Origin of the sequence: Streptomyces sp. NBC_01431 (genome assembly GCF_036231355.1) — a bacterium.
Classification (GTDB): Bacteria; Actinomycetota; Actinomycetes; order Streptomycetales; family Streptomycetaceae; genus Streptomyces.
On record NZ_CP109496.1, the window covers coordinates 4,516,366 to 4,573,891 of the forward strand.

General features: G+C 70.7%; 47 protein-coding genes, 1 tRNA gene and 2 pseudogenes (1 of these 50 cut by a window edge). 24 read left to right on the plus strand and 26 right to left on the minus strand.

Annotation, left to right across the window (positions count from 1 at the left end; genetic code table 11):
* Positions 1-54 precede the first annotated feature (54 nt).
* On the plus strand, positions 55-729 hold the full coding sequence (locus OG522_RS20855) for a small secreted protein (protein WP_329464500.1): 675 nt from the start codon (positions 55-57) through the stop codon (positions 727-729).
* A gap of 96 nt (positions 730-825) precedes the next feature.
* The gene (locus tag OG522_RS20860) at positions 826-2,325 is read left to right on the plus strand and encodes a DUF7059 domain-containing protein (RefSeq protein WP_329464501.1); all 1,500 of its coding nucleotides are present in this window, start codon (positions 826-828) and stop codon (positions 2,323-2,325) included.
* A 365-nt stretch (positions 2,326-2,690) separates the two neighbouring features.
* Here OG522_RS20860 and OG522_RS20865 read toward each other — a convergent pair whose 3' ends face one another.
* The 5 genes from OG522_RS20865 to OG522_RS20885 form a co-directional block, all read right to left on the minus strand.
* Positions 2,691-3,041: a hypothetical protein gene (locus OG522_RS20865; RefSeq protein ID WP_329464502.1), complete on the minus strand. Its 351-nt coding sequence runs from the start codon at positions 3,039-3,041 to the stop codon at positions 2,691-2,693.
* 107 nt (positions 3,042-3,148) lie between these two features.
* Positions 3,149-3,367, minus strand: coding sequence for a hypothetical protein (locus OG522_RS20870; protein WP_329464503.1), 219 nt, complete (start codon positions 3,365-3,367; stop codon positions 3,149-3,151).
* A 174-nt stretch (positions 3,368-3,541) separates the two neighbouring features.
* Positions 3,542-3,844: a hypothetical protein gene (locus tag OG522_RS20875; protein WP_329464504.1), complete on the minus strand. Its 303-nt coding sequence runs from the start codon at positions 3,842-3,844 to the stop codon at positions 3,542-3,544.
* A gap of 418 nt (positions 3,845-4,262) precedes the next feature.
* Positions 4,263-4,613, minus strand: a complete 351-nt coding sequence (locus OG522_RS20880; RefSeq protein WP_329464505.1) for a hypothetical protein — start codon at positions 4,611-4,613, stop codon at positions 4,263-4,265.
* A 275-nt stretch (positions 4,614-4,888) separates the two neighbouring features.
* Positions 4,889-5,134, minus strand: a complete 246-nt coding sequence (locus tag OG522_RS20885; RefSeq protein ID WP_329464506.1) for a hypothetical protein — start codon at positions 5,132-5,134, stop codon at positions 4,889-4,891.
* Positions 5,135-5,481: 347 nt separating this feature from the next.
* Here OG522_RS20885 and OG522_RS20890 point away from each other — a divergent pair, with 347 nt between their 5' ends.
* Positions 5,482-6,906, plus strand: a complete 1,425-nt coding sequence (locus tag OG522_RS20890) for a condensation domain-containing protein (protein WP_329464507.1) — start codon at positions 5,482-5,484, stop codon at positions 6,904-6,906.
* Positions 6,907-7,445: 539 nt separating this feature from the next.
* Here OG522_RS20890 and OG522_RS20895 read toward each other — a convergent pair.
* From OG522_RS20895 to OG522_RS20905, 3 genes are all read right to left on the minus strand, one after another.
* Positions 7,446-7,745 (minus strand): hypothetical protein, encoded by a 300-nt coding sequence (locus tag OG522_RS20895; RefSeq protein ID WP_329464508.1) that lies wholly within the window; start codon positions 7,743-7,745, stop codon positions 7,446-7,448.
* A 1,498-nt stretch (positions 7,746-9,243) separates the two neighbouring features.
* Positions 9,244-9,534, minus strand: a complete 291-nt coding sequence (locus tag OG522_RS20900) for a hypothetical protein (RefSeq protein WP_329464509.1) — start codon at positions 9,532-9,534, stop codon at positions 9,244-9,246.
* A gap of 1,008 nt (positions 9,535-10,542) precedes the next feature.
* Positions 10,543-11,022, minus strand: a complete 480-nt coding sequence (locus OG522_RS20905; protein WP_329464510.1) for a hypothetical protein — start codon at positions 11,020-11,022, stop codon at positions 10,543-10,545.
* A 533-nt stretch (positions 11,023-11,555) separates the two neighbouring features.
* On the opposite strand from OG522_RS20905, the gene OG522_RS20910 reads away from it, so the two are divergent.
* From OG522_RS20910 to OG522_RS20955, 10 genes are all read left to right on the plus strand, one after another.
* Positions 11,556-12,311 carry a hypothetical protein gene (locus OG522_RS20910; RefSeq protein ID WP_329464511.1) on the plus strand — a complete coding sequence of 252 codons (756 nt, stop codon included), beginning with the start codon at positions 11,556-11,558 and terminating at the stop codon, positions 12,309-12,311.
* Positions 12,312-12,386: 75 nt separating this feature from the next.
* Positions 12,387-12,662: a hypothetical protein gene (locus tag OG522_RS20915; protein ID WP_329464512.1), complete on the plus strand. Its 276-nt coding sequence runs from the start codon at positions 12,387-12,389 to the stop codon at positions 12,660-12,662.
* Between the two features lie 980 nt (positions 12,663-13,642).
* Entirely contained in the window at positions 13,643-13,831 is a 189-nt protein-coding gene (locus OG522_RS20920; RefSeq protein ID WP_329464513.1) for a hypothetical protein, read from the plus strand.
* Between the two features lie 46 nt (positions 13,832-13,877).
* The gene (locus tag OG522_RS20925; RefSeq protein ID WP_329464514.1) at positions 13,878-14,564 is read left to right on the plus strand and encodes a DUF2637 domain-containing protein; all 687 of its coding nucleotides are present in this window, start codon (positions 13,878-13,880) and stop codon (positions 14,562-14,564) included.
* 1,118 nt (positions 14,565-15,682) lie between these two features.
* A complete protein-coding gene (locus tag OG522_RS20930) occupies positions 15,683-15,898 on the plus strand; it encodes a hypothetical protein (protein ID WP_382806871.1) in 216 nt (71 codons plus the stop codon).
* A 189-nt stretch (positions 15,899-16,087) separates the two neighbouring features.
* On the plus strand, positions 16,088-18,928 hold the full coding sequence (gene topA / locus OG522_RS20935; RefSeq protein WP_329464515.1) for a type I DNA topoisomerase: 2,841 nt from the start codon (positions 16,088-16,090) through the stop codon (positions 18,926-18,928).
* A gap of 322 nt (positions 18,929-19,250) precedes the next feature.
* Positions 19,251-22,562, plus strand: coding sequence for a dTMP kinase (tmk, locus tag OG522_RS20940; protein WP_329464516.1), 3,312 nt, complete (start codon positions 19,251-19,253; stop codon positions 22,560-22,562).
* 227 nt (positions 22,563-22,789) lie between these two features.
* Positions 22,790-23,995 (plus strand): DNA polymerase III subunit delta', encoded by a 1,206-nt coding sequence (locus OG522_RS20945; RefSeq protein WP_329464517.1) that lies wholly within the window; start codon positions 22,790-22,792, stop codon positions 23,993-23,995.
* A 103-nt stretch (positions 23,996-24,098) separates the two neighbouring features.
* Positions 24,099-25,661, plus strand: a complete 1,563-nt coding sequence (locus OG522_RS20950; RefSeq protein ID WP_329464518.1) for an alpha/beta hydrolase — start codon at positions 24,099-24,101, stop codon at positions 25,659-25,661.
* 94 nt (positions 25,662-25,755) lie between these two features.
* Positions 25,756-25,829: transfer RNA gene (locus tag OG522_RS20955), tRNA-Thr, on the plus strand.
* A 35-nt stretch (positions 25,830-25,864) separates the two neighbouring features.
* Here the strand turns inward: OG522_RS20955 and OG522_RS20960 are convergent.
* Together OG522_RS20960 and OG522_RS20965 are read right to left on the minus strand one after the other, a co-directional pair.
* A pseudogene (locus tag OG522_RS20960) lies at positions 25,865-26,197 on the minus strand (site-specific integrase); the annotation flags it as partial.
* 30 nt (positions 26,198-26,227) lie between these two features.
* The gene (locus OG522_RS20965) at positions 26,228-26,797 is read right to left on the minus strand and encodes an Rv1733c family protein (RefSeq protein ID WP_329464519.1); all 570 of its coding nucleotides are present in this window, start codon (positions 26,795-26,797) and stop codon (positions 26,228-26,230) included.
* Positions 26,798-27,311: 514 nt separating this feature from the next.
* Between OG522_RS20965 and OG522_RS20970 the strand changes: the two genes are divergently transcribed.
* Complete coding sequence (locus OG522_RS20970; protein WP_329464520.1) at positions 27,312-29,831, plus strand: LuxR C-terminal-related transcriptional regulator; 2,520 nt, start codon at positions 27,312-27,314, stop codon at positions 29,829-29,831.
* A gap of 133 nt (positions 29,832-29,964) precedes the next feature.
* Positions 29,965-30,162: a hypothetical protein gene (locus tag OG522_RS20975; protein ID WP_329464521.1), complete on the plus strand. Its 198-nt coding sequence runs from the start codon at positions 29,965-29,967 to the stop codon at positions 30,160-30,162.
* On the opposite strand, the gene OG522_RS20980 is transcribed toward OG522_RS20975, so the two are convergent.
* From OG522_RS20980 to OG522_RS21000, 5 genes are all read right to left on the minus strand, one after another.
* Entirely contained in the window at positions 30,074-30,877 is an 804-nt protein-coding gene (locus OG522_RS20980; RefSeq protein WP_329464522.1) for a YhjD/YihY/BrkB family envelope integrity protein, read from the minus strand. The genes OG522_RS20975 and OG522_RS20980 overlap by 89 nt on opposite strands.
* 460 nt (positions 30,878-31,337) lie before the next feature.
* Complete coding sequence (locus OG522_RS20985; protein WP_329467667.1) at positions 31,338-31,706, minus strand: SHOCT domain-containing protein; 369 nt, start codon at positions 31,704-31,706, stop codon at positions 31,338-31,340.
* Between the two features lie 255 nt (positions 31,707-31,961).
* Positions 31,962-33,308, minus strand: a complete 1,347-nt coding sequence (locus OG522_RS20990) for a hypothetical protein (RefSeq protein ID WP_329464524.1) — start codon at positions 33,306-33,308, stop codon at positions 31,962-31,964.
* 262 nt (positions 33,309-33,570) lie between these two features.
* Positions 33,571-34,191, minus strand: a complete 621-nt coding sequence (locus OG522_RS20995; protein ID WP_329464525.1) for an HdeD family acid-resistance protein — start codon at positions 34,189-34,191, stop codon at positions 33,571-33,573.
* Between the two features lie 269 nt (positions 34,192-34,460).
* Positions 34,461-34,883: a DUF7144 family membrane protein gene (locus OG522_RS21000; RefSeq protein WP_329464526.1), complete on the minus strand. Its 423-nt coding sequence runs from the start codon at positions 34,881-34,883 to the stop codon at positions 34,461-34,463.
* A 318-nt stretch (positions 34,884-35,201) separates the two neighbouring features.
* On the opposite strand from OG522_RS21000, the gene OG522_RS21005 reads away from it, so the two are divergent.
* Positions 35,202-35,636: a cation:proton antiporter domain-containing protein gene (locus OG522_RS21005; RefSeq protein WP_329464527.1), complete on the plus strand. Its 435-nt coding sequence runs from the start codon at positions 35,202-35,204 to the stop codon at positions 35,634-35,636.
* A complete protein-coding gene (locus tag OG522_RS21010; protein WP_329464528.1) occupies positions 35,633-35,980 on the plus strand; it encodes a hypothetical protein in 348 nt (115 codons plus the stop codon). The genes OG522_RS21005 and OG522_RS21010 overlap by 4 nt, the downstream gene beginning before the upstream one ends.
* Positions 35,981-36,055: 75 nt before the next feature.
* On the opposite strand, the gene OG522_RS21015 is transcribed toward OG522_RS21010, so the two are convergent.
* Positions 36,056-37,468 carry a DUF2252 domain-containing protein gene (locus tag OG522_RS21015; protein ID WP_329464529.1) on the minus strand — a complete coding sequence of 471 codons (1,413 nt, stop codon included), beginning with the start codon at positions 37,466-37,468 and terminating at the stop codon, positions 36,056-36,058.
* Positions 37,469-37,661: 193 nt separating this feature from the next.
* Between OG522_RS21015 and OG522_RS21020 the strand changes: the two genes are divergently transcribed.
* On the plus strand, positions 37,662-38,894 hold the full coding sequence (locus OG522_RS21020) for a PP2C family protein-serine/threonine phosphatase (RefSeq protein WP_329464530.1): 1,233 nt from the start codon (positions 37,662-37,664) through the stop codon (positions 38,892-38,894).
* A gap of 1,140 nt (positions 38,895-40,034) precedes the next feature.
* Here OG522_RS21020 and OG522_RS21025 read toward each other — a convergent pair.
* Both OG522_RS21025 and OG522_RS21030 read right to left on the minus strand, forming a co-directional pair.
* On the minus strand, positions 40,035-41,294 hold the full coding sequence (locus tag OG522_RS21025) for an MFS transporter (protein ID WP_329464531.1): 1,260 nt from the start codon (positions 41,292-41,294) through the stop codon (positions 40,035-40,037).
* Positions 41,291-42,745 carry a GH1 family beta-glucosidase gene (locus OG522_RS21030; protein WP_329464532.1) on the minus strand — a complete coding sequence of 485 codons (1,455 nt, stop codon included), beginning with the start codon at positions 42,743-42,745 and terminating at the stop codon, positions 41,291-41,293. The genes OG522_RS21025 and OG522_RS21030 overlap by 4 nt, the downstream gene beginning before the upstream one ends.
* A gap of 218 nt (positions 42,746-42,963) precedes the next feature.
* Here OG522_RS21030 and OG522_RS21035 point away from each other — a divergent pair.
* From OG522_RS21035 to OG522_RS21045, 3 genes and pseudogenes are all read left to right on the plus strand, one after another.
* Positions 42,964-43,182, plus strand: a pseudogene (locus OG522_RS21035) (histidine phosphatase family protein); the annotation flags it as partial.
* 233 nt (positions 43,183-43,415) lie between these two features.
* Complete coding sequence (locus OG522_RS21040) at positions 43,416-43,919, plus strand: SigE family RNA polymerase sigma factor (protein WP_329464533.1); 504 nt, start codon at positions 43,416-43,418, stop codon at positions 43,917-43,919.
* A 172-nt stretch (positions 43,920-44,091) separates the two neighbouring features.
* Complete coding sequence (locus OG522_RS21045; protein ID WP_329464534.1) at positions 44,092-45,309, plus strand: hypothetical protein; 1,218 nt, start codon at positions 44,092-44,094, stop codon at positions 45,307-45,309.
* A 55-nt stretch (positions 45,310-45,364) separates the two neighbouring features.
* Here the strand turns inward: OG522_RS21045 and OG522_RS21050 are convergent, their stop codons facing one another.
* A complete protein-coding gene (locus tag OG522_RS21050; RefSeq protein WP_329464535.1) occupies positions 45,365-47,080 on the minus strand; it encodes a bifunctional 3'-5' exonuclease/DNA polymerase in 1,716 nt (571 codons plus the stop codon).
* A 124-nt stretch (positions 47,081-47,204) separates the two neighbouring features.
* Positions 47,205-48,638, minus strand: a complete 1,434-nt coding sequence (locus OG522_RS21055) for a LuxR C-terminal-related transcriptional regulator (protein ID WP_329464536.1) — start codon at positions 48,636-48,638, stop codon at positions 47,205-47,207.
* A gap of 151 nt (positions 48,639-48,789) precedes the next feature.
* On the opposite strand from OG522_RS21055, the gene OG522_RS21060 reads away from it, so the two are divergent.
* Positions 48,790-49,698: an NADP-dependent oxidoreductase gene (locus OG522_RS21060; protein WP_329464537.1), complete on the plus strand. Its 909-nt coding sequence runs from the start codon at positions 48,790-48,792 to the stop codon at positions 49,696-49,698.
* Here OG522_RS21060 and OG522_RS21065 read toward each other — a convergent pair.
* A complete protein-coding gene (locus OG522_RS21065) occupies positions 49,688-50,590 on the minus strand; it encodes an AraC family transcriptional regulator (protein WP_329464538.1) in 903 nt (300 codons plus the stop codon). The genes OG522_RS21060 and OG522_RS21065 overlap by 11 nt on opposite strands.
* Before the next feature lie 114 nt (positions 50,591-50,704).
* Between OG522_RS21065 and OG522_RS21070 the strand changes: the two genes are divergently transcribed.
* Positions 50,705-51,598 (plus strand): MBL fold metallo-hydrolase, encoded by an 894-nt coding sequence (locus tag OG522_RS21070; RefSeq protein WP_329464539.1) that lies wholly within the window; start codon positions 50,705-50,707, stop codon positions 51,596-51,598.
* Here the strand turns inward: OG522_RS21070 and OG522_RS21075 are convergent.
* Positions 51,586-52,266 carry an SGNH/GDSL hydrolase family protein gene (locus tag OG522_RS21075; RefSeq protein ID WP_329464540.1) on the minus strand — a complete coding sequence of 227 codons (681 nt, stop codon included), beginning with the start codon at positions 52,264-52,266 and terminating at the stop codon, positions 51,586-51,588. The two genes, OG522_RS21070 and OG522_RS21075, sit on opposite strands and share 13 nt — an antisense overlap.
* Before the next feature lie 87 nt (positions 52,267-52,353).
* On the opposite strand from OG522_RS21075, the gene OG522_RS21080 reads away from it, so the two are divergent.
* Positions 52,354-53,325 (plus strand): WD40 repeat domain-containing protein, encoded by a 972-nt coding sequence (locus tag OG522_RS21080; protein ID WP_329464541.1) that lies wholly within the window; start codon positions 52,354-52,356, stop codon positions 53,323-53,325.
* A gap of 61 nt (positions 53,326-53,386) precedes the next feature.
* Here OG522_RS21080 and OG522_RS21085 read toward each other — a convergent pair whose 3' ends face one another.
* The 4 genes from OG522_RS21085 to OG522_RS21100 all read right to left on the minus strand — a co-directional run.
* Positions 53,387-54,052 carry a DUF4360 domain-containing protein gene (locus tag OG522_RS21085; RefSeq protein WP_329464542.1) on the minus strand — a complete coding sequence of 222 codons (666 nt, stop codon included), beginning with the start codon at positions 54,050-54,052 and terminating at the stop codon, positions 53,387-53,389.
* Positions 54,053-54,351: 299 nt separating this feature from the next.
* Positions 54,352-55,470: a phosphoserine transaminase gene (gene serC, locus OG522_RS21090; protein WP_329464543.1), complete on the minus strand. Its 1,119-nt coding sequence runs from the start codon at positions 55,468-55,470 to the stop codon at positions 54,352-54,354.
* 259 nt (positions 55,471-55,729) lie between these two features.
* Entirely contained in the window at positions 55,730-56,971 is a 1,242-nt protein-coding gene (locus OG522_RS21095; RefSeq protein ID WP_329464544.1) for a cytochrome P450 family protein, read from the minus strand.
* Positions 56,968-57,526: the 3' portion of a cytochrome P450 gene (locus OG522_RS21100; RefSeq protein ID WP_443074724.1), read on the minus strand. Its footprint extends 764 nt past the window's final position; 559 of the gene's 1,323 nt are visible here — the last part of the coding sequence; its start codon lies off the right edge, out of view; its stop codon occupies positions 56,968-56,970. Before OG522_RS21100 ends, OG522_RS21095 begins: the two co-directional genes overlap by 4 nt.

Here is a 57,526-nt window from a genome sequence, read left to right on the forward strand (position 1 = left end):
CGCCCACTTGGCGTGTATGTTCCGGGGCCGAGAGCCTTGGAAGGGACCAAACCGGTGAACAAGAAGCTTGCAGCCGCACTGTCCGGCGGTGCGGTACTGATGCTGACGTTGTCGGGCTGCAGCGACGACTCCAACAAGAAGGTCGACGACTGGGCGAAGACCTTCTGCAACACGGCCCAGCCCCAGTTCAAGAAGATCACCGACGCCAACGCGGCCATTCAGGCGCAGACGCGCGACGACAGCAAGCCGGCCGATGTGCAGAAGACGGACTCGGCCGCCTTCCAGCAGATCTCGGACGCCTACAAGGCGCTGGGGGCCGCCGTGGACAAGGCGGGCGCACCGCCGGTCAAGGACGGCGCGACCACCCAGCAGGAGGCCGTCAAGGAGCTGAACGCCTCCTCCGTGTCCTACGCGAACCTCCAGAAGAAGGTCGCCGCGCTCAACGCCGGCGACCAAGCCGCGTTCGCCAAGGGCCTGGAGGACATCGCGACCGAGCTCGGCAAGATCAGCTCGTCGGGTGACGCCTCGCTGAAGAAGCTCGAATCCGGCGACATCGGCACGGCCATGCAGAAGCAGCCCGGCTGCCAGAAGCAGACGCCGTCCTCGCCCGCGCCTTCGGCGTCGGGAGCGGGCGCACCGCCCGCCAAGTCGGCCTCGCCGTCCGGTTCGGCCTCGCCTTCGGGCTCCGCGTCACCGTCGGCCTCGGCCTCGCAGAGCAGCAAGCCGTAGTCCGTACGCGCCTTCGGCCGCGGCCCGGTCCCCCGAGCGGGGCCGGGCCGCGGCCGTGATGGGGTGAATGTCAGTGGCAGCGGCCACAATGGGCGGGTGAGTACGACCAGTCTTCCCGCGCCCGGTCGCGCAGCCCTGCTGCGCGACGCCCTGCTCGCCGCCGCCTTCACCGCCGACGGGCTGCTCGACCTGCTCGGCGCGCCCGCGTACGCGGCGCTGGCCCGCAGCGAGACCGTTCCCGCGCTGCGCGCCACCCGCGGGCAGGCGCCGCTCGACACGCTGGTGCGGCTGTTCCTGCTCCAACAGCCGGTCGCGTACGAGAGCGCCCGCGCGGCGCTGCCGCTTGAGGAGGGGCTCGCGGACGGCTGGGTGGTCCGCTCGGGCGACGAGGTGCGGGCCACGGTGGACGTACGGCCGTACGGCGGACCCGAGGGGCAGGACTGGTTCATCGTCTCCGACCTCGGCTGCGCGGTCGGTGGCGCGGGCGGGGCGAGCGGGCGCGACGAGGCCATGGTGCTCGGCGTCGGCGGCGCGTCGACGACGCTGGCGGGCCTGACGGTCCGGATGCCCGTGGACTCGGCCCTCGACCTCGGTACGGGCTCGGGCATCCAGGCGCTGCACGCGGCGCAGCACGCGACGCGGGTCACCGCCACCGACCTGAACCCGCGCGCGCTCGACTTCACCCGGCTCACCCTCGCCCTGTCCGGCGCGCCGGAGGCCGAGCTGAAGACCGGCTCGCTGTACGAGCCGGTGGGGGACGAGACGTACGACCTGATCGTGTCCAACCCGCCGTTCGTGATCTCGCCCGGCGCCCGGCTGACCTACCGGGACGGTGCGATGGGCGGGGACGATCTGTGCCGCACGCTCGTTCAGCAGGCGGGGGAGCGACTCAACCCCGGCGGATACGCCCAGTTCCTGGCCAACTGGCAGCACGTCGAGGGCGAGGAGTGGCAGGACAGGCTGCGGTCCTGGGTACCCCGGGGCTGTGATGCCTGGATCGTGCAGCGCGAGGTCCAGGACGTCACGCAGTACGCCGAGCTGTGGCTGCGCGACGCCGGGGACCACCGCGACGACCCCGTGCGGTACGCGGAGCGCTACGAGGCATGGCTGGACGAGTTCGAGGCGCGCAAGACCAAGGCGGTCGGCTTCGGCTGGATCACCCTGCGCCGCACTGACAGCGAGCGGCCGTCCATCGTGGCCGAGGAGTGGCCGCACCCGGTCGAGCAGCCGCTCGGCGACGCGGTACGGGCGCACTTCGAGCGGCAGGACTATCTGCGGCGGCACGACGACGCGGCGCTGCTCGCCGACCGGTTCCGGCTGGCCGACGAAGTGGTGCAGGAGCAGGTGGGGCTGCCGGGCGCCGAGGACCCGGAGCACGTGGTGCTGCGGCAGAACCGGGGCATGCGCCGCGCCACCAAGGTGGACACCGTGGGCGCGGGCTTCGCGGGCGTCTGCGACGGGCAGTTGACGGCCGGACGCATCCTGGACGCCATCGCGCAGCTGATCGACGAGGACCCGGTCCTGCTACGGGACCGGACCCCGGAGGCCATCCGGCTCCTGGTGGAACAGGGCTTCCTGGAGCCGGTGCGGGACTGACCCGATGAGGGAGGGGGACGCGTGCCTCCGTCACGGCGTCGGCCACCGCGCGTGCCTGCGTGACGGCGCCGTGCTCACCGCACGTCGGTTGATCGCCGGTCCCGGTCGAAGCCGTCTGGCGGTGCGTGATCGGCGAGCGCGACCGCCTTGTGTCACCGTCAGCCGTGTCGTTGGGGACCGGGCGGCGTCGAAGCCGTACTCAAGCTCCGCGCCCTCATCGGCAACAGCGGCGTCGACACCTGCTGGGCGTACACCTCGCCCACGAGTACCAGGGCCTCCACCCATCCCCGACCAGCACAACTACCAACTCGCGGCCGGATCGCGAACATCCCCGCAGAGGAGCTGTGCCCCTCGCCGATCGCGCCTTAGAAACCGAAGTGCGGCACCGTGACGCCCTTGGGCAGCTTCGCGCTGTTGGAGCAGTCCACCACCGGCCCGACCTTCATGGACTCCTGGTTCACCTTGGCGTCGCCGGGCAGCACCACGTTCGGCCGGTCGGTCGTCGAGCATTCCTGGGTCTGCTTGATGACGTAGCTGCCGTTCTTCTTGTCGATGTGGACGGTCTCGCTCTTGTGAATGCAGGTGGTCTGACCCGCGGGGGAGGTCTTGCACTCGCCCTTGGGTTGATCGGCGTGGGCCTGCGCGGCGCCGACGCAGATCACGGCGAGACTTCCGAGGAGCCCCGAGACGGTTGCGATCTTCTGCCGACTGAACATGTGCTGCGTTCCTTTGCAATCGAGGCCCGGACGCCTGCGCCGTTGATCGGCGTGCACCCGAGCCTTGGAGAAAGCCGAAATACGGGGACCCAGTGCCTGGCGCGTCCTCAACTGCGTCCGGCGACGGCAGCGTTGCAGCCCGGACGCGCACCCTGGTGGGTTTGTTGCGCGGCCGGGCTGCACTTGCCGTTGAGGGTTTTGTCCAGCACACCGTTGAGCGGCCCGAGCTGATCCAGGTGCACATTCAGATCGTGCGGCTCGCATATGGTGTTCTGAAGAATGTCGATGCGCTTGTTGCGGTGCTCCGAGGTGATGGGCGACCCCATGGTCCGCGAGTCGACCGGTTGCCGGGCCGACGAGAGTGCGGGGTGAGGCGCGACCACCTGCGAACCGACCTATGGGGCCGACCGCGGAGCGGAGTACGGAGTTGCTCGACCAGCGAACGCTGCGGCTACGACCACAGCCCGCCGAAACGTGCGCATCGAGCTCTCGGCAATTCCTTACTGGCCTTCCCCGTTGTCCGGGCCGTGCTCCGGGCCGTTGTCCGGGCCGTGGTCCGGGCCGTGGTCCTGACCGTAGTTGACGCCTGCACCATTCTCCGGCGCGAACACCGGAGCGCCCTCCCGGCCGTGGTGCCCATCGCCGTCCGGGTTGCCGGAGTTGGCCACGGCGTTGGCCTGCGAGGAAGCCACCGCGGTGATCGCACCGAAGCCGCCGTCGTGGGCGAAGCTGACGCCAACACCGAGGGTGGACAGCCCCGCAACCGCTGCGGCTACGACGGCAGCCCGCTGAAACTTGCGCATAATTCGACTCTTCCTTATCTGGGTGTGAAGCCCTGACCGGACTACTTAATGTAAGCATATGCATACGCAGTGTGGTCATTTGGGATCTTGCGCCCTTTCTGTCTCCGTGTCGGCTTATGGCAAGGCGCCCTTCGTCCGCCATGGACTTGAAGGGGATGAGGAAATGGTGATGCGGCGGTTGTGCGCTCACCGTTCTCCCCCTGAAACGAGATTTCCCCGGGGGTGGGTCACGGGCGGTGGAGGCCGCTCACTCGTTTGCCCGCCGACCGGAACTGCCCGTCCCGAAACTCACCGGAACCGACCCCGTCGGCACGGAACTCGTAGGCAGGAAACAGCAGATGGCCGGACCAGGTCGTACTGGTCCGGCCATCCGCTGTGTGAAAGGTGAGGAAGGGTGGAGGAAGGTTCCGCCCCGGGTTCAGCTCAGCAGGCCAAGGGGGCTCCCGCCCTCTTCGCCCCTTTCGGGACCCGGGTTGTTGGGGGAACACGTCACCTGGGGCCCGATCTGCATGTTCCCGCGGTTCAGCAGGCCCACGACGGGCAGTGACAGAGGCTCCGTCGGCACGCAGCCCTGCGCCTGACGGAGTACGTACCCGTCGCCATCAGGGGTGTTGCCGACGATCCGCTGGATGCAGGTGGTGTTGCCATGGGAGTCGGAGGTGCAAGTGCCCGGCCCTGCCGCGGCGAACGCGTGGCCGGCGCCGGCACAGGTCGCGGCGAGGCCGCCAAGAAGCCCCGACACGGCCGCGATCTTCTTCCTGCTGAACATGTGATGCGTTTCCTTTGTGAGGGGCGCCAGGGCGCCGTGCGCCGCGAACCGACCGCGCCGGACTCTGGGGGTGTCGAAGAGCCGGGCTCCAGCGTCCGGCCCAAGTCCGGGACGTTCGGGTCCGTTTCGCTTACGAAGTGAAGGGCTTGCCTGGGGAAGGCAGTTACTGCATTCAGCGGCCTCGCGCTTCGGGTGGCCGCACGTGAACGGGCCCCTTCGGGGGGTGACCCCGAAGGGGCCCGCGGAAAGCGTCGGGCACGATTACGCCGCCGACCTCACTTGGTGAACGCGTTGTTGAACTGGCCGCAGGCGGTGCCCAAGGTGTCGGAGAGGCCGAGCACGCTGAGCGGGGTGTTGGCCTCGGCCCCCGCCTGCGGGCTGCACTCCTGGTAGGGGCGGTACTGGTCGGTCACCCGCGGGCCACCGTCGTGGGCGTAGGCGGTACCGGCGCCGGCGCCGACGGCGGACAGCCCGCCGGCCACTGCCACTGCTGCGATCATGGCCTGCTGAAACTTACGCATGGAACCCTCGGCCCTTCATTGCCTGTACATCGAGGCTGATTGCCTATCGTGACTGAACGGACACTAACAGTAACGACGGGCGTCCCCAGAAGTCGCGCCCACCTCACCGAAATTGACTCTTCCTGGCCCGGAGAAATTCGCGTCCTCAGGCTCGACCCACTCGTAGGCCGAGACGTGTGGGTTGACGCCATCGGATGCCCTGTGGACCGATTGGCTCACATCCGCCGATCACTCAATCCACTCAAAAGTGGGAACACATCATGTTCTGGGTGCCCCCGTTCGCGCTTGCGGCATTCCCTTGAACTGGTCCGCCCCATCCGGGCTCCAACTGCGAAACGGAGACGCCCGTGCGAATGACCGACATCCAGCGTTGCGAGGTCCGGCCCGGACGGCTCGTCGAGTGGGCGCTCAGTCCGGCGACCGTCACCGCGGCGGCGGGCCTACCGGTGGACCCCCGGCCGCCGGCGTATGTCCAGGAGTCGCACATCAGGACCGCCCGATCCGTGCGAGAGGACGGCCTGACCGTGCCGACCTGGCTCGGCACGGCATTCGACATCCCGGGCACGGTCGATCTCGACGCGCTGCAGGACGCGTTGCGCAGCTGGACGCTTCGGCACGAGACGCTGCGCAGCGGCTTCCGTTGGGACGGCGACGAGATGCGCCGGTTCACGCTTGATGCCGAGGCCGTTTCACTCCACCGTGAGGAGGCCGGCGACTTTCCCGACGCGGCGCGACTCGTCCAGCACCTCCAGGACCGCTTCGACGCCGCCGCGAACGCGCTGAGCTGGCCCAACTTCCTTTACGCGGCGGTCATCAGGGCCGACTGCACCAGCGTGTACATGGCTTTCGACCACAGCAACGTGGACGCGTATTCCATCCAGCGCCTGCCCGCCGAGATCAACGAGCTCTACGCGGCAGCCGCCGAGGGCCGCCCCGCTGAGGAGTCGCCGGTCGGCAGTTATGTCGACTTCTGTGAGATCGAGCGGGCGGACGCGGACCGGATCGACGGCACCCACGCGATCGTCGGCCGCTGGCGCGAGTTCATCCGGCGGTGCAACGGGAAGCTGCCCAACTTCCCCGTAGAACTCGGCCTGGAGCCCGGCGGCCCGCTGCCCACGCAGAAGCTCATGCGCGAGATGCTCGTCGACGCTGACGCCGCCGCGGCGTTCGAGTCGTACTGCCGACCCTTCGGTGGCAGCCTCGTCGGCATCCTGGCCGCCACCAGCCTCATCGTCCACGAGATCAGCGGACAGCCCGTCTACCGCGCCGTCCTGCCGTTCCACACCCGGGTGAAGTCCAAGTGGTCCGATTCCGTGGGCTGGTACGTCGGCGGCGCGCCCATCGAGGTCGCCATGGACAACGCACCCGATTTCCGCGGCGCCCTGGCAGCCGTGCGCGCCGAGCTCCAGGCCAACAGGTCGCTGGCCCGCATGCCCCTTGCCCGGGTGCTGCGCCTGCTCGGCTCGGACTTCCGCCCGACCTCGCCCGACCTGTACTCGATCGTCTCGTACGTCGACGCGCGAGGCATCCCCGGTTCGGAGCGCTGGGACGAACTGGCCGCGTACGGACTCGTCCGGGTGTCCTACGGCGACCAGGTGTGCGTCTGGCTCAACCGGCTCCACGAGGGCCTGTGGTTCACCTGCCGATACCCCGACACCGATGTCGCCTTCAAGAACATGCGGCTGTACGTCGAGCGGTTGGGAGACATCATCCTCTCGGTGGCCCGCGAACAACGTGCCCTCGAACTCGCCCCACACGACCTGGTCGGCTGAACGACCCACGGCACCCCGCTTGTCGGCCACCGCCGACACGAGCAGCAGGACCCGTTCCGAGGCGCCCCCGACCACACCCACCGTCGGGGGCACCATGACGACCGCGCTCGCCGCGTCGCCCATCGAGACGCCAAGGCTGACGGCGCCCGGCCCGACGCACCGCATCGCGCCGCAGCTGTCGAGCCGTCCACCGCCAGGATTTAGCGCCAGCGGACGACGCACCCCGCGCCGCTCGCGCGGGTCGGGCGGCGCCGCGATCGGGCGGCGAGCGCAGACAACTCCGGTGGCACCAGGGCGACTTGCGCAGGCCCCGATCGGACCGACGCCTTTTCAGCCCAGAGACTTCCCGGAGTAGATCCGCACCCAACGACGAATGCCGGATCGGAATCACTCCCGATCCGGCATTTACGTCTTTGTGCCGCCGGCGGCCCGTTGACCTGACGGAAATGCCCGTACCTCGAAGATGCGGGTGGGCTTTGCGCGACATAGAAGCCTCGGTGCCCCGACCGCAGGCCGGGGCACCGAGGGAGGTGTGACTGCTACTTGCCGAAGGCGGTGTTGCTGCAGCCCATGCTGGAGCCCATGGAGGTCTGCTGCGAGCCCGCGTTGCCCTCGCCGTTCAGCAGGTTGCCGCCCAGGCCGTTGAGGATGCCGACCTGACCGAGGATGTCGACGTTGCTGTCATGCGACGTGCAGGTGGTGCTCTGCGTGATGTTGAAGAAATTGCTGTCTTCGCCCCCGCCCTTGCCCCCGCCGTGGGCCTGGGCTGTGCCCGCGGCCAGCATTCCGAGGCTGCCGAGGGCGGCGACCAGGACGGCGGCCTTGCGAAGCTTCTGCATGTCATCTCCGTTGGAGTGAAGTGGTCACGATCTGCGACAGATCGACTTCGTGTAGTTACAGAGGTAATACGAAGTATCCGCAAACCACCCGGCGGCGCGCCGAATTCGGGGAATCCCTCACCGCCTTGGTCGATTGTGGGAGCTAACCCGCCCCGTGAATCCTGGGGTTGAACTCGCGGCGGCGGGTGGGTCGATCGGTTCGCGTCGCGGGCCAGGCCGGACTTGGCGAGGCGCTAGTCGAGGCGGGCGGGCCCCTGCGGGACCTGCTTTCGGCCGCGTCGGACCACCCGGATCAGGTGGTCAAGTCCCGCGGCGGCCGGACTGGCTGACATGCGGCGACGGGGGCCGTGGCGTGGCGCAACTGGGCTATGGATAGGGCAGGTTGATTATAATTCTGGCGCCGTTCGATAAACTCCGGAATTTCGCGGCCCAGACGCGCACTCAAGCTGTTCGGACGAGAAGTGGACGAGTGCTGAGCTGGGTGTGGCCGCCACGTTGGGTCCCGGTAGTTCCGCCGTGTGAGGCTCCTCGTCCCGACTTTGCGGTCCTAGGAGAGGTGCGTGCGGGCCACGGAGGAAATGGGAGCGATGGCTTTGGGCTGATATCGGCAGACGCCGGTCAGGGAGCCTTGATCTCGGCCTTGATCTTGGGCTTGGGCTTTGGACCTTGGCCTTGATTTGATCTTGCCGCGCCTGCGGGGCACCCGCATCACCGGCCGTCGCCTGCCACAGTCCCTGGCTGGCCTTCGGTGGCCGTATCAACTGCCCGTCCCCGGCCTCGATGACGGTTACCGCGCCGAGGGTCGCCGCAGGCGCTTCCGCCCGCTGCCGTAGCCATATCCCGCCCAGGCCCCCGCCATGGCGTCGGGACGCTCAAGGGCCCGCCGTGCCGGCCCCTGACGCCGCTGGCCGCCTTGTACCAGCAGCCTGGGCACGCCCTGGGTCGTGCAGGCGCCGTGGGAATCCGGCCGGCCGGAGCCGTGATCCCTGCCGATGTCTACCGCTGATCAGCGAAGTCGTATACCGGCGGACGAAGGCCGTCAATGTCTGTGCCAGCACCGCGATCTGACCTGTCTTTAGGTAGGTCAGCGATATGCGGTCGCCGCTTCTTGATCGTCCGCACACGGATCCACGGATCCACGGATTAGCGACGGGCGATCTCCGGGGATTTCGCAGCCCGCGCGAACCGTTCAGCCGCCTGTCGTCGCCCCGGCCCCCATCGCCCCCTTGCCCGGGTGCGTAGCCCGCGCAGGCCGCCGCTCGTGTACCTCATGCCCACGGCGTACCGCAGCGATCAAGCGCATCCCCCAGCCGCTGTCACGACTTCGACCTCTGCGCCCTGCTCCGTCGGCTCGGCTGTAGTCGACGTGCCCCTCGGCTAGCTGCTCCGACATAAATCGGATAGCTGCTCCCACATAAAAGAGTCCCGGCACCGGGCCTTGGGCTCGGTGCCGGGACCTGCTTCCCGCTCTCGGTCGCCTATGCGACCGGACACACGCTTAGAAGGCGCTGTTGTTGCAGCCCATGCTCGAACCGATGTGGGTGTTCTGCGCACCCGGGTTGCCCTCGCCGTTGAGCGCGTTGCCCAGCAGACCGTTGAGCAGGCCGACCTGGCCAAGGACGTCAAGGTTCAGGTCGTGCGACTTGCAGTTGCTGCTCTGCCCGATGTTGAAGCGGTCGCCGCCCTTGCCGCCTTGGCCCCCGTCGTGCGCCTGGGCGGTGCCGGTGGCCAGCATTCCGAGGCTGCCCAGGGCAGCGACCAGGACGGCGGCCTTGCGAAGCTTGTTCATTTGCTCTCCGTTGGAGTGAGTGGATGCGATCTACGGCAGATCGATTCCTTACGGTCACGGAAATTAATACGAAATCCCATCAAACCGCCCGATGACGCGCCGGATGCCGAGATCTTGTTGTGGAAGCACTCTGAAGCCGTATTGCCCGAGAAAGGGCCCGTTCGTGTCATCCGCCAGCCATACCTGCGGAAACGCGTCGACCGCGCGTCGAGCCAACCGCTGACCGTCCGGCCTCTTCCGCGAGCGTTCAGCCGTACTTCCGTGGAGTTGTCGGCGTACGCATGAGCGTTGCTCCGGCCAGATCATTCGCCAGCAGGTGGAGACCATTTCGCTGCGGCTGCCGACCGTTCGCATGGCGAACAGTCATCGGCTGTGACATGGCGAATTCCCCGGATTCTTAAGGGACTTTGCCGATATCGGCATCATCTCGGGGGGCGCATGGAATCCCGTGGCGGTGGTTCAGGGCGCGTACGAGATCTGGTGCTTCCGCAGCGCGTATGGGTCGTGGCGCACCGAGCGGGCGATGTCGCAGGCGCCATGTCGCACGGGGTGCCGACGGCATAATGGAGTTGGCGGTACGTCAGGTGCAGCGGGTCGACGCGATGGCGTATTGCCGACGGGCTGGGGTGGAGCCGACGGGTCGGGGTGGTGCCTGGATGCTTCGGACCCTGGGCATCACGTTTGCGCGGTGCGGACCTGTCGCAATTGATGCGGGTGGCGCCAACGCCCCTCAGACACCAAAGGTGCTGGGTGCGGACGGCCTTTCAACGAGGTGCCCACCCGGTCGACCACGACGCCGACTGCCAGCCAGGTCGAACACCGTTGCAGTGCTGGCCGGCCGGGGTGCTTCTGATGGCCCTCGGTCAGACGTCATCCGGCCAAGAGCCATCACGCGAAACGGTTCGGGAGGCTTCCGCGCCTCATCGGGTCCATCGCCTCATCGGGTCCGTCCAAGACCGCCGCAAGGCAGCTTCAGGAACCGTCAGGAACGGTCTGGTGGGCACAGGCCTAGTGGTGGGCGCTGGCGGCGGCGTTCGCCTGGTTGTTGGCCTGGGTGCAGTTGACGCCGTGCGTCTCGGCGCCGGCGAGTACGGCGACGGGGAGATTCGCGTTCAGCAGGTTCTGCGGGCTGCACTCCTGGGACGGGCGGAAGAGGTTGTTCTGGGTCGCCGAGGAGGAGTCCGACGGGGCCGGGGCGGCCGTCTGGGGGGAGATCTGGGGGGAGATCTGCGGGTTCAGCTGAGGGTTGACCTGCGGGCTGACCTCGGAAGGCTGGGGCAGGGACATCCGTTGCGGGGCGGGCGAGCCGTAGGACTGCGCAGTGGCGTGGGCGGTGCTCGACGAGGCGGCCTGCGCGTCCGGCTGCGGAACGGCGGTCGGAGCGGCGCCGTACCCAACGGGCCCGGCGGCGAGGCTGGGGCCGACGCCGATGGCGGACAGGCCGCCGGCTGCTGCGAAGACAAGCGCGGCTTTATGAAGCTTTCGCATGGAACCCCTCGGCCCTTCATTGACCTGTGCGTGGAACGTATCGGAAATACATATGAGCCAGTGCAGTCGTTGCTGTTTCGCTGCCGTGTGCGGCTGCGAGGACCAGCGTCCTGGCCCAGTGCGGAACGAGATGAGTGCGGGTCCCGTTACGGGAGCTGGGACGTGGTCACCCGTTTGCCGAGGGGTGTGAATCATCATGTAAATCGTCAACGCAGGAACGCGGTCGTCCCAGTTGCCGCTTGGTGGGGTGACAAGTCCTCACTCATCCGTGGTGCGCCGGAGACGGCAAATGGGTGACGGAAATTTGGATCCCGTGACCGGGCCGGAGGAAATGTCGTTGCCAGCTGGGAGAAGGCGGCGGCCATGAACCGGAGAGAGGCAACGGGTCCGCTGTCAGCTCCGGCGTGAAGTCCACCTGACAGCCCCCCATTTCCCCTGTTCGGGCGCAGTGTGAATATCAGACTGGGCGCACGCAAGACTGCACTGAATGCAACGGATTTCCCGTGTACAGGTATTGAAGGGCCGAGGGTTCCATGCGAAAGCTTCATAAGGCCGCGCTCGTAGTAGCAGCGGCCGGCGGTCTGTCCGCCATCGGCGTCGGCGTCAGCCATGCCGACTCTCCCGGCGGGTACGGAGGTCCCGGTCCGGCGCCTGGCCCCCAGTACTCGGCACCCGAGGCCGTAGGCCCGCCTCCGCAGTACTACCAGGCTCCTCCTCCGCAGTACGCGCCTGCTCCGCAGTACCAGGCTCCGCCTCCGCAGTACTACCAGGCTCCTCCTCCGCAGTACGCGCCTGCTCCGCAGTACCAGGCTCCGCCTCCGCAGTACTACCAGCCGCAGTACGCGCCTGCTCCGCAGTACCAGGCGCCCCAGCAGAACCGCGCGCAGGCCACGGCGATGTCCAGCGCGTCGGGCACGGCACAGACCTCCGGTCAGCAGCCCTACTCCCAGCCGATGATGCAGGCCGCACCGCCCGTCGCCGCCTACGCCCAGTCGACCGGTGTCGCGCAGGCCGGGCCGCAGCCGGCGCAGATCATGCCGCAGGTAACCCCGCAGGCGGCGCCCCAGGTCACTCCGCAGGTAGCCCCGCAGGTCGCCGTGCCCCAGGTCTTCAACCCGGAGCCCGCGCCGCGTGTCGCCCCGCAGGTGAACCCCCAGGTGAACCCGCAGGTCAACCCGCTGATCAACCCGCTGATCGCACCGGTCGGCGCCCCGCAGGTACCCGGGCTCGGCCTGGGACAGCTCGCGGCGCCTCCCGTGGGCCAACTGGGTCTGCCGCGCCTCGGCTGATCCCCGCCGCGCGACCGGCCACCGTCCCCACCCGATCTGTTGCACCTCGCACCGCTCGACCAACGGAGAGAAGAAATGCGCAAGATTCAGAAGGCCGCCCTGATCGGCGCCGTCCTCGGCAGCATCGGCGCCTTCAGCGGCACCGCCTTCGCGCACGGCGAGGAGGGCGCGCACGACACCGACATCATGCAGAACTCCGAGTGCCGCTCGCACGACATGAACATCAACGTCCTCGGCAGCGTCGGCGCCCTCAACGCCCTGCTGGGCAACGGGCTCAACGGCGAAGGGTCCCCGGGTGCGCAGCCCAGCCACCTCGGTTCGGACATGGGCTGCAACAGCAAGGTCGGCTGAGCAGCCGCGCTGCGAGCCTCCCCGCATTCCCCAAGACCCCGCCCTCGTCATGTCCTTCGCGGACCTGCACGAGGGCCACTGGCTTCCGGGCCCGGCACGACTCCCTCAGCGATCGGACGACCTGGGGTGGCGTCACCGGGCCCGGGAGGTGCGGTGCGGACGTACCGAGTGGTGGGCGTCTTCCCGGGCCTGGATCCTGACGTCGGGCGTCGCCAAGTCCGCCCAACACGACCACGGTCCGCCCTCGTTGCTCGACGACCCCGCCTACGCCGCCTTCCGAGGGCGGTTGACCGGGACGGCAGCGCCCTCTACGTCCGCGTACGGAATAGACGCAACACGAATGCGGGGAAACGATTTTCCGCACGCCGGGTAGAGACGGACGCTGGCGCCTTCGAGAGCTCGTCCCGGACCTGCGCCGTGCCCCTGCGGCCTGCGCCAGTTCCCCGCTCGCCGCACTCAGGCTGCTGAGCCCGGCTTCGTACACCGCATGGTGGCGGACTCGTACAAGATCAGGGCCCCGGGCCCGACGGACGCGACCGGAGCGCCGCACGGTGTCATCCGCCCGCCGAACGCCTCCTGTTGGCCGAAGCGTGTCGGCGGCTTCCCGTGGGAACCCGCCGCATTGCGTCACCGGCGTGGACCCGTGAACCCGGCGCAGCGCCAGGGAACTTGAGGGCACGAGGTCTCGGGGCGATGTGCGTCCCGGGACCCTTCGTGCACTTCCCTTGACCGCCCCCTTCAACGACGTGTCGCGGCCCCGGTCACCGTGGCAACACGCCCAACGAGCCGAAACGGTCCGCCAGATGAACCGACGAGCCGTCACGAGCGAGCGCAGCCAAAACCCCCCCGGTAACAGCATGTAATACATCTTCAGAATTTCATCGACCATGGGCGGTAATCAGATATGCGGGAGGTCTCTCTGGGTCAATATTCCCCCGAATGTACGACGCCTCGTGCCGTGTGATGCTCGTTAGGCGGTCGTGACTTTGAAGGAAAAGAACTCAGAAAAGGCTCGTCCCCTCCTCTCGCACCAGGAAGTCGGCTGGGCGGGCCTCACGCACTGCTCGGACCTGCTTGAGGACTTCTTCGCAACCATCAGCCGGATGGAGCGGGAATACCTGCAGGCCGCGGCGGAGGGGTGGTCGGTCCAAGGCGCGCACACCCGATGAAACATCCCGGACCGCGCAGAGAAGCCAAGGAAGGAGAGGGTTCAGGATGAGGACCGACTATGACGCGGTGAACCAATACGCTGATTACACTCAGCCAATTGACGTGCAGCACATGTGGCGCACGCCTGATCCGGAGGCCCCGGCGGACGGTTGGGACCCGGACGAGGAGCTGGCCCGGATCCTGCAGCCGACGCACAGCGTGGATCCCGTCCCTCCCCCTCTGGACAGCGACAGGCACTCACGCCGCACGGTCAGCCGACGCCGGCCTCGGACAGGGTTTCACATCCTCGCCGGGAAACGCAGGATCATCGCCGTCTCGATCCTGATCGCAATAATCACCATTTGCGCGGTGACGATGCTGACCTGGTCCATCTCTTATTCGTACAATCAGCTGCGCGCCATTGCGCTGCTTGTGGCGTCTCCGCATTTGGCGCGATGGTGGCCGCTGACGGTGTACGGGCCGTGGATGCTGGCAGGTCTGTCCATCCTGCGGGCAGCCGTTCAGCACCGGACTGCTCGGCGTTCCTGGGCCGTGATGCTGATCTCCTCCGGCACTGCGGTTGCTTTGTGCATCGGCCAGGCGCCACATTCGCTTTTCGCGATGGTGGTCGTCGGAATCCCGCCGGTTACCGCCCTGGTCTGCTTCCGTGAACTCGTCGGCCAGTTCTCGCCCCGGCCCGGCCCTCGGCACGCATTCGACGTGCTGAGCGGGGCCAAGAAAGTAAGGCCGTAGGTTGCCCGAAGGATCCGGGCGGGACCGAGAGACGCCCCGTGACGGACTTCGAGACGCCCCGGGACGGACTTGACGATCGGCCGTCAGACGCCGCCACCGTGTACCGATCTCCTCTCGCGGGGAGGCGAGTTGGCCGGTCGGATACCGCGGGGCGCGGCTGGACAGGCCGATCGGCGACGGGCAGGCAAGCGTCCTGTTGAACGCATCAGGCCCTCGCAGACATCCGGGCACCGGGTGTCTGCGAGGGCCTGACCGTGTGCGGCATCGGGTGTTGAAGGGGACAGCACGACGAGCGCACCGCCCGGTCGGTTCCGGCAAGGCGCTTGAGCCCTGGGCGAGGCGGTGGCTGTCGACCGCAGGCGCGGAGCACGGCGTTGAGGGCACGGTCTTCGCGCCATGGGAAGCGCGTGCACCGGCGTCCCCCGGGCGTCCCCGGACGGGAACTCGGCGCGATCGGCGTCCGTTTCTATTTATGGGAAACGCCGTCCTCGCATCCTCCACCGCACGCGTGTTGGGGGGCGGTACGACGGCTGTCGCGAACCCATGGCGATACGGCACGCTCGGCGCCGTGTTGCTCTCGCCGCGGCGCTGCTCGCTCCTCTGATTCGGATACGCCCTGCCGTGCGTCCTCAACGCCCTCAACTGCCTGGCCGTCAGCGCCCTCACGCTCACCACCGCGTGCTCGGTGCTCGCCTGTCCGGGGCTGCCCGCCCATGCCCCGCCGAAGCCCTTTACCTCCGGCCGTCCTGGCCTGCTGGGAGTTCGGGCTCGGGCCCGGCCCCTTCGGTCCGCGCTTCGGGGACGTGTTCCTTGTCCACGGCGTCGAACGTGGCGAGTTCCGCCCCTTCTTCATTGGAGCCGGAGCCGGAGTCGGAGCCAGCAGTTCGTGCCGCGACGCCGTGCCGGTCGCTGCCCGGGTGGATGGGTACGGCGGGTGACGTACCGCAGCTGACGCACGCGGCGGGCCGCGCGCTCGATGTGATGTGACTCCGGACGCGTTCAAGGGAAGGGGGGATCTGGCTGAAATGTGCATGATCGGGTGACCGTTCACCCGGAGTTCCCCGGGATGCGGCCCCGGCGCTGCCCCGGGGTGCGGCGCGGTGACCAGGATCGCCCGCATGACTGCGATGGGTGGGACCGAGACGGGGCCTGCGGTGTTTGCGGGGACGGTGTTCGTGCTGTTCGGGGGTGCTCTGCTGCTGTGGACGGCGGCCTGTGTGCGGCGCGGTACGCCGGTCGCGCAGGGAACCGGACCAGTTGCCTCCGCCGTGCTCGCCGGCGCTTTCGGTGCCGGGTTCCTGCTGCTCGGCCTGTGGTGCTTCGCCCGTATCTAGCCCGAAAGGGGATGAAACGCTTTTCGGAAGGCTTCGGGACGGTCCGGGCGGCAGGATCGCGGTAAGTCGGGTTACCGTTCGAGTGGCCGCTGCGGGCTTTTGCTGTTTGACACGGGGGCGGGTTGTACCGTCACACTCCGCAGCGTCACGTACTGACACCCCGAGTGCCGACCGGAGAGAAGAGCGAAGTTGTCCCCGACCAGCGAGACCGCAAAGGGCGGCCGCCGACTCGTCATCGTCGAGTCTCCTGCCAAGGCGAAGACGATCAAGGGCTACCTCGGCCCCGGTTATGTCGTCGAGGCGAGCGTCGGGCACATCCGCGACCTGCCGAACGGCGCCGCCGAGGTGCCCGAGAAGTACACCGGTGAGGTGCGCCGTCTCGGCGTGGACGTCGAGCACGACTTCCAGCCGATCTACGTCGTCAATGCCGACAAGAAGGCCCAGGTCAGGAAGCTCAAGGAGCTTCTGGCCGAGTCCGACGAACTCTTCCTCGCCACCGATGAGGACCGCGAGGGCGAAGCCATCGCGTGGCACCTGCAGGAAGTCCTGAAGCCCAAGGTCCCGGTCCACCGGATGGTCTTCCACGAGATCACCAAGGACGCCATCCGGGACGCCGTCGCCAACCCGCGCGAGCTCAATCAGCGCATGGTCGACGCCCAGGAGACCCGCCGCATCCTCGACCGTCTCTACGGCTACGAGGTCTCGCCGGTCCTGTGGAAGAAGGTCATGCCGCGGCTGTCCGCCGGGCGCGTCCAGTCCGTGGCCACCCGGCTCGTCGTGGAGCGGGAACGCGAGCGCATTGCGTTTCGTTCTGCTGAGTACTGGGACCTGACCGGGACGTTCTCCACCGGCCGGGCGGGCGACGCCTCCGACCCGTCCACGCTGGTGGCACGGCTGAACACGGTCGACGGCCGGCGCGTTGCGCAGGGCCGTGACTTCGGTCCCGACGGACAACTCAAGAGTGACGTCCTGCACCTGGACGAGGCCAACGCGCGGGCCCTGGCCGCGGCGCTCGCCGAGTCCTCCTTCGCCGTGCGCTCGGTGGAGTCCAAGCCCTACCGCCGCTCGCCGTACGCCCCGTTCCGTACGACGACGCTCCAGCAGGAGGCCTCGCGCAAGCTGGGCTTCGGCGCGAAGGCGACCATGCAGGTCGCCCAGAAGCTGTACGAGAACGGCTTCATCACCTATATGCGTACGGACTCCACGACGCTGTCCGACACGGCGGTCGCGGCCGCCCGCGCCCAGGTGACGCAGCTGTACGGCGCCGACTACCTGCCGGACAAGCCGCGCACGTACGCCGGGAAGGTCAAGAACGCGCAGGAGGCGCACGAGGCGATCCGCCCTTCGGGTGATCGTTTCCGCACCCCGGCCGAGACCGGTCTGTCCGGCGACCAGTTCCGGCTCTACGAGCTGATCTGGAAGCGGACCGTCGCCTCCCAGATGAAGGACGCGGTCGGCAACTCGGTGACCGTCAAGATCGCGGGGCAGGCGAGCGACGGCCGACAGGCCGAGTTCACCGCGTCCGGCAAGACGATCACCTTCCACGGCTTCATGAAGGCGTACGTCGAGGGCGCGGACGACCCGAACGCCGAGCTCGACGACCGCGAGCGCAGGCTGCCGCAGGTCGCCGAGGGCGACGCGCTGTCGTCCGAGGAGATCTCGGTGGACGGCCACGCGACCAAGCCGCCCGCCCGCTACACCGAGGCCTCGCTGGTCAAGGAGCTGGAAGAGCGCGAGATCGGGCGTCCTTCCACGTACGCCTCGATCATCGGGACGATCCTGGACCGCGGTTATGTCTTCAAGAAGGGCACGGCGCTCGTCCCGTCGTTCCTGAGCTTCGCCGTGGTCAACCTCCTGGAGAAGCACTTCGGGCGGCTCGTCGACTACGACTTCACCGCCAAGATGGAGGACGACCTCGACCGCATCGCGCGGGGCGAGGCCCAGTCGGTGCCGTGGCTGAAGCGTTTCTACTTCGGCGAGGGCGACTCGACCACGGGCGGCTCGGCCTCCGCCGCCGGTAACGGCGACGGGGACCACCTGGGCGGTCTCAAGGAGCTCGTCACCGACCTCGGTGCGATCGACGCCCGCGAGATCTCCTCGTTCCCCGTCGGCGAGGGGATCGTGCTCCGCGTCGGGCGCTACGGCCCCTACGTCGAGCGCGGCGAGAAGGACTCCGAGAGCCACCAGCGCGCGGACGTCCAGGAGGACCTGGCCCCCGACGAGCTGACCGTCGAGTACGCGGAGGAACTGCTCGCCAAGCCGAGCGGCGACTTCGAGCTCGGCGCGGACCCGGTGAGCGGCAACCAGATCGTCGCCAAGGACGGGCGCTACGGTCCGTACGTCACCGAGATCCTGCCCGAGGGCACGCCGAAGACCGGCAAGAACGCGGTCAAGCCGCGCACCGCCTCGCTCTTCAAGTCGATGTCCCTGGACACGGTGACGCTGGACGACGCGCTGAAGCTCATGTCGCTGCCGCGGGTGGTTGGTACGGACGCCGAGGGCGTCGAGATCACCGCGCAGAACGGGCGCTACGGGCCGTACCTGAAGAAGGGCACCGACTCGCGCTCCCTGGAGACCGAGGACCAGCTCTTCTCCATCACGCTGGACGAGGCGCTGGCGATCTACGCCCAGCCCAAGCAGCGTGGCCGCGCGGCCGCCAAGCCGCCGCTCAAGGAGCTCGGCGTCGACCCGGTCAGCGAGAAGCCGGTCGTGGTGAAGGACGGGCGCTTCGGTCCGTACGTCACCGACGGCGAGACCAACGCGACGCTGCGGACCGCCGACAGCGTCGAGGAGATCACGCCGGAGCGGGGTTTCGAACTGCTCGCCGAGAAGCGGGCGAAGGGCCCGGCCAAGAAGACGGCCAAGAAGGCTCCCGCGAAGAAGGCCCCGGCCAAGAAGGCCGCGACCGCGAAGAAGGCCCCCGCCAAGAAGACGGCGGCGGCGAAGAAGACCACGGCGTCCAAGACGGCGGCGGCGAAGAAGGCCCCGGCGAAGAAGACGGCCGCGAAGAAGACGGCGGCGTCGGAGTAGTCCCGACCGCGAGAGGGGGGCCGGGGGCTGACGCCCTCGGCCCCCGTCGGCGTTTGGGGGCGAAGAGCCAGGACGGGTCGGCCCGCAGGACGAGGGGGCTGGCTCACCGGGTCCGGGGCCGGCCATGGGCCACGTCCGCCCGGTTCGGTACGCCAGTCCGGTCCTGCTCAGTCCGGTGCGTCAGGGCGCCTCGCCCCGCTGGGTTTCGCGGCGACGGTCCGGCGCCCCAGCAGTGGAGTCCCGGTGGGCTCTGGGTGGTTCTGTCCGTCCATATGTTCGGGCACCCCCGCGAGGACCCGTTCGCTCCGGATAGGCTGGGCGGATGACGCGAGGAGCCGAGCAATCCCCAAGCTCTGAAGGGCCGGGGGGGACCCCCACGGTCGTGAGCCCCACCTCCGAAGCCCTAGCCGCAGACTCACGCGAGCGCGCTGTGCGTGCCCTGCTGCGCATCCCATCGCTCCGGCGGTTGTGGAGCGCACAGCTCGTGGGCGGGATCGGCGACACGCTCGCCGTGCTCGTCACGCTGCTGCTGGCGTTGCAGGCCGCGGTGGAGCAGCAGTCCTTCGGGGGTGGATACCGGGGTGCCGCGTTCGCGATCGCCGCGGTACTCGGCGCCCGGGTGTTCGCGACGGTGCTCTTCGGCGCCGTGCTGCTCGGCCCGGTCTCCGCGCTCACCGCGCCGGGCGGCCCGCTCGACCGGCGCTGGACGATGGTCGGCGCCGACGGCGTACGGGCCGCGCTGCTGATCGTCGCGCCGCTGTGGATCGACTGGACCCCGGCCAACGCCCTGCTGTTCATCCTCGCCACCGCCTTCCTGGTCGGCGTCGCCGAACGGTTCTGGACGGTCGCCAAGGAGAGCGCGGCGCCCGCGCTGCTGCCCCCGCCGCCCCTGGAGGGCGCGGCCGTGCGGCCGCTTCCCGACCATCTGGAGGCGTTGCGCAGGCTGTCGCTGCGCACCACTTTCGTGGCCATCCCGCTGGGTGCCGTCGCGCTGCTCGTCGCCGCGCTCGTCAGCAATCTGCTGGGGACGGGCGTCGACTGGTTCAAGCTGCACCAGGCCGCGCTCGCCTCGTACCTCGCCGCGGGCCTGTTCGCCGCCTCCATCTCCGTGGTGGCCCTGCTCGAACTGCCGGCCACCCAGACTCCGCGGGCCCGTTCACCGCTGGAGGGGCTACGCAGGCCCACCACCGGCAACGGTCCCGACAAGGGGCGTACCGGCGCGATCTCGCTGCTCGTGCTCGCCTGCGCCTCGGTCGCCGGGGCGATCGCCGCGGCGGCGGCCGTCGCCGTGCTGCACGCCGTGGACCTGGGCGGCGGCCCGGCCGCCTTCGCGCTGCTGATCCTCATGCTGACCGGCGGCACAGTGCTCGGCATCCGCACCGCCGCCAAGATCCTTCCGGTGCTGTCCCGGCGGCGCCTGATGTCGCTCGCCATCGCCGTCACCGGCGTCGCGCTGCTCGCCATGGGCCTGGTGCCCGACCTGGCGACGGTGTTGCTGATCGCGCTGGTGGCGGGCGTCGCCGCCGGCGTCGCGGCCAATACCGGTCATGTACTGATCGACCAGGAGACCGAGGAGTACCGCAGGGCCCGCACGACCGAGCACCTCCAGGCGGTCGTACGGGTCTCGATAGGTCTGGGCGCCATCGCCGCGCCGCTGCTGGCCGCGGCCATCGGGAGCCACCGGGTCGAGTCGGGCGCGTTCGTCTTCGAGCACGGTGGCGCGGGCTTCACGCTGATGCTGGTCGGAGCGTTGCTGCTGCCCGTGGCCGCCGTGGTGCTGGCCAAGACCGACGACCGCCAGGGCGTCCCGCTGCGGCGCGATCTGGTCGACGCGGTGCGCGGTGCCGACCCGGCGCAGGCCCCGGCCGCGACCGGCTTCTTCATCGCACTGGAGGGCGGCGACGGCGCGGGCAAGTCCACGCAGGCCGAGGCGCTCGCCCAGTGGATCAGGGCCAAGGGCCACGAGGTCGTGGTGACGCGTGAGCCCGGCGCGACGCCGATGGGCAAGCGGCTGCGGTCGATCCTGCTCGACGTGTCGTCCGCGGGCCTCTCCAACCGTGCCGAGGCACTGCTGTACGCCGCGGACCGCGCCGAGCACGTCGACTCGCTGGTACGCCCCGCCCTTGAGCGCGGCGCGATCGTCATCTCGGACCGCTACATCGACTCCTCGGTGGCCTACCAGGGAGCCGGTCGTGATCTGTCCCCGACCGAAATCGCCCGAATCAACCGGTGGGCAACTGGCGGACTCGTACCGAATCTGACCGTTCTGCTCGATGTTTCGCCCGAGACGGCGCGCGAGCGGTTCACCGAGGCGCCGGACCGGCTGGAGTCGGAGCCGCCCGAGTTCCACGGCCGGGTCAGGTCCGGGTTCCTCACCCTGGCCGCCGCCGATCCGTCGCGCTACCTGGTGGTCGACGCGGGCCAGGAGCCGGAGGCGGTCACCACCGTCGTACGCCATCGGCTCGACCAGATGCTTCCGCTGTCCGAGGCCGAGATCAAGGCTCAGGAAGAAGCGCGCAAGAAGGCCGAGGAAGACGCCCGCAAGCGCGCGGAGGAAGAGGCCGCGCGCAAGGCCGAGGAGGAGCGTCTGGAGCGCGAGCGCCAGGAGCAGCTCGCCAAGCTCCGCGCCGAGGAGGAGGAGCGCAAGCGGCGCGAGCTGGAAGACGCGCGCCGCCGCGAGGAGGAGCGTCAGGCGGAGGAGGCCCGGCAGCGGGCCGAGGAGGCCAGGCGGCTCGCCGAGGAGGAGCGCAAGCGGCGCGAGGCCGAGGAGAAGGCGCGCGCGGTCGAGCAGGAGCGGCTGCGCAAGCAGGCCGAGGAGGAGGCCCGGCTGCGCGCCGAGGCCGAGGAACGCCGACTGGAGAAGCAGCGCAAGGCGGAGGAGGCGCTGCTCCGCGCCGAGGAGGCCCGCCGCCTCGCGGAGGCGGCCGCCACCGCGGCAGCGGCGAAGGCGGCGAGTGCGGCTTCGGCCGCCGCGGCACCGACCACCAAGATGCCGCCGGTTACCAAGGCGTCCGCTGCGTCCACGGCACCGCCGACTACCAAGGCGTCCGCCGCGCCCGCGTCGCAGTCGGCGGCCCCTGCCGATGTCTCGCCCTCCGAGATCACCGTCCCGACCCCGATCGTCAGCCCGAACGAGGTCACCCAGCCGGTGCCGGTCGCCGAGCCGAACGAGGTGACCCAGGAAGTGCCGGTCGCCGAACCGAACGATGTGACGCAGGAGGTGCCGGTCGCCGAGCCGGGTGCGGCGGGCGGCGATTCCGGCCGCGGGGCCGACGCCGCGGAGACGACCGTGCTGCCGGCGGTGTCGGACGCGGCCCGGGACGGCGCCCGCGGCACCGCGCGCGATGTCGAGGAGACGGCGGTGCTGCCGCCGGTACCCCACGCGGACCCCGCGGACCGGGTGCCGCCGGGTATCTTCCGCGACGGGCCGGGCGCGGGGCACCGGGCCGACGGCGGCAACGAGCGCACCCGTGAACTGCCGCAGATCGACCCGGTGACGGGCCAGGAAAGGCCTCGGCGGCGTTCGGACTGGGCGGAGGAGACCCCGCTGGACGACCTGCCGACGCTCGCCGACGAACTCCTCGGCCCGCGCGACGACGAGGACGACAACCGGCGGGGTGGCCGCCGCCGCTGACCGCCCACCAGGCCCGCGGTGGCCGCCGCTGACCAGCCCACAGACCCGGGGCGGCCGCCGATGACCGGCTCGCCCGCGGCGTCGGCGTCCGCGGGCGGGGCGGGCCGGGGCTGCCGGCCGGCTGCCGCGGGCTCGCCCGACCTGCGGGGTTTGTGCGGCGGCGTCCGTTGTCAGTGGGGTGGCGCACAATGGGGCGCAGCAGTGACAGCGGTGCGAAGGGGCAGTCGATGGCCGTATGGGACGACCTGGTGGGCCAGGAGCGGGTGCAGGAGCAGCTGGGTGCCGCGGCCCGGGATGCCGATGTGCTGGTCACCGCCGAGCGTTCCGGGCTGCCGCGCCCCGAGGCGTCGAAGATGACGCATGCCTGGTTGTTCACCGGGCCCCCCGGTTCCGGCGGCCCCACCGCCGCCCGTGCCTTCGCCGCGGCGCTCCAGTGCGTCAGCCCCGACCGCGCGCTCGGCGGCCTGCCGGGCTGCGGCTTCTGTGACGGATGCCATACGGCTCTGATCGGTACGCACGCCGATGTCACGGTCGTCACCACCGAGGGCATCACCATCGGCGTCAAGCAGACCCGTGAGCTGGTCCGCGGGGCCCAGATGTCGCCGTCCGGCGGCCGCTGGCAGGTGATCATCGTCGAGGACGCCGACCGGTTCACCGAGCAGGCGGCCAATGCCGTCCTGAAGGCCGTCGAGGAGCCCGCCCCGCGCACGGTCTGGCTGCTCTGCGCGCCCTCTCTTGAGGACGTGCTCCCCACCATCAAGTCCCGCTGCCGCCACCTCACCCTGCGCACCCCGCCGGTCGAGGCGGTCGCCGACGTCCTGATACGGCGCGACGGCATCGAGCCGGAGGCCGCGTATGCCGCGGCGCGCGCCACCCAGGGCCACATCGGCCGGGCCCGCCGGCTGGCCACCGACGCCGCGGCACGGGCCAGGCGCGCCGCCGTCCTGAAGGTGCCGCTGCGGGTCGACGACGTCGGCGGCTGCCTCAAAGCCGCGCAGGAGCTGGTCGACACCGCGGCCGAGGACGCCAAGCAGGTGGCCGAGGAGGTCGACGTCAAGGAGACCGAGGACCTCAAGGCCGCGATGGGCGGGGTCGCCGGTGGTCGTATGCCGCGCGGCACCGCCGGGGTGATGAAGGAGCTGGAGGACAAGCAGAAGCGCCGCAAGACCCGTACCCAGCGCGACAGTCTGGATCTCGCGCTGACCGAACTGACCGGCTTCTACCGCGACGTCCTCGCCCTGCAACTGGGCACGAAGGTGGCGATCGCCAACGAGGACGTACGGGACGCGGTGGACCGGATCGCCCGGTCGTCCGGCCCCGAGCGCACCCTGCGCCGGATCGAGTCGATCCTGGCCTGCCGCGAAGCCCTGGACCGCAACGTGGCTCCGCTCCTGGCGGTGGAGTCCATGACGCTGGCCCTGCGAGCGGGCTGAGCCGGGAGCGTCCGGTGGGGCATCGGGGTTGACGGGATCACCCGTACGAGGCGCACCGCCGCGCACGGCATACATCACGTCATGGGGCGGCTACGCTCCGGAGATGGACTCAAGGCGCCTGCTCCGCACCTCGGCCATCGCCGCCGCGACCGCTGGCCTGCTCATCTCCGGCTGTTCGTCGGGCAGTTCGTCCACGTCCGCGACCGCGTCCCCCAAGGGGGCGAGGAACGCGGCCCCGGCCGACGCCCCCACGAGCGAGGCCCTCACCCCGTACTACACGCAGAAGCTGAGCTGGCGGGCGTGCGGTGTCGGCAAGTTCGAGTGCGCCACGTTGAAGGCGCCGCTCGACTACGCCAAGCCCGCCGGCGGATCGGTCAACCTCGCGGTCTCGCGGGTGAAGGCGACCGGGCCGGGCAAGCGGATCGGCTCGCTCCTGGTCAACCCCGGCGGCCCGGGGGGCTCGGCGGTGGGCTACCTCCAGTCGTACGCGGGCATCGGCTATCCCGCGCCGGTCCGGGCCCGCTACGACATGGCGGCCATCGACCCGCGCGGCGTGGCCCGCAGCGAGCCCGTCGAATGCCTCACGGGCAAGGAGATGGACGCGTACACGGAGGTCGACCAGACCCCCGACGACCCGGCCGAACAGGCCGCCCTGACCAAGGCGTTCAAGGATTTCGCGAACGGCTGCGAGGCCAAGTCGGGCAAGATCCTTCCGCATGTCTCCACGGTCGAGGCAGCTCGTGACATGGACATCTTCAGGGCGGTGCTCGGCGACCAGAAGCTGTACTACGTGGGCGCCTCGTACGGCACGTTCCTCGGGGCGACGTACGCCGAGCTCTTCCCCGCGCGCACCGGCCGGCTCGTCCTGGACGGGGCGATGGACCCCTCCCTCTCCTCGCTCAACATGAACCGGGACCAGACGGCGGGCTTCGAGACGGCCTTCCAGTCCTTCGCGGCGGACTGCATCAAACAGAAGGACGGCTGCCCGCTCGGCACGGACTCCGTCGAGGACGCGTCGGCCCGGATGGAGAAGTTCTTCAGGGACGCCGACGCCGAGCCGATCCCCACCGGCCAGAGCCGCCGGCTCGGCGAGTCCCTGGCCACGACGGGCGTCATCGCCGCGATGTACGACCAGGACGCGTGGCCCGAACTGCGCACCGCGCTGTCCCGCGCGATGAAGGGCGACGGCGCGGGTCTGCTGACCCTGGCGGACTCGTACTACGAGCGCGACAAGAGCGGCAACTACGCGAACCTGATGTACGCCAACGCCGCTGTGAACTGCCTCGACCTGCCACCCGCCTTCGCCGGGCCCGCCGAGGTGAGGGCGGCGCTGCCCGCGTTCGAGCAGGCTTCCCCGGTGTTCGGGGCCGGCTTCGCGTGGGCGAGCCTGAACTGCGCGTACTGGCCGCTGAGGGCCACCGGCACCCCGCACCGCATCGAGGCGCGGGGTGCCGCCCCGATCCTGGTCGTCGGCACCACCCGCGACCCCGCGACCCCCTACAAGTGGGCCCAGTCCCTCGCCGCCCAGCTCTCCTCCGGCACGCTGCTCACGTTCGAGGGCGACGGCCACACCGCGTACGGCCGCGGCAGCGACTGCATCGACACCGCGATCAACACCTACCTCCTCGACGGCACCCCGCCGCCCCGGGACAAGCGCTGCTCATAGCCCGCCCGGGGCCCGGTCGACCCTGGTCAGGACCACTCCAGAAACTGTGTAGACTTGGCGACGCTGCTGCTCGCACCATGGTGCGCAGGGCGGTGCCGCCTTAGCTCAGTTGGCCAGAGCAACGCACTCGTAATGCGTAGGTCTCGGGTTCGAATCCCGAAGGCGGCTCTGTGGAAGCCCCAGGACTCACTCGCCGTGACCTGGGGCTTTTGCTTATTTCGGGGCCAGTTAGGGCATGGCGAGGCGCACGGCTTGCGTACGGGGTCGATCTCGACGTGGGCGGCGGCAGGCGGGGTTGAATGTGATGGGCTGCTGCCCGATCGCGTCGTTCACGGCGGCGCGCGGTGGCCTTCACGTGCTGGCGCGTGGCGGGGCCGGTGACGCGGCGAAAGGGCGGCATCTCGTCGGTCGCCGCCTTCATCGCCTTGCGGTGGGCGCGGTGCTCCGTGCCCTTCCACGGGATGGTCGTCAACTCGTGGATCGCGGGCCGCCGTTGGGAGTTCGTCCTCCAGGATCTGGGCGTTGGCGTCGCGGATGTCCGGCGCGTGGCCGCCCAAGGTTGGCCGCTAGGCATGGTGGTGGCCCCACTCAGGGCCGATCGCTGCCCACTCACGCTCCCACGCCGCTGCACGCGAACGGTCCAGCCGCCATTGCACGATCCGCCTGCCACTCAGCGCGAACAGACACGTGATGCCGGCCGCGGTGCCTCCGAAGACCGCGCCCTGCGCTGCGGCCTCGCTGGGCGTGGGCGGGGCGTCGTGCAGAGCGCCGCTGTCGTCCAGCCAGATCGTGGTCCGGGTGCCGGCGTCGGCGGCCGGGGTCACCAGGGCCCGGCCGGTGTGGGTCGTGCCGGCGGGGTCTTTCCAGCGGATGGTTGCGCGGACGTGCCCGTGTTCTGCGGGCAGGGCGTTTGCGCTGGTGGGGGCGTCCTCGGTCAGGACGGCGGAAGCCTGATGCCAGTCGCCGTGCTGGTGCAGTGTGGCCTCGTAGGCAGCCGTCGCGGTCGCCGCGCCCGCCATCGGAGCGCCGATGACCAGCAGTGTGCCGGCGGCGACGCGCGTCCAGGTCTCGGCGATGTCCGAGCGGCGCTTCAGTTCGTTGCGGCGCCAGCGCCAGAACCTGACCTTCGTACGCATCACGGCGTCCCTTCCGGTGCACCGACCGTTTCTCGGACGATCGCCGGGAATGGGAACTGGGCGGCCTTCGGGCCGAGGTGCGGGTGGCGGCCGTGGCTCGTATGCCGCCACTCTTGCGGGCGGCCGGCGCACCACGACCGGGAAGGCCGGTCTGTCAGGAACCACGGTCGCATTCGCCGGCCACGGGGGCATCACCCGCAGCAGGTGATCAGCGTGACCTGCCTGTTCCGTATGCTCCGTGTGTCCCTGTGCAGAGCTCTCCTTCCGTTGCGGCCTGTGGCCCACCGCGCGAAGATCGCAGTGTGGCGACTATTCCGGCATGCGGTTCTCGGCGGCGCGGGTGAACGCCATGGCCCATCCGACGTCCGGCAGGGGCCGGGACCCCACCCTCGGGCCCCTGACTCCGAGTGGTGATCCTCTGCTCGCGGCGCGGTTCAGCGTTCCGGTTCTGCCGAAGACGTATGTGCGTCGGCCGCGTCTGGCCGAACGTCTCACGGAAGGTGTCCGGGGGCCTGTGACGCTGGTCAACGGGTCCGCGGGAGCGGGCAAGACGTTGCTGGTCGCCGACTGGATCGTGGCGTCCGATCCGCCGGAGAACGTGGCGTGGTTGACCGTGGAGTCGGAGGACAACGGACCCGGCATCTTCTGGACCTATGTGCTGGAGGCCATGCGGCATCACGGCCTCGACCTGCCCGACGACGTCGGCAGCCCGGCCCGGCCCGGCGAGGTGGACCATTCCCTGCTGGCCCGTGTCGCCGCCCATCTGAGCGCGAGTCGGGAGGCCGTGATCCTCGTTCTCGACGAGTTCGACCGCGTGGCAGGCTCGGTGGAGATCGCGGATGAACTCCAGTTCGTGCTCGGCCACGCGGGTGGCGGGCTCCGCCTGGTGATCATCAGCCGTACGGAACCGCTACTGCCGCTGCATCGCTATCGGGCGGCGGGTGAGGTCACGGACGTCCGTGGCGCCGACCTGGCGTTCCTGCCCGAGGAGACGGGCGTTCTGGCGTATCGCCACGGTATGCGGCTGTCGGACGAGGGTGCCCGTGCGTTGACGGAGCGGACCGGGGGCTGGGCCGCGGGGTTGCGGCTGTGCATCCTGGCCGCGCAGCGGGCCGACGCCCCGGAAGCCTTCTTCAAGGACTTCGAGGCAGGTCAGAGCACCCTCGCCGATTTCCTGCTCGCCGAAGTGCTGCACGCGCAGCCCGCCGAGACCCAGGATCTCCTGCTGCGTATCAGCATCCTTGACCGGATCCACCCCGATCTGGCCAATGCGCTCACGGGGCGGGCGGACGCGGAACCGATTCTGGTGGGGTTGCAGCGGGCGAACGCGTTCGTCGAGGCCGTCGGTCACTCGTGGTACCGGCTCCACCCGCTGTTCGCCGAGATCCTGCGGCTGCATCTCCGTCTCCGCCACCCGGGGCTCGAACCCGAGCTGCATCGGAGAGCCGCCCGGTGGCTGGGCGAGGCCGGCCTGCTCGCCGATGCCCTGTCGCATGCGGCGGACGCGGGCGACTGGGAGATGGCCGCGACCCGTTTCATCGACGATCTCGCGATCGGGCAGTTGCTCACAGGGCTGGAGACCGAGCGCCTCGACAGCCTCTTCGCCCGGATGGCGCCGGATGCCTCCGGACCGGCCGCGGACCTCGTGCGTGCCGCGCGTCAACTGGCCCGCAGGGACGTCGAGCGCGGCCTCGGATACCTGCGGCGTGCTGAGGAGAGTCTGCGGGACGACACCCACGCCGCCGCGTCGGCGCAGCTCAGCTGCGCGCTGCTGCGTGTCCTGGCGGCCAGGCTGATCGGTTCGGCCGAGCTGGCCGAGCTGGCCGCCAGGGACGCGGAAGAGCTGGAGCGGGCCGTCTCCGTCGAGTGTCTGGATCAGCATCCGGAGCTCACCGCTCTGATGCTCACGAATCTCGGTTCCGCGCAGCTGTGGGAGGGGCGCTTCGATGCCGCCCGGACGGCCCTGTCCGTCGCCGCGAACACCTGCGACGGGCCGGCCACCGCCTTCCCGAGGTACGAGGCTCTGGGCCGGCTGGCCCTGATCGACGTGCTGCGGGGTTGGCCCGGACGTGCCGAGGTACATGCCCGGGGTGCGGTGGCCGAGGCGGAGCGTTCCGGGCTGCCTCTCGCCTCCCGCACGGGGGTCGCACAGCTCGTGCTGGCCGCCGTGGCCATCGAACGCGACGATCTCGACGCGGCACACACCCATCTCACGCAGGCGGCCACCACTCCCGTGGCTCCGCACGACCCGATCGTGACCGCGGGCCTGGCGATCCTGTGGTCACGTCTCCTGCTGGCCGAAGGCGATCCGCGGGCCGCGCTGGAGGCTCTGGACGGGTGGGGAGGGCCGCCGACCGCGGTGCGGCCCTCCCCGTGGGTGACGGCCCGGATCGCCCTCGCCGCGTCTGCCGCGCATCTCGCCGACGGTCACCCCGATGCCGCCCTGGAGGTGCTGCGGGAGCAACAGGCCGCCGGGCCGGAGAGTGTCCTGGCCGCCGCCCGGGTCCGGCTTGCCACGGGGGACGGCGAAAAGGTGCTCGACCTGGTCGGCGAGCTCCCCCCGGGGCAGGGCGAAGGGCCCGCCATCACCGTGCGGGCGTTGCTGGCGCGGGCGCAGGCCACCGACGTACTGGGCGACGGCGTCCGCGCGCAGCGGCTGGCGGCCGAGGCTCTGTTCATGGCCCGGCCGGAACAACTGAGGCGGCCCTTCCTGGAGTCCGGTCCCTGGCTCAAGCAGTTGCTGCACCGCCGACCCGGCCTGACACGGGGCCACGACTGGCTGCCGGCCGACCTCATGGGACACGCGGCGGACTCCCACGCGAGCGAGCCCGTCCCCCTGCTCGAACCTCTCAGCGAGCGCGAGCACGAGGTACTGGAACAGCTGGCGCAGATGATGTCGACGGAGGAGATCGCAGTCGGTCTCTTCCTGTCGGTCAACACCGTCAAGACCCACTTGAAGAGCATCTACCGCAAGCTCGCCGTTACGCGACGCGGGGAGGCAGTCCGACGGGCCCGGGAAGCGGGCCTCTTGTGACACCCCGCCGCCAACGCGACGGCCGGGCACGGTCCAGGTCACCTCAGGCGGGTGATGACCCGCTCACCGCTGGGGCGCAGCATGAGGTTCGTGGGGGCACGAGCCGCCGTACGATCGCGAGAGAAGCCTTCTCATGCGCTACGAGATCCGCGTCGACGGGCAGATGTCGGACCTGCTGACCGAGGCGTTCCCGGAACTGAAAAGCTTTGTCGTGCCCCATCAGACCGTGCTGTTCGGGCGGGTCACCGACGAGGCCCATCTGTACGGCCTGCTGGCTCGCTTCCAGTCGCTGGGACTGCACGTGGCCGAGATGCGCCGCCTTCCCGAGTGAGCAGATACCGGGCGAGCCGCTTCTCGTGGGCGAGAACGTAACCGATGGCGATGCCCGCCGTGATCACGGTGAAGAGGGCGATCAGCCACGACAGGAGTGTGAACACCGGGCCCAGGGGGCCGAATTGGGCCGGGCCGCGGTTGAGCATGTCCGGCAGGAACACGGTGGACGCGGCAGATACGGCGACTGCTCCGCCGCCGGTCAGCACCGCCGCGGGGAGGAGTGGCAGCCAGGGAACGCGGCTGCCGGGCAAGAGGTGCTGGGTCCACCACCACAGCAGGGTGCTCGCGATGACGGTGAGCGGTACACCGAGCGCGGGTCCGACGCCGAAGCCGTCGCGGACGGTCCCCTGGAAGAGCAGGGCGGCCAGCCACACCAACAGCCATGCCACCCAGAGCCAGATCACCAGGTGGGTTCTCAGGTGCGGCAGATGCCATGCCCGTTCGCACAGACGCTGGAGTACGCGGCTGCACGACGTGGCCGACAGGATCGTGACGAGGATTCCGATGGTGCCCCAAGTGTCGCCCCGTGTTTCGCCATTGACCTGGTAGATGCGGCTGACCTGCTCGGCGGAGGCGCCTTCGAGTCCGACGACGGCGCGGAGCGAACTCCGCAACTGCTCCTGCGACGCCGCCGGGGCGAAGGCCGCGATGACGAACAGCGCCGGCAGCGCGGCCAGGAACGCCTGGGCGGCCAAGCGGGTGGCGGTATCCAAGAGACCGACGTACCGCAGATGTCGGGCGATGCGTTCGATCGGACGGGACGGTCGCGGCAGACGTCGCACGAGGCGCCGCGATCCGTCCATGGCTGATCAAGTCGCCCGTCAGGTGCCCAGCAGCCGGGCTTTGGCCGCGGCGAACTCGGCGTCGGCGAGCAGCCCTTTCTCCTGTCAGGTTCTGCCGGACGAGTGCGACCAGGCCCACGGTGGGGCGGGCGGCGACTTCGGCCGCGACGTCCCGCAGGTCCTCGAAGTCGGACAGCTCGATGCGGTCGACCTGCTCATCCGGAGCTTTGGTGATAAGCAGCGCATCCAGGATGCGGACGTCCTCATGGCGCTCGACCCGACCCAGCGCCTCCATGCAGGAATCCGGCGGCTGCTCACCGGGGAAGGAGAGGACGACCAGGTCGACGGGTCCGAGTTCGCCCGTCAGCGGGCTCCCTTCAGTGAGGACGGTTCAAGCGGCGAGGACCTTGGTCTTGGCCTTCTCGTACTCGGAGTCGGTGATGTCGCCGTGGTTGTGCAGGCCGGCGAGCTTGGCCAGCTCGTCCGCCCTGGTCACGCCGGATGCCGGAGCGTCGGCGGCCGCTTCTTGCACGTAGGAGCGGAAGGCCTGCTCCTGCTTCTGTGCCTGCCGCGCCTCGCGACGGCCCATTCCCCTGCCCCGGGCGATCAGGTAGATGAAGACGCCCAGGAAGGGCAGCACGCAGACGAAGAGCGTCCAGCCGGCCTTGCCCCAGCCGCTGAGGACGTCGTCGCGGAAGATGTCGCCGATCACCCTGAACAGAAGGATCAACCACATGACCCACAGGAAGAACCACATCATGGTCAGGAACGCGTTGAACAGCGGGTAATCGCTCACGATGGCCTCCGGCTAGCCGATCCGTCGTCGGACTCAGCGTCGGTGGGAACGGGTCTGGACGCATTCCACAGTGCGCCGAGAACGAGGCCCTGGGATCACCCGGTGCGGGTGGCGCGAGGTGCGCGCGGGCGCCGATCGTGTCGTCGGTCGGGGTGAGGTGAGGGACGTGGATGGCTCCGTGGTGTGGACGCGGGGACCCGTTCGGGCGCCTCGCGCCTGTCAGCGGGCCCTCTCGGGTCCGCCCGACTCCGTCTGTTCGGCGGCCAGGGTGGCCCGGCCGGTAGCGGCGAGCAGTGCGAGAAGGGCGAGGACGGCCAGCAGGATGAGGACCAGGAGCAGGATCGTCAGCGCGGTCGGGTGGTCCCACAGAGCGAAGACCAACGCCACGATCAGCAGTGCGGCGATCGTGACCCACCGTCGGTAGGCCAGTGCCCACGTCCCGACACGCCCGGTGTGGACCTCGTGGCCGTACGCCCACGTCGCCGCGGAGTCCGCGGTGCGTTCCGAGGCGCCCCGTACGGCCACGGGCAGGCGCCCCGGGCCGATGAGGTAGGCGCCCAGCGCGATGACGACGCCGAGCACGATCGCGGTGCGCAGGCTCACCCGCAGGAAGTGCAGCAGGGTGTCGAAGACGGCCGCGGCGGCGGCCGGCGACTGGACCTGCGGGGGAAGGTGGTCCAGATAGTAGCGGCGGGCGATGACCAGGCCGATCGCCACGATCAGGCAGGCGAAGGCCGCGCCGAGGGCGGTGCGCGCGAGGGCGCGCCGTCGGCGGTGGGCCAGCAGCACGCCGGCCGTGCCGATCACCACGACGAGTACGGGGAGCCAGTTGCCGATCACGTCCAGCAGATGGGCGCCCTTGCGGAGCTTCCCGAGCTGGTCGGACTGGAAGAGCACCAGCTGCTTGTTGACGTCGGGGATCTTCTCCGCCGGGGACAGCCCGGCGTCCACCAGCTCCTGCTTCACAGTGTCCACGGCGGTGCCGACGTCGAGCGTCACCTTGTCCCCGCTGACCCCGACGGCGCCGCGTCCCTGCCCGGTGAGGGCGTGTACGACGGCGCCGTGGGCGGCCCGATTGGCAGTCGTCCACACCTTCTCGAAGCGGTCACTCTGCACGAACCGGGTGGCGACCTTGGTCACGGTGGTGTTGACGGCGGAGTCGAGCTGCGGGCCGAGGCCCTTGACGGCTGCGGCGGCTCGTGGCGGCAGGCCCTGGGACGTCAGCCAGGCCGCGATGTCCGCGGCGACCTGGTTGCCGTTCACGCGCACGTCGATCGCCTCGGCGATGCGGTGGACGGCCGCGTCCTCGATGGCCGGATCGCTGGCCAACGGTGCGACCGTCTCGACGTACCGGTCGGTGTCGAGCGCGATGTCGTGCACCCACACCGTCAACAGTGCGACGGGCACGAGGACGCAGGTCAGCACGATCAGAATCGCCGAGGCCGTGCGCCGTACGATCTGCCCGGGTCCGGTGCCGTGTCCGCCGTCCCCTTCGGCCCGTCCTCCTTGGCGAGCGGTGTCCTTCGGGGCGGGCTCGGAGCCGCTGGACTCGGGCGGGCCACTCATGGGGCCTCCAACTCTCGGGGTGCTTCCTTCCATTTCCGCCGCTCGTGGGTGAGGCGGCACCCCGTGAGAAGCCATCCGAGCGAAAGTCCGGGTCGCGAGGGTCAGCTGTCTGGTGGGCCTACGAACCCCTGGGGCGTTGCAGTGCCGGGCGCCGCAGGGTGAGTGGCGCGGACGGCGTCGACCGGAACGATCGAGGTGCGCGGCAGCAGCGGCCCGCCGGTTCACACAAGGACATCGCCGAGAACGGTGAGCGGGGCGACGGTCACAGCGTTCCGCCCGCTTTCTCGGCCGCCGCCTGCTCCCGCCGTACCGCACCGCGCAGGGCAAACGCCATCGCCGTTTCCGCGACGCCCAGGAGCACCAGCCAAAGGCCGAGCAGCCGGGCCAGGGCGACCGCGGACGCAACCGGATAGCCGAGCACCACGATGCCGGCCACGACCCCGAGCGCACCCGCCGCGATGGCCAGACCCCGGTGCGGGAGGCCGCGGTTGGCGAGCGCGACATACACGGTCATCAGCCCGGACAGCAGCCAGAACACGCCGACGACGAGGGCCAGCGCGGCGATCGTCTGCAGCGGGTGCCGCAGACACAGCACCCCGATCAGCACGGCCCCCAGGGCGAGGAGGGCGCGCATGAGACGCCCTCCTCCTTCGGTATCCGAGTGGGCGAAGGCGGTCACGAAGACGAAACCGCCCCTGAGCAGGAAGTGCAGCCCGATCAGGACGGCCAGCACGTGCAGGGTCTCGTCCGGCCAGACGAGCACGATGATGCCGGGTATCAACGTCGCGAGTGCGAGACCGAGCGCCCAGAGCCAGGAAGCCCCGAGGCCGGCCAGCGTGTCTTGGGGATCCGTCGCCGGTGCGGGGGTTGATGTGGTGGTCATGGCATGCCTCCGGAATCAGTGTGGGAGTTCGCCGTCGGACTCCTGATCACCCGCGGCGGGTGATCAGGAGTCCGACGGCGACGTGCGCGGGGGCCCCGGACTCCCACGGTGATCACGTCGATGGTGGCGAGCCGCTGTGTGTGCGAGACCCGGTGTCCGAGCCCCGCTTCGCACGCCTGGCCCGATCCCGCAACCACGCCCTTGTGGTGACCGCGGTCCTCCCCGCGGTGGCACTGGGGCCGGCGCTGCCGCGCTGGGAGGACTTCCCCCTAGTCGTTGAGCGACCCCGGCTTGACCACGCACAGGGCCCAGATGGTGAACCCGTACAGGGCGATCAGGGTCAGAGACCACACCGGGTAGTACGGGATGGACAGGAAGTTGGCGATGATCAGCAGCGCCGCGATGCCCACTCCGACGACTCTCGCCCAGGTGGCCGCCGCGAACAGGCCGATGCTCACGAGGATGGCGATCGCACCCAGGACCAGTTGGATCCAGCCCCAACTGGTCAGGTCGAACTTGAAGACGTAGTTGGGGGTTCTCACGAACACGTCGTCCTGGGCGATCGCCATGATCCCGCGGAACAGGTCGAGGATGCCTGCGATGGCCAGCATCACAGCGGCGAAGAAGGTCAGGCCGGTGGCGGCCGCAGGCACGCCTGCCGAGCGGTGATCGTGTGGGGCGGTGGTGGCCATGGGAGGCCTCCGTTCCTCACGGGCTGCGGCTCGCAGCCGTTCGCCACCTAGCGTGCGCCCCAGCGGGCGGCGGGTCGTCACCCTCCAGGGGTGACGACGGTCGATCACCTCCCGGTCAGCATGAATCACGCGGGACATCCGAGACTCGGTGCCCGACTGGAGCCCTACAGGCAGCCCGAGGTGACCGAGGGCTCGCCCCATGTCCTCGCTGCATCCGTGGCCGCTCAGGAAGCGGCCGGCGCGTTCGTGCGCGACTGGTTCGCCCGTCCGTCGGTCCGCGCCGCGCGAGGGCGCGGACCCGGTAGGGAGGTTGGCCGGATGAGCAGTGGCGCCTGGACCGGGCTGGCAGTAGCGGGTGTCACTGCCGCGTACGCTCTCGGATCGCGTCGGCTGCTGCCCGGACTCACCGCCTGGGAACTGGCGCTGGTCGGCGCGATCCTCGCGCCCACCGACGCGGCCCTTGGGAAGACCGCCATCTCCGACCGCCGCGTTCCGGCCTTGGTACGCCAGGGCCTCAACGTGGAGAGCGGTCTCAACGACGGCATGGTCCTGCCGTTCTACGTCCTCTTCCTGGCCGCCATCCCCGGCACGACCTACGCACACGAGGGCGTGGCCGGCGTCTTCTGGCGCGCTCTGCTGCACAGCGGCACCCTCGGCCTGCTGATCGGCCAAGGCGGCGGTCGCCTGTTGCAGGCGGCCCGGCGCAGGGGATGGGTCACGAAGGAATGGCGGGGCGTGTACTGGCCGTCGTGAGGATGCTCCCCGTCGCACTGTCCCTCGCCGGGACCGGACTGCGCATGCCCACGGTCGGCTACATCGGCTGGTTCGGGCCACGCGGCCTCGCCTCCATCGTGCTGGCGCTCCTGGTGGCGGAAGAACACATCCCCGGCGTCGAACTGCTGGGCCGGGTGGTCGCCGTCACGGTCGCGCTGAGCGTCCTGCTGCACGGCGTTTCGGCCGTGGCGCTCGCCGAGCGGTACGGCCGCTGGTACGGGCGCACGACCGTGGCCGGCGGTCGCGGCCTGCGGGAAGCCGTTCCCGTACCGGAGGGCCCGGCACGCCACCGGCTCGGCCGCCTGGACCACCCCGAGGCGTAGACGTCGGCCGGATCCGGTTGGAACCCGGGCCGTGAACGGTGACGGTGTCCGTGGCGGACGTAGCGAACCGGACGCTCAGGGCGCTGCATCCGTACGAGCGGTGACCCGCCCCGCGCCGACCGCATCGGCCAGCGCCCGATGGTCGCGTTCGTTCTGGTCGGCGTAGGCAGTCGCGAAGTCGGCCAGCGCCCGGTCGAAAGCGTCGCCGCCACCGAGGTAGGCGGCGATGGCGATCGGGTCGCCGGAGCGGGCGTGGGCGCGGGCCAGCGAGGCTCCGCACAGTTGGCCGAAGAGCGCCAGAGTCTTGGGATCCATGGTCTCGGGCTGGGCTATGCCCTTCCAGTCCCGCAGCTGCCGGACATAGAAGTCGCGCGGTCGGCCGTCGATGCCGGTGACGCTCTCCCAGCCGAGGAAGATGTCGGCAGCCGTCTGCATGAGGCGCTGCCCGGCCACCACCCGCTGCCCTTGGTTCTCGTACTCACTCGCGCCCACATGGGCGGCGAGAACCGACTCACCGGCCTCTTTGGCCTGCAACAGCAGCGGATCCTCGTCGTCGCGGCCCAGCAGAAGGACGATCCAGCAACGGGTGCCGACGCTGCCGACCCCGACCACCTTGCGCGCCATGTCCACCACGCGGAAGCGGCTGAGGAGGTGCCGCCGCTCGGTCGACAGACTGCGCGCGTAGCCGGCGACCAGCCGGCGAAGAGTGTGCTCCAGCTCGTCCCGCTCGGCGTCGGGAAGCAGGTCGACGAGCGGAGTGATCAGCGGGGGATCCGGGGTGATCCGGCGCGCACCGTCGACCAAGGCCGTGAGCTTTCCGGCTGCCTGCAGGCCCGTCCTGCCGCGCGCCTTCGCGGACGCCGTGGAGACCCGCTGACGGGCGCTCTTGCCCGGCCGTTCGGACAACAGCGTCTCAAGCCGGTCGGCGTCGTCCCGCGCGTACCAGACGTCGAGCGTGCGCAGGCCGGCGAGCTCACGCATCCGCTCGCGGTAGGCACGTACGCCACTCCGTACGGTCTCGCCGCATTCCGCGGCCGAGAACGCGTTGGCACGGCCGGCGATCACCAGGCTCGCGGCGAGCCGCTTGACGTCCCACTCGAACGGTCCCGGCAGGGTCTCGTCGAAGTCGTTGATGTCGAAGACGAGATGACGCTCGGGGGAGGCGAGCAGCCGGAAGTTCAGCAGATGCGCGTCGCCACAGAGCTGAACCAGCAGTCCGGTATGGGGCGCGGAGCCGAGATCGCAGGCCATGATCGAGGCCGCGCCCCGGTAGAAGCGGAACGGCGACTCGAGCATCCGGCCGTACCGGATCGGCACGAGTTCCGGCACACGGGTGGCCGACTGCCCTTCGATCACGTCGACCGGATCGGGCCGCTTCTCATCCGGCTCGAAAAGGGCGTGGCTGGAGCGCGGCACACGGGCCCGCACTCTTTTGCCACGCTCCGCACGTTCGGATGCGGTGAGAGCACCGTGGTTCGTCGTGACCATGGCCGGACCTCCTTCTTCGCATCGTCACATCCTTCGCCCCTCGCGGTATCACCCGAGGCAGGTGATGTACGGACGTGGTTCAGGCAGGTGTGATGGGTCCTGTGCGGGACGGGAAGGAAGACCGTGGCGACCGACCGGACGGCAGTCATCGAGGGAGATCACCAACCATCGTCGGTGTCGAGGCAGGCAGCCCATGAGGGAACCGAAGATCGACTACGCGGAGGTCTTCCACGCCCTGCCCGGCATGGTGGCGTTGCTGACGCCCGACCTCGTGTACGTCGATGTCAACGAGGACTTCCAGCGGCTGGCCGGGCGCACCCGCGAGCAGCTGCTGGGCCGGTACATCTTCGATGCCTTCCCCGAGAACCCGAACGATCCAGCCGCCGCCGGCATGCGGGAGACCCGGACCTCGATGCTGCGCGCGGTGGCCACCGGCGAACGCGACACCATGGCGGTCATCCGGTACGACATCGAGGATCCCCAGCGACCCGGCCGTTGGGCGGAGCATTTCTGGAGCCCCGTCAACGCGCCCGTCCTCGGCCCCGACGGGCGCGTGGTGCTCGTCGTGCACAGGGTGGAGGAGGTCACCGAACTGATCCGCCCCCGCGGCGGCGCAGGAAGCAGCGACCGCCAGGCCCGCGTGCTGGAAGCCGAGCTCTACACCCGTTCCCGTGAGCTGCAGGAAGTCAATGAACGCCTCCGTAGCGCCCACTCCCGCGAACGCGAGGTGGCCCTGGCTCTGCAGGCAGCGATGATGCCCGCCCCCGTCCCCGTCGGGCAGCACCCGGCGGCCGTGCGCTACCGGCCCGCCATCGGTGCCCTGAACGTGTGCGGCGACTGGTACGACCTGGTCGACCTGCCGGGCAACCGACTCGCCATCGCGGTCGGCGACGTCGTCGGCCACGGCCTCAAGGCCGCGTGCGTCATGGGCCAGCTGCGCAGCGCACTGAGCGCGGCCGCCCGCGTCGCCGACGGCCCGGCGCGGGCCCTGGAAGTCCTTGGGCTGTACGCCCGCTCGGTCGACGGCGCCGAGTCGACCACCGTGGTGAAGGTCTTCCTCGACTGGGACGACAACACCGTCACCTACAGCAGCGCCGGCCATCCACCACCCGCCCTGCTCCATCCCGACGGCACCGTGACCTTCCTCGACCAGGCCACCGACCCGCCGCTCGGCGCGCGCCCCGAACACGTCCCGCGCCCCCAGGCCGCCACACCGTTCACCGACGGCGCCATCCTCGTCATGTACACCGACGGCCTGATCGAACGCCGCACCGAGGACATCGACGCCAGCCTGACCCGCCTCACCGACTCCTTGACCAGCCACCACCTCATCGACCCCGAGGCACTGGCCGACGCCCTCCTGGCCGACCTCCTGCCGCCCGAGGGCAACACCGACGACATCGCCCTGGTCGTCATCCGCCTCTGACCGGCCTCCTTCGCCGCCACAGCCAGGCTCCTCCCACCGCCGGCGAGGACGCTGTCAGCACGATTCCCAGGACCGGCCAGTTGCTGCCGCCCAGGCGCACGTCGCCCACGATCAGCACAACGGGGACCAGCAGCGAGAGCACGGTGGCGCGAGTGCCCCGGGTCACCACCTGTGCGTGCGGGGCAGCGGTTTCGGCGTGGGGGACGCCGACCACTGTCCGGTGGGCCACGGGGCCTGCAAGCCCTCGCAATGACCGAGGGCGGGGCAGTGGAAAGTCGCGGCGGTCCGGTTGTACGCGGTTGCTCCGGCTTCGCAGGTGATGACCGGCGATGTAAGCCGGCTTCGGACCGCCAGGGTGGATACCGCCCCGGTCTCGTGGCCCGGGGGCGGTCCGCAGGGGGCGTGAGTATAGGGCGCCAGGGGGCGAAGTCTGGGGAATCGCCGTCAGGAGGCTGGGGACGTCTCATTCGCCGGTATGTTGCGTGACGTCCGATGACGTCTCTCCTGCGGCGCCCGCCTGAACCAGGCGGGTCCCAACTCGGTTGGGAACGTTGAGAGATGGGAGATCGGATCAGATGGAGCGATCAGCAAGGCGGAAGAAGCGCCCACCGCGGGTCCAGTTATCGGACTGGATGCAGCTGGCGGCGCTGGTTCTTACAGCGATCACTGCCATCGCGGGGTGCGTCGAACACTTTGGGTGACGCAGGAGGCGTGGGCCGGACGGCTGGTCAGGCGCTGAGAGCGAGCCCGGCCGGTAGGTAATCGGCCGGACCCACCCTCTGCCCCGCGCGCGGGCCTGGCTTCGGGTGGCACCCCGGAGCCGGGCCTTGTGCGTAGGCGGGGCCGGAACCGCGAAGGTTCCCTGCCCATGGGATGAGGGAACCGCAAGTTGTCGAGCCCATCAAGTGTGGGTGGCCGCCGTTCGTGGCTTGACCATGGCGGAGAGGCATGGCTAACCAGTGGCGTGGAGGGTGGCGAATGCCATTCGGGGGAAGATCGGTTACAAAGACCCAGGCAGGCGCCTTGCAGGGGGTGGCGAATCCTGGCGAATGGCGAGGTGCGGGCCTGAGGCCTCTGGAGCCCCCCTTGTCGGTCCCCTCGCCCCTCCTTCGACGCTCCGTCCCTTCCCCACTCCGCATCTCACCGCACCGACCGTATTCGCCGCACCAGCACCGAACCTCCCACCCCGATCGCCCCCGCCAGTGCGTACAGCGCTCCGTAGCCGCCGAGGTGGGTGACGATGGGGGCTGCGATCGCCGGGGCCAGGACTTGGGGGAGGGCGTTCGCGATGTTGATGACGCCCAGGTCCTTGCCGCGGTCCGCGGCGACCGGCAGGACGTCCGTGAGCAGGGCGAAGTCCACCGAGGTGTACACCCCGTACCCGACCCCGAGCACCAGGGAGGCCACCACCGCGCCGGTCCACGTCTGCCACACCGCGAGCAGCATCGTCGCCGCCGAGATGACCAGGCCGGACCAGACGACGAAGACCTTGCGCCGGCCCGTGCGGTCCGACCAGATGCCGCTGATCACCACCGTACCGAGCAGCGTGACCGCGTCCAGCGCGGTGAGGATCAGCACGCCGGTGTCCGCGTCGCCCCGGTAGTGCACGGCGTCGGTGAGGTAGTACAGCAGGTACATCGTGCTGATGGAGTACGACAGGTTCATCAGGAACCGCGTCAGCCACGCCCACCCGAAGTCCGGGTGGCGGCGCGGATCGATCCAGAAGCCGGATACGAACTCCCGCCACTGGAAAGGCGGTTGATCGCGGTGGTCCAGCACCGCGTCCCTGCGCATCAGTACGTACGGGATGAGCGCGAGTAGCGAGAAGGCCGCGCACGCCAGGTACCCCGCCGTGATTCCGCCCGCCGCCGTCGCCAGCGCGGTACCGATCAGGATGCCGCCGACCTGCGACACCCCCAGCCAGCCCCCGACCATCCCGCGCTGCCGGCGCGGAACCTGGTCCGGCACGGCCGCCGTCAGCGCGGCGAACGAGGCGTTGAGCGCCAGCTGCACCACGCACCAGCCCGCCGCCATCACGGCCACGTCGGGTGCCCACGCCAGGATCAGCAGCCCCGCGACCCCGCCCGCGCCGCCCGCGACGACCCAGGGGATCCGGCGGCCGATACGTGCCGTCGTACGGTCGGACAGCGCGCCGAACACCGGGTTCGCCACCATCGAGACGGCGGCGCCAAGTCCCGTCACCAGTGCGAGAGTTGAGGCCTTGTGGCCGGGGGTGAAGTGTTCCGCCTGCCGGGCGAGGAGCAGTTGCAGCGGGCCGAACCACCCCACCCACACCCCCAGATTGGCCAGCGAGAGCGCGCCCACCCAGCGCCCGCCGGGCCGCTCCTCGCCGTCCCCCACGGCGGAGCCCGGGGCCCTGACCCCGGGCTCCGCACTCATCGCCCGCCCCGCGGCGAGCCCGCCGCCGCCCGGCCTTCGCCCCCGCCGTCACCCCGACCCGCCCCCGGTGCCCCGCCCCCGCCTCGGATGACGTCCCGGTACCACGCGTACGAATCCTTCGGCGTGCGCTTCAGCGTCTCGTAGTCGACGTGGACCAGGCCGAAGCGCTGCTTGTATCCCTCCGCCCACTCGAAGTTGTCCAGGATCGACCAGATGAAGTAGCCCCGTACGTCGACTCCCTCCGCCATCGCCCGGTACAGGGCTCGCAGGTGGCCGTCGTGGTACGCGATTCGCCGGGTGTCGGTCACGCGTCCGTCGGCCGGGTCGGGGCCGTCCCCGTACGAGCAGCCGTTCTCGGTGATGACCAAGGGCGGCAGTGAACTGCCGTAGCGCGTGCGGAAGTTGACGAGCAGCTCATGCAGCCCGTCCGGTACCACCGGCCAGCCGAAGTCGGTCCGTTCGTGGCCCTCGATCTCGTGGATCCCGAACGGCAGGTCCGCGGGGAGGGTGATACCGGCGAGGCTGGTGGCGGCGTCCGGGTTCGGGGCGCCCACCAGCGCCGGGTTGTAGTAGTTGATCCCGTACCAGTCGAGCGGCGTCGAGATGGTCTTCAGGTCCTCCGCCACCGGGCCCGGCATCAGCGCGGCCAGGCCCTCGTCCGGGTAGGCGCCGGTGAGGATCGGGTCGGCGAAGAGGCGGTTCATCAGGGTGTCGTACAGGTCGGCGGACGCGCGGTCCTCGTCGGTGTCCCCGGCCGTCCACACCGGGCTGTGCGAGGCCGCGATGCCGATGTCGCGCGCCCCGGCGGCGCGCAGTGCCTCGACTCCCAGTCCGTGCGCGAGGAGTTGGTGGTGGGCGACCGGCAGCGCGTCGAACACGAGCTGCCTGCCGGGGGCGTGCTCGCCGAGCCCGTACCCGAGCAGCGTGATCTCGGCAGGCTCGTTCAGTGTGATCCAGCGCGGCACCCGGTCGGCGAGCCGCTCCGCGACGATCGAGGCGTATGCGGCGAACCGCTCGGCCGTGTCCCGGCTGAGCCAGCCGCCGCGCTCCTCCAGGGCGAGCGGGGTGTCCCAGTGGAACAGGGTGGGGACGGGGGCGATCCCGGCGGCGCACAGTTCGTCGACGAGCCGGTCGTAGAAGTCGAGGCCCCGGCTGTTGACCGGGCCCGTCCCGGTCGGCTGGACCCGGGACCAGGAGATCGAGAAGCGGTAGGCGCCCACACCCAGTTGGGACATCAGGGCCACGTCCTCGCGGTAGCGGTGGTAGTGGTCGGTCGCCACATCCGCGTGCGAGGCGTCCTTGATCCGGCCGGGCTCCCTGGTGAACGCGTCCCAGGTGGACGGTCCCCGCCCGTCGGTGTCCACCGCCCCTTCTATCTGGAAGGCGGAGGCGGACACCCCCCACAGGAATCCGGGCGGGAAGGAGGGCAGCGGCAGCGGCGGCGGCGTCATGAGGGAACCTTTGGGCCGGCTGACGTGTCCTGTCAATGGAAAGTGAGCAATTCTCAACTTCTCCGGGCTCAACCCCCTGTGCTCAACCCCCTGTGCTCAACCCCCTGTGCTCAACCCCCTGTTTTCAATCCCCGTCCTCAATCCCCATCCTCAATCCCTGTCCTCACCCCCGTCCTCACCCCCCGTTCTCAACTTCTTCGTACGAGGGAGCAGTGCCCATGACCGAGCCGTACGGCCAGCACGACCGCAGCGCCAACTCGCCTCATCCGGTGACCCGCTACCTCTACCTCGCCCGGCACGGCGATGCCGGAGGGGAAGGCGCCGAACTGACCGGTGTGGGACGGCGGCAGGCCGCGTTGCTCGGGCGACGGCTGGCCGGGGTGCCGCTGGCCGCCGTGCACCACGGCCCGCTGGGCCGGGCCGGCCGCCGGATCCGTCCCGCGCCACGAGCTCGTCGTCACCCACGCCTTGCGAAACCTGGGTTGAAACATCGCGGGGGCCCCGGCGCGTCAGTGGGGTGTAGGGCGGGGACGAGACACGGGCGGGGGTGAGCGGGGCCGTGAGGCAGCCGTGGCAGAGGTGGCAAGGGAGACCGGATGAACCCGAGCGGCCGGATGGGTTTCGCGGATCAGGCGGGTCGGGTGGGCCAGGCGCGGCGGGCAGGCCCGGGTTGTCCCGGGTCGAGGGCTACCTGGAGTTCGCGGCGGGCCGTGCCGACCAGCTCTTTCGGTCCGCCTGCCTGCTGACCAGCGGTGACACCCACCTCGCCGAGGACCTCGTACAGGAGACGCTGGGCCGGATGTACGCGCTGTGGGGGCGCGTCTCCAGGATCGACAACCCGGCGGGCTATGCGCAGACGGTGCTCGTACGGACCTTCCTCACCCACCGCCGACGCCGCTCGGCCACCGAACGGCCGCTGGGTGAACTCCCCGAGCGTGCGGCGGCCTGCGGCGACGATCCGGCCCTGCGCGTGGCCCTGCTCGACGCGCTCAGTCGGTTGTCGCCCAAGGACCGGGCGGTCGTCGTGCTCCGCTACTGGGAGGACCGCAGCATCGAGGAGACGGCGGACGCCATGAACGTCAGCTCGGCCGCCGTCCGCACCCGCTCGGTCCGCGCCCTCGCCAAACTCCGCGACCAACTCGGCGGATCCCTGGCCGAGTTCGTCACACATTGACCCCGGGGGCCCCTGGCCGAGTTCGCCACCCTTTGGCTCCGGCGGATCCTTGGCCGAGTTCGCTACCCATTGGCCCGGTCGCATCCTTGGCCGAGGTCGGAACCCATTGACCCCGTCATACCGATACCGGCACCGCGTTTTCACCCATCAGGACAGGAAGGTCTGGTTTGCCATGCCCTTTGAGGACCGACTCGGCGAGGTCATGCGCCGCACCGGAGACAGCTTCGAACCGGAGGACCGCCGCGGCCTGGTGGCGAGCGGCCTGGTCCGGGGCCGTCGCCGACTGGCCCGGCGCCGTACGGCCGCCGTCACCGGCAGCGTGCTCGCGCTCGCCGCGGTGGGCCTCGGCGGTGCTTACGCCGCAGGGCTCGTCGGCGGCACCGGCGGAGCCGCCTCGGTGGCCTCGCCGCCGAAGCCGACCCAGCAGGGCGGCAGCACAGGGGAGCAGATGGTCGCGCTCTTCACGTCGCTGCTGCCCCCCGGCACCGTCACCGGGCAGCAGGGGCGGGGGGCGGACGAAGGCCCCAAGGGCTTCGGCGGGCCGTCCGCGTCGGCGGTGTTCGACGACGGCAAGGGCGGCGGCCTTGTCGGGCTCGCGGTCAGCAGGGTTGATCCCCACAGCGAGGCCGCCGGCGAGCAGGTCGCCTGCCCCGCCCAGTCCGCCAGGGACTACGACGCCTGCCACGCCGAGACACTGGCCGACGGCTCGCGCTACATGCTGTTCCAGGGCTACGAGTACCCCGACCGGCGCGAGCCGACGAAAGAGTGGCGGGCGGTCCTGCTCACCCCCCAAGGTGCGCTGATCGACGCCAGTGAGTGGAACGCGCCCGCCGAGAAGGGCGCCAAGGTCTCCCGGGCCACCCCGCCCCTCACCGCCGAGCAGCTCAAGTCGCTTGTCACGGCGCCCAAATGGCTTTCGGTGGCGTACGGGCTCAAGGCACCGGCCAAGAACGATCACCGCAGTACGGGTCCCTCCGCCGAGGCGGTCGAGAAGCAGCTCGCCGCGCTGCTGCCCACGGGCAAGGGGCTCCGCGTCCTGGAGAAGGACGGCCAGGAGGGCTACGCCTCCCTCGTGGTGGACGACGGCAACGGCAAGGGCCTGATCCAGGTCAACGTGCAGACCGGGATGTCGGACGTCTCCCCGGGCGGCGAGACCTCCACCCTGCCGGACGGCACGCTCGTCGGCCTGGAGAAGAAGGACGGCGAGAAGGGCGGTGCCGGAGTGGTGTGGTGGACCGCCGACACCGTGCGCTCCAACGGGTTCCGGGTCGTCGTCTCGGCCTTCAACACCGGAAACCAGAACAAGGCCGCCACCCGCGCCGAGCCTCCGCTCACTCTGGAGCAGCTGAAGGCGATCGCCCTCGACCCGCACTGGCTCGCCCTCAAGTAGCCCTGCGTTGCCGTCGGTTCGAGTCGCCGGTGGGGCGTTCGGCCGCGCGCGTCGCCTACTTCGCGTCCGAGTAGCGCTCCACCACCGCCGTCGTGAACGGGAACCGCACCGGAGTGTCCCCGAAGGCGATCCGCCCGGCCAGCTCGCCCGCCTCGCGGATCGCCTTCGCCACCGTTCCGGCCTCCTCGGCCGGGCAGTGCACGATCACCTCGTCGTGCTGGAAGAAGACCAGCTCGGCGCGGAGCCCGGCCGTGAAGAGCGCCTGGCGCAGCGCGGCGAGCAGCAGCAGCGCCCAGTCTGCGGCGCTGCCCTGCACCACGAAGTTCCGGGTGAACCGGCCGCGCGCCCGAGCGTCACTGGAGGCGTAGCCCGGGGTGAACTCTCCATCGCCGGAGCCTGGTTGAGACTCCTCCTGAGGGATCCCGGCCTCGTCGGCGTCCCCGTATCCGGCCGCGGGTGGGCTGGTCCGGCCGAGCCAGGTGCGGACCAGGCGGCCCTCCTCGCCGGCCTTCGCCGCGTCGTCGACGTACGCCACCGCGCGGGGGAAACGTCTTCGCAGCGCGGCGAGGTTCTTCAGGCCGTCGCCCGATGTCTGGCCGTAGATCGCGCCGAGCAGCGCCAGCTTGGCGTGGTCGCGGTCGCCGGAGAAGGCCCGGTCGGACAGCGAGGTGTACAGGTCGCCGTCGTGGCCCGCGACCTCCATGAGGCCCGGGTCGCGGGAGATCGCGGCGAGCACCCTCGGTTCCATCTGGTCGGCGTCGGCGACCACCAGGCGCCAGCCCTCGTCGGCGACGACCGCCTGTCGTATGACCTTGGGGATCTGTAGGGCGCCCCCGCCGTTGGTGGTCCAGCGTCCGCTGACGGTGCCACCCGGGGTGTACTCCGGCCGGAAGCGGCCCTCGCGCACCCAGTCCTGTAGCCAGCTCCAGCCGTGCGCGGTCCAGATCCGGTAGAGCTTCTTGTACTCGATCAGCGGCTCGACCGCGGGATGGTCGAGCTCCGCCAGCTCCCACCGCCGGGTCGACTTGATGCGGAAGCCCGCCTCGCCGAAGGCCTTCACCACGTCGGCGGGCAGGTCCGGTCTGACCCGGCGTCCGAAGGCCGCCGACACCCGGTCCGCCAGCTCCGCCAGACGGCGCGGCTCGCCCCCGGTGCCCGTGCGCGGCGAGCCGCTCGCGTACCGCTCGCCGAGCAGGCCGTTCAGCAATTCGCGGTGGACGTCTGCCCGCCACGGCAGCCCCGCTCGGTTCATCTCGGCGGCGACCAGCATCCCGGCCGACTGCGACGCGGTGAGCAGCCGCATCCGTCCCGGGTGCTCGGTGCGGTCGTGCCTGCGCTGCTGTTCCGCGTACACCTCCAGGAGCGCGTCGAAGGGCAGGCCCGCGGTGCCGCTGGGCTCGAAGAGGGATGACTGGGAGCCCGGTTCGGCCGCGCGGGGCGGCGGGTCGGCCGGTACGGGTCTGTGGTGCAGGCGGGCCCAGGCGGCCGCCGCCGAGCGGGGCTCGCCATGCCTGCCCTCGTGCCCGAGCAGGAGCAGCTCGGCGTCCTCGATGTCGTAGCACCGCTCGACGCGCACCCCGGCGGCCAGCAGCCGGGGGTAGATCTCGGTGGTGGACCGCCACACCCAGCGGCCCACCGCGGGGCGGCCGCGCACGGCCTCGGTAAGGTCCGGCTCCTCGCGCACCGGGCCCGCGGGCAGCCCGTCGTCCCCGAGGGGTGCGAGCCGTGCCCCGCCGCCCTCGGTCGCCTCGACGGCCCACCGTTCGTCCACGTGATCGAGTCTGGCACCCACCACTGACAACGGCCCCGCGCGGCGCGCTCACCTGGCACCACGCCTCCGACGTGCCGTTCGACCACGGCCCCGGGCCCGACGTGCCGTTCGACCACGGCCCCGATCACGCCACCGTGTGCAGCAGCGCCGCGGCCTCGCCCCGCGAGCTCACCCCCAGCTTGGCCAGGATGTTCGCGACGTGGAACTTCACCGTCGACTCGCTGATGTGCAGCTCCTGCGCGATCGTGCGGTTGCGGTGGCCGCGCGCGAGATGGCCGAGCACCTCCGCCTCGCGCGGGTGCAGCCCGGCCAGCGGGTCGGCGCGCGGGCTCGGGGACGTGCCGAGCGGCAGGGTCGCGGTGACCGTGGTGCCCCAGCCGGGCAGCGCGTCGACGGCGAGGGTGCCGCCCAGGGCGGCCACACGCTGCGTCACCCGGTGGCTGCCGAGCGCCTCGCGCGGCAGTTCGCCGGGCCCGTCGTCCCGTACCGCCGCGACCAGTTGGCAGCCGTCGAGCCGCCAGCGGACGTGGATGCGCCGCACTCCCTGCTGCCCGGCCATGGCCAGCACGACGGCGCGTACCGCGGCGCGCGCGATGTGGGCGACGTCCGCGGGGACGGGCGTGTCGGCGTCCTGTGCCGTGGGCGGGGCGAATTCGAGCCGCACCTCGTTGTGCCGCAGCAGCGGTTCCAGGGAGTCGGCGAGCCGTGTGAACGCCTCGCCGGCCGGTTCCTCCGCGAGCTCCTGATCGCGGTCGGCGTCGGCGCGCAGCTCGACCAGCGCGGAGACCGCGAGTTCGACGGCGCGCGCCCGCGCCGTCCGGTCGTCGAGGTCCTTGCCGCGCAGCACGCCCAGCAGCCCCGTCAGCGCGGCCTCGTACGCCTCGCCCAGCTCGGCGATCACCCGGGCCCGCTCGGCGGCGGTGGCCCGCGACTGGGCGAGCGGTCCCGGCACGCCCTCACTGGCGATGCGCGCGCGATGCCCGGTCACCAGGTCCCAGAGCTGCTGGACCACCTCGGCGTCCTCCACCGCGAGGCCACCCCCGGCCGACTCCCGCACGCCGCCCCGCATCAGAGCACCGCGCTCCCCGGGCGATTCCCCGCCGCCCCGTACGCGAGTGCCCCTCCCGCCGGGCGATGGCCGGGCGGAGCCCCCGGCCGGGGCTGGGGCGGGTTCGCCCACCAGGACGAGCACCGGCAGCCGGGACGACATCGGTGCCGCCTCGCTCACCACCGCCACCACCGCCCGCTCCTCGCCGCCGATCACCGCCGTGCCCGCCCACGGTCGGCCCGGCACGACCGCGGCGGCGATCGTCCGGAGCTCGGGGACGGTGACCCGCCCGGCCGGCGCCGCCTCCGTTCGGCCGTGTGCCTTGAACGGCGAATGCGCGCAGTACGGCGACAGTTCGGCGGCAAGTGTGTGCGGGACCAGTGGCGCGACGGCGTCGGACAGGAGCGGCAGGAGCCGCTCCATGGGCGCGCGCACCAGCTCCGCGGCGAGTGAGAGGGCCTCGGGGGCGGTCCCGGTGCGGGGCGTACTGCGGCTCGTGCGGGGCTCCATCGCATCAGCGTACGGTCGGCGCGGCCGTCCGTGCCCCGTCTTGTGGCCAGGTCGAACCGGCCGTAAGGCGGGGTGGGTTGGGCCGGTCGGCGACGGACGCTGGAACCACCACGTCAACCACCACGTGGTGAGCGATACGAGGAGTGCTGTGATGGAAGCGATCGTGTTCGAGCGGTTCGGCGGTCCCGAGGTGCTGGCCCTGGGCGAGCGGGAGAAGCCGCGGCCGGGCCCCGGGCAGGTGCGGGTGAGGGTGGTCGCGGCGGGCGTCAACCCCGTCGACTACAAGATCCGCAACGGTTGGATGCAGGCGGCGTTCCCGACCCCGCTCCCCTCGGTCCCCGGTCTGGAACTGGCGGGCGTCGTGGACGAACTGGGCGACGGCGTAACCGAGTTGGAAGTGGGCGACGAGGTGTTCGGGCAGGCCGACACCGGTGCGTACGCCGAGTACGCCCTCGCCACCCATGTCGTACCCAAGCCCGCCGGGCTGAGCTGGGAGCAGGCCGTCGCGCTGCCCGTCGCGGGGGAGACCTCGGAGCGCGTCCTCAAGGAGCTCGAACTGGGGCCGGGCGAAACCCTGTTGGTGCACGGCGCCGCGGGCGTGACCGGCTCGGTCGGCGTGCAGCTCGCGGTGGCCCGGGGTGCCACGGTGATCGGCACCGCGTCCCCGGACAACCACGCCTTCCTGCGTGAGATCGGCGCGACGGCGGTGGCGTACGGGGAGGGACTGGTCGAGCGGGTCCGCGCGCTGGCCCCGCAGGGCATCGACGCGGTGTACGACGCGGCCGGGCGGGGCGCGCTGCCCGACTCGATCGAGCTGCGCGGCGGCACCACCTCCCGCATCGTCACCATCGCCGACCAGGAGGCCGCCGCCCTCGGCGTCGCCTTCAGCGGCGGTGGCACGCCGCTCCCGGGGCCCGTCTACGAGGCCCACGCCAAGCTCGCCGCCGAGGGCCGACTGCGGGTGCGCGTCGCGGAGACCTTCCCGCTCTCCGGCGCGATCAAGGCCCTGGAGCTGAGCGAGACCGGCCACGCCAAGGGCAAGCTGGTCATCAAGCCGTGACGCCGGCCCGGTAGCGCCCCGGCGTCGTGCCGTACTGCCTGCTGAAGGCGTGCGACAGGGCGTACGGGCTGCTGTAGCCGACGCGCCGGGCGATGGTGTCCAGCGCGTCGGGGGTGGCCCGGAGCAGGGCGGCGGCCCGGGTGAGCCGCCACCAGGTGAGGTACGCCATCGGCGCCCGGCCGACCAGGGCGGTGAACCGGCGTGCCAACGTGGCCCGGGACACGCCCACCCGGGCCGCCAGACGTTCGTTGCTCCAGGCCTCGGCCGGGTCCTCGTGCAGGGCACGCAGGGCCGCCGCGACCACCGGGTCGTTCAGCGCCGCCGGCCAGCGCGAGGTGGTGCTGTCCGCCATCCAGGCCCGTACGAGGTAGACGAGCAGCAGGTCGAGCAGGCTGGGCAGCGCGACCGCGGAGCCGGGGGCCGAGGTGGCGACCTCGCGCCCCAACAGGTCGATCGCGGCACGCAGTTCGCCGTGCCGGCCGGCCCGGTTCGGGATGTGCACGACATCGGGGAGCTCCGCCATCAACGGGTGGGCGTGGCGCTGGTCGAGCCGGTACTTGCCGCACAACAGCTCGGTGTCGGCTGCCGAGTTGGCCGACGGGACGGCCGCGACGCGCGCGAGGTCGACGGCCCGCTCGACGGTGGCCCGGTCGGCCGGGCGGTCGGCGATCACGTGCCCGGTGCCGTGCGGCAGCAGCACCGCGTCGCCCGTGTTCAGGCAGAGGGGCGACCCGCCGTCGGGCAGCATCCAGCAGCTTCCTGCCAGGGCGACGTGGAAGCCGGCACCCTCGTACGGGGCGATGCGGGCGCACCAACTGCCGCCCACCCGCAGCCTGGTGGAAGAGGGGCGGCCCACGCGGACCGCGGAGATCGCGTCGCTCACCACGTCCATCCGGCCAGCCTAACGATGAGCCGTTCGCGTATCCATATGAGCCGAGGAGGCATTGAGCGGCTCAGACCGCCTTCTTAGGGTGGCGGTATCGGAATCGAGCGGAAGGCGGCAGGCGTGCAGAGCATCACCTTGGGCGAGGTCGAGATCATCAGGGTCGTGGAGTGGGAGGGCGCGTTCGGGCCCGCGCGGCGGATCGTTCCCGACGCCGGCATCGAGGTGTGGAAGGCGAACGAGGACCTGCTCGGGCCGGATTTCTGGGAGCAGGACAGCGACACCTGGAGGGGGGCCCTACAGACCTGGGTGCTGCGCAGCGGCGGGCGGACCGTCCTCGTGGACACCGGGGTCGGCAACGGCCGCGAGCGGCCCAGCACTCCGATGTTCCACCACCGGAACACCGATTTCCTGGGGCAGTTGGCGCAGGCGGGGGTGCGGCCCGAAGACGTCGACGTCGTCGTCAACACCCATCTGCACGCTGATCACATCGGCTGGAACACGGTGGGCCACGGGCCCGGCGAGTGGGTGCCCGCGTTCCCCAACGCCACCTACCTCATGCCGGCCGCCGACCACGCCCACCTCGACCCGGCGGGCGGCCGCGGCCTGCGCGTGGACGACGTGGCCCTCTTCGAGGACAGCGTCGTGCCGGTGGTCCGGGCCGGGCAGGCCGTGCTGTGGGAGGGCGAGCACCGCATCGACGACAACCTCGTCCTGGAGGCCGCGCCGGGACACACGCCGGGCTCGTCCGTGCTGCGGCTGGCCTCCGGCGGCGAACGGGCGGTGTTCGTCGGCGATCTCCTGCACAGCCCGGTGCAGATCGCCGAACCGTCCTGCAACAGCTGCTTCTGCGAGGACGCGGCAGGGGCCGCCGCCACCCGGCACCGCATCCTCGGCCGCGCCGCCGACGAGCGTGAACTCGTCGTTCCTGCCCACTTCGGCGGTCCCGGCGCCTTCGAAGTGCGGCGCGAGGCAAGCCGGTTCGCGGTCCGGAACTGGGCCTCCTACAGCGCGTAACGCGTGCCCAGCTCCCAGGCGCCGTGCAGCGCGTCGGCGAACGCGGCGGCCAGCTTGTGCTCGCCGCCGACGCCCGGGTGCGTACCGTCGTAGGTGTCGCGGTGGATGTCGTACGAGGCCGGGACCGAGGCGAGCAGCAGCGGGGAGGCGGCCGAGTCGAGGTCGGCGACCGCCTTGGCGAGCAGCTCGTTGAAGCGGTCCACCTCGGCGGCGAACGGCGCGTCGGTCTCGGCCCGCACGTTGGGGATGACGGGCAGACAGACCATCCGCACGCGCGGGTTGGCCGCGCGGGCGCCCTCGACGAAGGCCCGCACGTTGGCCGCGGTCTGCTCGGCGTCCGTGTAGAAGCCGAGGTCTATCAGGCCCAGCGAGACGAGCAGCACGTCGGCCCGGCTCTCGGCGACCGCCGGGCCGATGAGCGGCGCCATGTGCAGCCAGCCCTCGCCCCAGCCCGCGAGGTGGCGGCGGGCCGCGACCGGGAAGTCCGGGGTGGCGTAGGCGTGCGAGACGGGTGCGCCGGCCGCCGGGTCGTACAGGGCGTCGCGCGGGCCGACGATCTCGTACGGGCCGCCGAAGGACGCTTCGAGGTGGCGCCACATGCGGTAGCGCCAGGTGAAGTCGCCGGGGCACCCGATGGTCATGGAGTCGCCGACGAAGAGAAAACGCATGGGGGTCATCATTACCGATCGGTACGGCGGCGGCGACGTGATGGTGGACACCCCCGGCCTTCGGACGCGGGCGTGGACACTGGGGCCATGCGTTCGCTTCTGAGGGTGTGTGCGGTGGCCGGACTCGGCCTGTTGTGCGCGGCGGGGTCCGCCACGGCCGACGACGGCGGGTTCACGATCAAGGACCCACGGATCACGGAGTCCAGCGGTCTCGCCGCCAGCCGCGCGCACCCCGGCATCTACTGGACGCACAACGACAGCGGTGACGGCCCCTATGTGTACGCGGTCGACTCGAAGACCGGGCGGACGGTGGCGACCGTCACCATGGCGGGGATCGGGCACCCGCGCGACGTGGAGGCGATCTCGATCGGGCCCGACGGCGACCTCTACGTCGGGGACATCGGCGACAACCTGGACGGCGCCTGGAACCACGTCTGGATCTACCGCTTCCACGAGCCCGCCCAGCTCAGGGACCAGACGGTCAAGGCCACCCAGTACGTCGTCCAGTACGCCGACGGGCCGCGCAACGCCGAGGCGCTGATGGTCCATCCCAAGACCGGCCGGGTCTACATCGCCTCGAAGCGCGAGAGCGGCGGCGGCCTCTACGAGGGGCCCGCGACGCTTTCGTCCTCCGGCACGAACATCTTCCGCCGGGTCGGCGAGGTGCCCTGGGTGACCGATGGCGCGTTCTCGCCGGACGGCAGGACGCTGGTGCTGCGCGGATACTTCACGGCGGCCGCGTACGCCTGGAAGGGCGGGGCGGGCAACCCGCTCGGCGACTGGAACGCGGTGCGGGGCGTGCCCGTGCAGCAGCAGTCCGAGTCGGTGACGTTCACCCCGGACGGCAACGCCCTGATGTTCGGCACGGAGGGCGCGGACAGCGAGGTGGTGCGCGTCCCCTTTGCGGGGGAAGGCGCCAAGTCGCCTGCGGGGAGCGGGAGTTCAACCGAATCGGGTGGCAGTGCGGGCAACGGGAACCTGGTGCTCGGCGCGATGGTTGTGGCGGGCGCCGCCGTGCTCGGGGTGGGCGCGAAGCGGCTCCTGCGGCGCCGGACGTAGCTCCGGGTGCCGGAGGTGCGGACCCGGCGCGCGGCCGGATCCGCACCCCGCGCGCGGGGCGTCAGCGCTGCGGCGTCGGGCACTCCTTCCAGGCCAGGTGGTAGATGGTCTGGATGTCGCCGTCGGTGGAGTCCATGGCGATGAAGCTGTTGGTCGTGGTCGGGTCCGAGGTGCCCGCGTTCACGCGCAGTTCGGTGTTGATGTTGAAGTTGCGCTGGACGCCGCAGGGGGCCCAGACGAGCTGGCCCCAGTCGGTGGAGTCGGTGGCCTGCCAGTCGTTGTCGAGCGGGCCGTTGAAGGGGTGCGATCTGCTCGCCGTGTCCGGCGAGCCCTGGAAGTAGTACGAGGCCTTCTGGGTGGCGGTCGCGCCGCCCTCCAGGTGGGCGTAGCCGCGGTAGTCGGCGCTCGCCACGGCGTAGGTGAAGCCGCTCGGGACGTGCACGATCAGGTTGAGCTGGCAGTTCTTGCGGAAGTCGGTGGCCTTGGAGCCGACGCCGACCTGGGCCAGGTACTGGCTGTAGGTGACGGTGAAGGCGGTGTTGTCCGGGGAGACGGCGACCGCGGCCGTGCCGATCGGACAGCCGGAGCCGTTGACGGTCGCGACCTCGATGACGATCTTGTCGGGCGGGGCGACGATGTGGGCGGGCGCGGCCGGGGCCGCCTGGGTGAAGAGCGAGCTGGCGAGGAACGCTGCGGTCGCGCCGCTCGCGAGAAGTGCACCGGGCATGATGCTCCGATCGGTTGTCGGTGGCCTTGCGTGGATGTGGGGAGTCCAGCCGAGCGCCCATGCCCGCGGTGCGAAAAGTAGTTGAGGCATGGACATGTCAAACCTTCGGACCGGTCCGGCCGTGGTGTGCGACGCGCCGGATCGCTTTGGATGGTAGGGACCAAGCGCCCCGCGGAATAGGGCGGTTATCGGCCGCGGCGTGAGGCGTGTGACGGCGCGCGATAGGGCCCGGCACCGTGGCGGTGCCGGGCCCCTCGTTCGCGTACGTGTCGGCTACGTACCCGGGATGTCGGCGAGCCTCAGAGCTGCTCGATGACGTAGTCGACGCAGGCCGTCAGAGCCTCGACGTCGGCCGGGTCGATCGCCGGGAACATCGCGATGCGCAGCTGGTTTCGCCCGAGCTTGCGGTACGGCTCGGTGTCGACGATGCCGTTGGCGCGCAGCACCTTGGCGATCGCGGCGGCGTCGATGTCGTCGGCGAAGTCGATCGTGCCGATGACCTGCGAACGCTTCGCCGGGTCGGTGACGAAGGGGGAGGCGTGCTTGGAGTCCTCGGCCCAGCCGTACAGGGTGCGCGAGGAGGTCGCGGTGCGCCGCACCGACCAGTCGAGCCCACCCTGGCCGTTGATCCACTTCAGCTGCTCGTTGAGCAGGAACAGGGTGGACAGGGCAGGGGTGTTGTACGTCTGGTTCTTCAGCGAGTTGTCGATCGCGGTCGGCAGCGAGAAGAACTCGGGCACATGGCGGCCGCCGGCGTGGACGCGCTGGGCGCGTTCCAGGGCGGCGGGCGAGAACGCCGCGAGCCACAGGCCGCCGTCCGAGGCGAACGACTTCTGCGGGGCGAAGTAGTAGACGTCCGTCTCGGTGATGTCGACCGGCAGGCCGCCCGCGCCGGAGGTGGCGTCCACCAGGACGAGGGCGCCCTCGTCGGCTCCCGCCACGCGCTTGATCGGGGCGGCGACACCGGTGGAGGTCTCGTTGTGGGTGAACGCGTACACGTCCACGCCCGCCTCGGCCCGCGGGTCCGGGTGCGTACCCGGGTCGCTGCTGATGACGGTCGGCTCGGCCAGCCAGGGCGCCAGCTTGGCGGCCTTCGCGAACTTGGACGAGAACTCGCCGAAGTTCAGGTGCTGGGACTTGTTCTCGATCAGGCCGTGCGTCGCGACGTCCCAGAACGCGGTGGAGCCGCCGTTGCCCAGGATCACCTCGTAGCCCTCGGGGAGGGAGAAGAGGTCACGGATGCCCTGGCGCACCTCGCCGACCAGGTTCTTGACCGGGGCCTGGCGGTGGGAGGTGCCGAGGAGGGAGGTACCGGTGGCGGCCAGGGCGTCCAGCGCCTCCGTACGCACCTTGGAGGGGCCCGCGCCGAAACGGCCGTCGGCGGGCTTCATGTCAGCGGGAATCTGGATTTCAGCCACGGCGGGAGCGTATCCGGTTCCGGGCCACCCGGTCCGCCAGGTCCGCCCGATGAGACGGGCCCCACAGACCGGGCCGGGACCGCCTGGGGCTCGTCGCCAGGGGCGCGGGGGAACTGCGCGACCGGCCACCGGCGGCCCGCAGGCCGAGAGCGGGTTCTGGGGCGCGGGGAACTGCGCGACCGGCCGGCCACGGTCCGCGGCCGAAATCCAGCCCCTCCGGCGTTGAGGAGCAGGGGGCCGGGGGCAAAGCCCCCCCCGGTCAGCCCAGCCGCACCGGCAGGTCGAACAGGTCGTTCTGGGTCACGATCGGCTTGTTGCGGAGCTCGGCGCGCGGGACCGCCAGGGCCAACCCAGGAAAGCGGGCGTACAGGGCCGGAAGGGCGACAGCGGCCTCCAGACGGGACAGGGCCGCTCCGGGGCAGACGTGCGGGCCGTGGCCGAAGGAGATGTGCCGCACCGGCGCGCGGGTCACGTCGAAGTCGCCCGCGGTCGGCCCGTGCTGCGCCTCGTCCCGCCCGATCGCACCGAACGAGACGATCAGCGCCTCCCCCGCGGGGAGGACCCGGTCGCCCACCGCCACGTCCTCGGTCGCGAAACGGAACAGGACGTGCGACGTCGGCGTGGACCAGCGCAACGTCTCCTCGATCACGTTCTCCCACGGCACCGCCCCCGTCAGCACCAGCTCGCGCTGCTCGGGGTGGGTCTCCAGGGCCACCACCGCGTTCACGATGAGGCTGATCGTGGTCTCGTGGCCCGCCGCGACCATCAGCTGGAGGGTGTTGGTGATCTCCTCCGTCGTGAGGTGGTCGCCGTCCTCGGACGCCGCGAGCAGCGCACTGGTCAGGTCGTCGCCCGGCGCGCGCCGCTTGGACTCGACGATCCGCCCGAACAGCTCGCCCAGGTCCGCCATCATGCCCGGCACCTCATCGGGCGGCGTCTGCGTCGAGAAGAACTTCTCGAACAGGGCCTTCATGCGCGGGTGATCGGCCGAGTCCACGCCCATCAGCTCGCTGACGACGTTCATCGGCAGCGGATACGCGAACTCCGCCTTCAGGTCGACCACTTCACCGGCGGGACGCGCGGCGAGACGGTCCAGCATGGACCCGGTCAGCTTCTCGATGCCCGCCCGCAGTCGCTCCACCCGGCGCACGGTCAGCGCCTGTGCGACCAGGGTGCGAAGCCGCCGGTGCTCCTCGCCGTCGACCGTCAGCATCGACCGGCCCGGGTTGGCGAGCCCGATCAGCGGCCAGTCCAGCGGTATCTCGCCGCGCTGCCAGGCACCCCACGCGCCGATGTCCTTGACCAGGCGCGCATCGGTGAGCAGCCGGCGGGCCTCCGCGTGGTGCGTCACGGAGTAGCAGGCCACCCCGCCGGGCAGCACGACCCGTACCAGCGGACCGGCCGCGCGCAGCGCCGCGCTCTCGGCGTCGAGGTCGCCGACGAACGGGTCGAGGGTGATGGCACCGCCGTGGTCGACGGGGCACTTCGTCGGGCTGCTCATCTGACTGCTCCAAGGGCGGGAGTGGGAGTGAACGTGACGGGAAGCTCAGTCAGGCCTCGTAGCCACGGGGACGGCCGACGGGTCAACGGCCCCGCGTTCGGGGCGAGATCGACGTCCGGCAGCCGGTCGAGCAGCACCTCGATCCCGGTGCGCGCGATGACCTCGGCGACCTCCTGCGCGGGGAAGGGGCAGCGGTGCTCGCCGTGCCCGAACGAGAAGAAGGCGTTGTTCCCGCCGGTCAGCGCGCCCGCGTCGGTCCGTACCTGCGGGTCGCCGTTGGCCGCGGCGAGGCCGAGCAGCAGCAGGTCGCCGGCGCGGACGTGCCGGCCGCCGAGCCGGGTGTCGCGGGCGGCCCAGCGGCCCGCCACGTTCTGGGTGGGGGTGTCCTCCCAGAGCACCTCGTTCATGGCCTCGCCGACGCTGTGCCGGCCGCCCGCGAGGGAGGCCGCGAACCGGTCGTCGGTGAGCATCAGGCGCAGCGAGTTGCCGATCCAGTCGGCGGTGGGCTGGTGGCCCGCGGCCAACATCACCATGAGGTCCTGGCCGACCTCCTCG

Coding starts and splice junctions, on each gene's coding strand:
- OG522_RS20865 (WP_329464502.1), bottom strand. CDS start 3,041: ATGTTCAGTCGGCAGAAGATCGCAACCGTCTCGGGGCTCCTCGGAAGT.
- OG522_RS20870 (WP_329464503.1), bottom strand. CDS start 3,367: ATGGGGTCGCCCATCACCTCGGAGCACCGCAACAAGCGCATCGACATT.
- OG522_RS20875 (WP_329464504.1), bottom strand. CDS start 3,844: ATGCGCAAGTTTCAGCGGGCTGCCGTCGTAGCCGCAGCGGTTGCGGGG.
- OG522_RS20880 (WP_329464505.1), bottom strand. CDS start 4,613: ATGTTCAGCAGGAAGAAGATCGCGGCCGTGTCGGGGCTTCTTGGCGGC.
- OG522_RS20885 (WP_329464506.1), bottom strand. CDS start 5,134: ATGCGTAAGTTTCAGCAGGCCATGATCGCAGCAGTGGCAGTGGCCGGC.
- OG522_RS20895 (WP_329464508.1), bottom strand. CDS start 7,745: ATGCAGAAGCTTCGCAAGGCCGCCGTCCTGGTCGCCGCCCTCGGCAGC.
- OG522_RS20900 (WP_329464509.1), bottom strand. CDS start 9,534: ATGAACAAGCTTCGCAAGGCCGCCGTCCTGGTCGCTGCCCTGGGCAGC.
- OG522_RS20905 (WP_329464510.1), bottom strand. CDS start 11,022: ATGCGAAAGCTTCATAAAGCCGCGCTTGTCTTCGCAGCAGCCGGCGGC.
- OG522_RS20910 (WP_329464511.1), top strand. CDS start 11,556: ATGCGAAAGCTTCATAAGGCCGCGCTCGTAGTAGCAGCGGCCGGCGGT.
- OG522_RS20915 (WP_329464512.1), top strand. CDS start 12,387: ATGCGCAAGATTCAGAAGGCCGCCCTGATCGGCGCCGTCCTCGGCAGC.
- OG522_RS20925 (WP_329464514.1), top strand. CDS start 13,878: ATGAGGACCGACTATGACGCGGTGAACCAATACGCTGATTACACTCAG.
- OG522_RS20930 (WP_382806871.1), top strand. CDS start 15,683: ATGACTGCGATGGGTGGGACCGAGACGGGGCCTGCGGTGTTTGCGGGG.
- tmk (WP_329464516.1), top strand. CDS start 19,251: ATGACGCGAGGAGCCGAGCAATCCCCAAGCTCTGAAGGGCCGGGGGGG.
- OG522_RS20945 (WP_329464517.1), top strand. CDS start 22,790: ATGGCCGTATGGGACGACCTGGTGGGCCAGGAGCGGGTGCAGGAGCAG.
- OG522_RS20950 (WP_329464518.1), top strand. CDS start 24,099: ATGGACTCAAGGCGCCTGCTCCGCACCTCGGCCATCGCCGCCGCGACC.
- OG522_RS20965 (WP_329464519.1), bottom strand. CDS start 26,797: ATGCGTACGAAGGTCAGGTTCTGGCGCTGGCGCCGCAACGAACTGAAG.
- OG522_RS20975 (WP_329464521.1), top strand. CDS start 29,965: ATGCGCTACGAGATCCGCGTCGACGGGCAGATGTCGGACCTGCTGACC.
- OG522_RS20985 (WP_329467667.1), bottom strand. CDS start 31,706: ATGATGTGGTTCTTCCTGTGGGTCATGTGGTTGATCCTTCTGTTCAGG.
- OG522_RS20990 (WP_329464524.1), bottom strand. CDS start 33,308: ATGAGTGGCCCGCCCGAGTCCAGCGGCTCCGAGCCCGCCCCGAAGGAC.
- OG522_RS20995 (WP_329464525.1), bottom strand. CDS start 34,191: ATGACCACCACATCAACCCCCGCACCGGCGACGGATCCCCAAGACACG.
- OG522_RS21000 (WP_329464526.1), bottom strand. CDS start 34,883: ATGGCCACCACCGCCCCACACGATCACCGCTCGGCAGGCGTGCCTGCG.
- OG522_RS21005 (WP_329464527.1), top strand. CDS start 35,202: ATGAGCAGTGGCGCCTGGACCGGGCTGGCAGTAGCGGGTGTCACTGCC.
- OG522_RS21015 (WP_329464529.1), bottom strand. CDS start 37,468: ATGGTCACGACGAACCACGGTGCTCTCACCGCATCCGAACGTGCGGAG.
- OG522_RS21020 (WP_329464530.1), top strand. CDS start 37,662: ATGAGGGAACCGAAGATCGACTACGCGGAGGTCTTCCACGCCCTGCCC.
- OG522_RS21025 (WP_329464531.1), bottom strand. CDS start 41,294: ATGAGTGCGGAGCCCGGGGTCAGGGCCCCGGGCTCCGCCGTGGGGGAC.
- OG522_RS21030 (WP_329464532.1), bottom strand. CDS start 42,745: ATGACGCCGCCGCCGCTGCCGCTGCCCTCCTTCCCGCCCGGATTCCTG.
- OG522_RS21045 (WP_329464534.1), top strand. CDS start 44,092: ATGCCCTTTGAGGACCGACTCGGCGAGGTCATGCGCCGCACCGGAGAC.
- OG522_RS21055 (WP_329464536.1), bottom strand. CDS start 48,638: ATGGAGCCCCGCACGAGCCGCAGTACGCCCCGCACCGGGACCGCCCCC.
- OG522_RS21060 (WP_329464537.1), top strand. CDS start 48,790: ATGGAAGCGATCGTGTTCGAGCGGTTCGGCGGTCCCGAGGTGCTGGCC.
- OG522_RS21065 (WP_329464538.1), bottom strand. CDS start 50,590: ATGGACGTGGTGAGCGACGCGATCTCCGCGGTCCGCGTGGGCCGCCCC.
- OG522_RS21075 (WP_329464540.1), bottom strand. CDS start 52,266: ATGCGTTTTCTCTTCGTCGGCGACTCCATGACCATCGGGTGCCCCGGC.
- OG522_RS21080 (WP_329464541.1), top strand. CDS start 52,354: ATGCGTTCGCTTCTGAGGGTGTGTGCGGTGGCCGGACTCGGCCTGTTG.
- OG522_RS21085 (WP_329464542.1), bottom strand. CDS start 54,052: ATGCCCGGTGCACTTCTCGCGAGCGGCGCGACCGCAGCGTTCCTCGCC.
- OG522_RS21095 (WP_329464544.1), bottom strand. CDS start 56,971: ATGAGCAGCCCGACGAAGTGCCCCGTCGACCACGGCGGTGCCATCACC.